This is a genomic window from Gabonia massiliensis (assembly GCF_001403595.1).
GTDB lineage: Bacteria > Bacteroidota > Bacteroidia > Bacteroidales > Coprobacteraceae > Coprobacter > Coprobacter secundus.
Genome location: NZ_LN877940.1, coordinates 1,105,056 through 1,162,726, shown reverse-complemented (window position 1 = coordinate 1,162,726; position 57,671 = coordinate 1,105,056). Strand labels below are relative to the sequence as shown.

At 36.8% G+C, this 57,671-nt stretch carries 42 protein-coding genes and 1 other RNA gene (1 of these 43 only partly in view); 27 read left to right on the top strand and 16 right to left on the bottom strand.

All coding sequences use genetic code 11. From position 1 onward, the window contains the following. The 3 genes in view from BN2628_RS14425 to BN2628_RS14415 are tightly spaced (each overlapping or abutting the next) and all read left to right on the top strand, a layout consistent with a single transcriptional unit that may run on beyond the window. Positions 1–62 carry the 3' end of a DUF3822 family protein gene (locus BN2628_RS14425; RefSeq protein WP_055098176.1) on the top strand. It extends 769 nt beyond the left edge of the window, so only the last 62 of its 831 coding nucleotides appear in the window; its start codon lies beyond the left edge, outside the window; its stop codon occupies positions 60–62. After that, on the top strand, positions 50–607 hold the full coding sequence (rsmD, locus tag BN2628_RS14420) for a 16S rRNA (guanine(966)-N(2))-methyltransferase RsmD (RefSeq protein ID WP_021929736.1): 558 nt from the start codon (positions 50–52) through the stop codon (positions 605–607). The genes BN2628_RS14425 and rsmD overlap by 13 nt, the downstream gene beginning before the upstream one ends. Continuing rightward, entirely contained in the window at positions 607–1,518 is a 912-nt protein-coding gene (locus BN2628_RS14415; RefSeq protein ID WP_055098173.1) for a DMT family transporter, read from the top strand. The genes rsmD and BN2628_RS14415 overlap by 1 nt, the downstream gene beginning before the upstream one ends. 49 nt (positions 1,519–1,567) lie before the next feature. Here BN2628_RS14415 and mutY read toward each other — a convergent pair whose 3' ends face one another. Beyond that, entirely contained in the window at positions 1,568–2,668 is a 1,101-nt protein-coding gene (gene mutY / locus BN2628_RS14410) for an A/G-specific adenine glycosylase (RefSeq protein WP_055098170.1), read from the bottom strand. Between the two features lie 130 nt (positions 2,669–2,798). Between mutY and BN2628_RS14405 the strand changes: the two genes are divergently transcribed. Continuing rightward, positions 2,799–4,121, top strand: coding sequence for a DUF3843 family protein (locus tag BN2628_RS14405; RefSeq protein WP_055098167.1), 1,323 nt, complete (start codon positions 2,799–2,801; stop codon positions 4,119–4,121). 49 nt (positions 4,122–4,170) lie between these two features. Continuing rightward, positions 4,171–4,995 carry an alpha/beta hydrolase gene (locus BN2628_RS14400; protein WP_055098164.1) on the top strand — a complete coding sequence of 275 codons (825 nt, stop codon included), beginning with the start codon at positions 4,171–4,173 and terminating at the stop codon, positions 4,993–4,995. 436 nt (positions 4,996–5,431) lie between these two features. On the opposite strand, the gene BN2628_RS14390 is transcribed toward BN2628_RS14400, so the two are convergent. From BN2628_RS14390 to BN2628_RS14350, 10 genes are all read right to left on the bottom strand, one after another. Next, positions 5,432–5,917, bottom strand: coding sequence for a pyridoxamine 5'-phosphate oxidase family protein (locus tag BN2628_RS14390; protein WP_055098128.1), 486 nt, complete (start codon positions 5,915–5,917; stop codon positions 5,432–5,434). Between the two features lie 9 nt (positions 5,918–5,926). Continuing rightward, positions 5,927–6,214, bottom strand: a complete 288-nt coding sequence (locus BN2628_RS14385) for a DUF2752 domain-containing protein (RefSeq protein WP_055098109.1) — start codon at positions 6,212–6,214, stop codon at positions 5,927–5,929. A 73-nt stretch (positions 6,215–6,287) separates the two neighbouring features. Next, the gene (locus BN2628_RS17075) at positions 6,288–6,791 is read right to left on the bottom strand and encodes a CD225/dispanin family protein (RefSeq protein WP_082430182.1); all 504 of its coding nucleotides are present in this window, start codon (positions 6,789–6,791) and stop codon (positions 6,288–6,290) included. Positions 6,792–7,271: 480 nt separating this feature from the next. Continuing rightward, complete coding sequence (locus BN2628_RS14375; protein WP_055098104.1) at positions 7,272–7,892, bottom strand: DUF975 family protein; 621 nt, start codon at positions 7,890–7,892, stop codon at positions 7,272–7,274. 187 nt (positions 7,893–8,079) lie between these two features. Further along, entirely contained in the window at positions 8,080–8,340 is a 261-nt protein-coding gene (locus BN2628_RS14370) for a GNAT family N-acetyltransferase (RefSeq protein WP_055098101.1), read from the bottom strand. 170 nt (positions 8,341–8,510) lie between these two features. Continuing rightward, positions 8,511–8,909, bottom strand: a transfer-messenger RNA (tmRNA) gene (ssrA, locus tag BN2628_RS16900). 81 nt (positions 8,910–8,990) lie between these two features. Beyond that, positions 8,991–10,115 (bottom strand): DNA polymerase III subunit delta', encoded by a 1,125-nt coding sequence (holB, locus tag BN2628_RS14365; RefSeq protein WP_055098098.1) that lies wholly within the window; start codon positions 10,113–10,115, stop codon positions 8,991–8,993. A 17-nt stretch (positions 10,116–10,132) separates the two neighbouring features. Further along, a complete protein-coding gene (metF, locus tag BN2628_RS14360; RefSeq protein ID WP_021929727.1) occupies positions 10,133–11,086 on the bottom strand; it encodes a methylenetetrahydrofolate reductase [NAD(P)H] in 954 nt (317 codons plus the stop codon). 590 nt (positions 11,087–11,676) lie between these two features. Beyond that, the gene (locus BN2628_RS14355; RefSeq protein WP_055098062.1) at positions 11,677–13,545 is read right to left on the bottom strand and encodes a cellulase family glycosylhydrolase; all 1,869 of its coding nucleotides are present in this window, start codon (positions 13,543–13,545) and stop codon (positions 11,677–11,679) included. Positions 13,546–13,671: 126 nt separating this feature from the next. Further along, the gene (locus BN2628_RS14350; RefSeq protein ID WP_021929725.1) at positions 13,672–16,155 is read right to left on the bottom strand and encodes a Kelch repeat-containing protein; all 2,484 of its coding nucleotides are present in this window, start codon (positions 16,153–16,155) and stop codon (positions 13,672–13,674) included. Positions 16,156–16,480: 325 nt separating this feature from the next. On the opposite strand from BN2628_RS14350, the gene BN2628_RS14345 reads away from it, so the two are divergent. From BN2628_RS14345 to BN2628_RS14245, 21 genes are all read left to right on the top strand, one after another. Next, on the top strand, positions 16,481–19,321 hold the full coding sequence (locus tag BN2628_RS14345; RefSeq protein WP_257606501.1) for a SusC/RagA family TonB-linked outer membrane protein: 2,841 nt from the start codon (positions 16,481–16,483) through the stop codon (positions 19,319–19,321). Between the two features lie 58 nt (positions 19,322–19,379). Next, positions 19,380–21,074 carry a RagB/SusD family nutrient uptake outer membrane protein gene (locus BN2628_RS14340; protein WP_074024196.1) on the top strand — a complete coding sequence of 565 codons (1,695 nt, stop codon included), beginning with the start codon at positions 19,380–19,382 and terminating at the stop codon, positions 21,072–21,074. Positions 21,075–21,100: 26 nt separating this feature from the next. Continuing rightward, positions 21,101–24,154, top strand: coding sequence for a SusC/RagA family TonB-linked outer membrane protein (locus BN2628_RS14335; protein WP_021929722.1), 3,054 nt, complete (start codon positions 21,101–21,103; stop codon positions 24,152–24,154). A 41-nt stretch (positions 24,155–24,195) separates the two neighbouring features. Beyond that, positions 24,196–25,950, top strand: coding sequence for a RagB/SusD family nutrient uptake outer membrane protein (locus BN2628_RS14330; protein WP_082430181.1), 1,755 nt, complete (start codon positions 24,196–24,198; stop codon positions 25,948–25,950). Positions 25,951–25,984: 34 nt separating this feature from the next. Further along, the gene (locus BN2628_RS14325) at positions 25,985–27,415 is read left to right on the top strand and encodes a sulfatase family protein (protein ID WP_055098041.1); all 1,431 of its coding nucleotides are present in this window, start codon (positions 25,985–25,987) and stop codon (positions 27,413–27,415) included. A 39-nt stretch (positions 27,416–27,454) separates the two neighbouring features. Then, positions 27,455–28,318 (top strand): class II fructose-bisphosphate aldolase, encoded by an 864-nt coding sequence (locus tag BN2628_RS14320; RefSeq protein ID WP_055098032.1) that lies wholly within the window; start codon positions 27,455–27,457, stop codon positions 28,316–28,318. Between the two features lie 18 nt (positions 28,319–28,336). Next, positions 28,337–29,341 (top strand): LamG domain-containing protein, encoded by a 1,005-nt coding sequence (locus BN2628_RS14315; protein ID WP_044228272.1) that lies wholly within the window; start codon positions 28,337–28,339, stop codon positions 29,339–29,341. Between the two features lie 31 nt (positions 29,342–29,372). Further along, positions 29,373–30,482, top strand: coding sequence for a LamG-like jellyroll fold domain-containing protein (locus BN2628_RS14310; protein ID WP_021929717.1), 1,110 nt, complete (start codon positions 29,373–29,375; stop codon positions 30,480–30,482). Between the two features lie 67 nt (positions 30,483–30,549). After that, positions 30,550–31,551, top strand: a complete 1,002-nt coding sequence (locus BN2628_RS14305; protein WP_021929716.1) for a carbohydrate kinase family protein — start codon at positions 30,550–30,552, stop codon at positions 31,549–31,551. 12 nt (positions 31,552–31,563) lie between these two features. Further along, a complete protein-coding gene (locus tag BN2628_RS14300) occupies positions 31,564–32,226 on the top strand; it encodes a D-lyxose/D-mannose family sugar isomerase (RefSeq protein ID WP_055097985.1) in 663 nt (220 codons plus the stop codon). A gap of 46 nt (positions 32,227–32,272) precedes the next feature. Further along, the gene (locus BN2628_RS14295) at positions 32,273–33,805 is read left to right on the top strand and encodes a sulfatase family protein (RefSeq protein WP_055097984.1); all 1,533 of its coding nucleotides are present in this window, start codon (positions 32,273–32,275) and stop codon (positions 33,803–33,805) included. Positions 33,806–33,823: 18 nt separating this feature from the next. Beyond that, positions 33,824–34,657, top strand: a complete 834-nt coding sequence (locus BN2628_RS14290; RefSeq protein WP_055097982.1) for an alpha/beta hydrolase — start codon at positions 33,824–33,826, stop codon at positions 34,655–34,657. A gap of 5 nt (positions 34,658–34,662) precedes the next feature. After that, entirely contained in the window at positions 34,663–36,117 is a 1,455-nt protein-coding gene (locus BN2628_RS14285; protein ID WP_257606500.1) for a sulfatase family protein, read from the top strand. 34 nt (positions 36,118–36,151) lie between these two features. After that, a complete protein-coding gene (locus BN2628_RS14280) occupies positions 36,152–38,374 on the top strand; it encodes a GH92 family glycosyl hydrolase (protein WP_055097979.1) in 2,223 nt (740 codons plus the stop codon). A 20-nt stretch (positions 38,375–38,394) separates the two neighbouring features. Continuing rightward, a complete protein-coding gene (locus tag BN2628_RS14275) occupies positions 38,395–40,665 on the top strand; it encodes a GH92 family glycosyl hydrolase (RefSeq protein ID WP_055097976.1) in 2,271 nt (756 codons plus the stop codon). A gap of 18 nt (positions 40,666–40,683) precedes the next feature. Continuing rightward, entirely contained in the window at positions 40,684–43,398 is a 2,715-nt protein-coding gene (locus tag BN2628_RS14270) for an alpha-L-rhamnosidase (RefSeq protein WP_055097975.1), read from the top strand. A 16-nt stretch (positions 43,399–43,414) separates the two neighbouring features. Then, a complete protein-coding gene (locus BN2628_RS14265) occupies positions 43,415–44,752 on the top strand; it encodes a M64 family metallopeptidase (RefSeq protein ID WP_055097962.1) in 1,338 nt (445 codons plus the stop codon). A gap of 336 nt (positions 44,753–45,088) precedes the next feature. Next, a complete protein-coding gene (gene pflB, locus BN2628_RS14260) occupies positions 45,089–47,329 on the top strand; it encodes a formate C-acetyltransferase (protein ID WP_055097959.1) in 2,241 nt (746 codons plus the stop codon). 16 nt (positions 47,330–47,345) lie between these two features. Further along, complete coding sequence (gene pflA / locus BN2628_RS14255) at positions 47,346–48,077, top strand: pyruvate formate-lyase-activating protein (protein WP_055097927.1); 732 nt, start codon at positions 47,346–47,348, stop codon at positions 48,075–48,077. A gap of 141 nt (positions 48,078–48,218) precedes the next feature. Next, a complete protein-coding gene (locus BN2628_RS14250) occupies positions 48,219–49,385 on the top strand; it encodes a redoxin domain-containing protein (RefSeq protein ID WP_257606499.1) in 1,167 nt (388 codons plus the stop codon). 77 nt (positions 49,386–49,462) lie between these two features. Beyond that, positions 49,463–51,505 (top strand): biosynthetic peptidoglycan transglycosylase, encoded by a 2,043-nt coding sequence (locus BN2628_RS14245; RefSeq protein WP_055097909.1) that lies wholly within the window; start codon positions 49,463–49,465, stop codon positions 51,503–51,505. On the opposite strand, the gene BN2628_RS14240 is transcribed toward BN2628_RS14245, so the two are convergent. The 5 genes from BN2628_RS14240 to ispE form a co-directional block, all read right to left on the bottom strand. After that, positions 51,474–52,403 (bottom strand): tRNA-dihydrouridine synthase family protein, encoded by a 930-nt coding sequence (locus tag BN2628_RS14240; RefSeq protein ID WP_044228297.1) that lies wholly within the window; start codon positions 52,401–52,403, stop codon positions 51,474–51,476. The genes BN2628_RS14245 and BN2628_RS14240 overlap by 32 nt on opposite strands. 90 nt (positions 52,404–52,493) lie before the next feature. Then, a complete protein-coding gene (gene dnaJ, locus BN2628_RS14235) occupies positions 52,494–53,645 on the bottom strand; it encodes a molecular chaperone DnaJ (RefSeq protein WP_044228300.1) in 1,152 nt (383 codons plus the stop codon). A 19-nt stretch (positions 53,646–53,664) separates the two neighbouring features. Continuing rightward, a complete protein-coding gene (locus BN2628_RS14230; protein WP_044228303.1) occupies positions 53,665–54,264 on the bottom strand; it encodes a nucleotide exchange factor GrpE in 600 nt (199 codons plus the stop codon). 133 nt (positions 54,265–54,397) lie between these two features. Beyond that, positions 54,398–54,895, bottom strand: coding sequence for a ferritin (locus BN2628_RS14225; RefSeq protein ID WP_044228305.1), 498 nt, complete (start codon positions 54,893–54,895; stop codon positions 54,398–54,400). A 121-nt stretch (positions 54,896–55,016) separates the two neighbouring features. After that, positions 55,017–55,841, bottom strand: a complete 825-nt coding sequence (gene ispE / locus BN2628_RS14220) for a 4-(cytidine 5'-diphospho)-2-C-methyl-D-erythritol kinase (protein ID WP_044228309.1) — start codon at positions 55,839–55,841, stop codon at positions 55,017–55,019. Positions 55,842–56,033: 192 nt separating this feature from the next. Here ispE and dnaB point away from each other — a divergent pair, with 192 nt between their 5' ends. Further along, the gene (dnaB, locus tag BN2628_RS14215; protein ID WP_021929698.1) at positions 56,034–57,557 is read left to right on the top strand and encodes a replicative DNA helicase; all 1,524 of its coding nucleotides are present in this window, start codon (positions 56,034–56,036) and stop codon (positions 57,555–57,557) included. The last annotated feature ends 114 nt before the right edge of the window (positions 57,558–57,671 follow it).

Here is a 57,671-nt window from a genome sequence, read left to right as displayed (position 1 = left end):
TGGGAAAAGACACGCTCAATGCACCTTTTGACTTAATCATTACACCTCTATGCGAATTATAAACGGTAAATACGGAAAACGCCGGTTCGATGTCCCGGCCAATATAAAGGCAAGGCCTACTACGGACTTTGCCCGTGAAAATCTATTTAACGTACTCAACAATATAATCGATTTCGATGGTATCTCTGCCCTCGACCTTTTTGCCGGTACAGGAGCCATCAGTTTTGAACTCGCTTCTCGCGGTTGTGCCAAAGTCATATGTGTCGAGGCATATCACGTACAGTACAATTTTATCAAAAAAGTAATACAAACTTTAGGAGCCAAAGAGCTGATTCCGGTAAAAGGGGATGTGTTTAAATTCATATCCTCCTGCCGTGAGAGTTTCGATTTCATATTCGCCGACCCTCCATACGATTTGCCCCGACTAAATGAAATTCCGAAACTTATTCTTTCATCTTCTTTATTAAAACCAAACGGACTGTTAGTTGTAGAACACTCTAAAAACAATGATTTCTCATCTCTTCCCGAATTTGAAGAGCATCGCGTTTACGGAAGTGTAAATTTCAGCTTCTTCCGCAACCCTGCAAACAAGGAGGTAAATGAATAATGGCAAATTTTAAAGGTTTGGTGACCGGGATACTGTCGTCATCTACATTCGGTTTGATACCTCTGTTTACCCTGCCACTCATGGCACAAGGCATGACATTCGACTCTATCCTATTCTACCGCTTTCTGACAGCCGGTGTGGCTATAGGCATATTACTGCCTATACGGGGGGAATCGTTCGTAATCCGAAAATCAGAACTCCCCACCCTTTGTTATTTAAGTTTGTTCTACGTCATGTCGGCTCTGTTTCTCTTCTGGGGATACAACTATCTGCCCAGTGGTGTAGCTACAACGATACATTTCATGTATCCTGTCTTTGTTACTTTGATTATGAGCATTATCTATCACGAAAGGCTATCTGCAATCATTATCACAGCCATTATACTGGCAATCAGTGGTGTTGCCTCTCTATCCATTAGCGACACCGAACAGGGCATCGATTTGACCGGCATCGGTATTGTTCTCATCTCCGCCATTAGTTATGCCCTGTATATTGTTAGGGTAAATAAGTCAAGAGTGCGCAACATGAACGGAACAAAGCTGACCTTCTACGTATTAATGATAGGTTCTCTGATTTTTTTGCTGAATGCACAGCTAAAAGGTGGTGTACAAAGTATACCCGATGGAAAGGCTTTCATGAACATTCTCATGCTGGCCATATTACCGACTGTCGTTTCAAATCTGGCATTGGTATATGCCATTAAGAACATAGGGTCTACACTGACAGCCATATTAGGGGCCATGGAACCTCTTACTGCACTAAGCATCGGCATTCTGGTTTTTGCCGAACCCTTGACCCCGACCATTGCTTTAGGTTTTATACTCATTATCTCTGCCGTATCCCTCATCATTCTTGCCCAACCCATACAGAAAGGACTAAGACAATTGATTATACAACTGAAACGGCATTGATAAAGCTTACACAACTTAAAAAACGGACACCCCGTATACATGTCTTTCGTCAAAACAATGTGTTATCCAGTTTCTGCCTGTTTATTTCATCCAAATAATCAAGAGTCAGGCGAGAAAATGCATAATCAGATAAATGTCCCGCAGGGACTCTTATATAATCATCTGTTTCGGGAAGTTCCCGCTCTATCGATAAAGTATAAAAACGAGCATAAATGATACGGTGCGACAGCACATGTTTACGGACTATGGGAAACCCTTTTAGTTCTATTCGCCCAACTCCATCCATCAAATTGCGGTAAAACATATTTTCCTGCAACTGCTCAAATGTAACATCCCGGTCTGTTTCGATTAGGACAAATTCATACAAATTGCGCCATATATCGTTTGCCGTCCTGCGGTGTATCCAAGTTATATCACCAAACGAAATATGCAAATAATTAAAATACCGAGGCTTTACTACGGTTTTACCCTGTTTTACGGGATATTTTTCCATCTCATTTCGAGCCCGAGCCATACATTTATCGGACAAAGGGCAACCTTCACATTTGGGAGAACGAGGCATGCATTGCAAAGCTCCCAACTCCATAATAGCCTGATTATATATCGCCGCACGTTTACGGTCGAGCAATATACCGGCAAGTTCGGAAAACTGTTTCTTCCCGACACTCGAATCTATCGGAGTTTCCAATGCAAACAGACGAGACAGTACCCGATACACATTACCATCTAAAACAGCAAACGGCATATCATAAGAAAATGAGCAAATAGCCGCCGCAGTATACTCTCCTACCCCTTTCAAGGAAAGTACCCCTGTATAAGTATCCGGAAACTTCCCTCCAAAATCGGACATAATCTGCTTTGCAGCCGTATGCAAGTTTCTGGCCCGGCTATAATATCCTAATCCTTCCCAATATTTCATCACCTCATCCTCCGGAGCTTCAGCCAAGGCTTTTACATCAGGGAAACGGGACACAAAACGAACAAAATAATCATATCCCTGCACGACTCGCGTCTGTTGCAGTATAATCTCGGAAATCCATATAATATAAGGGTCCCTCGTCTCTCGCCAAGGTAATTCCCGCTTGTTCTGTTCGTACCAACGAATCAGAGGCTGCGAAATAGACGGAATATTATCCATAAAATCTATCATATCTTAAATGAGAATATTTGACAAAAGTAATCAAAAGCATCTATTGTACTTTGAATAAGGAAAAATAAATTCTGACATTGGATTATTGGGCTTTTATGTGTACATTCGCATTTCTTAGAAATATACCGAAATGAGAAAAAAGAAACAAGTGATTTACAGTGCCGACTGGTTGGAAATACATCCCTACAAAACTTCAGCAACAGACTTATATTATGTAAAACTTTCGAATCGTATATTCGATGCCATCGGAGCAGTACTCGACAACACCCCTTTCGAAAACAGTATCCTGTCCCTTATAGAGGATGAAAAGAAAAGGCTTAGTTGTACGCTGGCTGCCTACTTTGAAGATGTCATATCCCAAACTAATATTTTTGTTGCATTCAGAACTGAAAATAAAAAACGGACAGGAAAACCTATACCATTTTTTGACTGTTCGGATTACGAAGAAGACGAAATCAACACACAAGATATACAATTCCTGATTTGGCATTATTACATGCAACTCAATGGAACGGAAATTCCTTTTTCCCCCTTAAATCCTCTTTTCTCAGAGATGGCCAAGAGCGTAATGACAATACTTGACGAAGAATACGAAACAGCCCCTGAAAATAAAAAACTGCAAGAATTTTTCAATATTCCGGATGATATCAAACAAAATATCCAAGCGCTGCATACATACATTTTCTGGCTCGGAACCGAATCTTACCTCTTTCAGGGAAACGGCACATTTCTACAGACCGATGCTGAAGAAATAGCCGAAATAGCCCAAAACGATAATATGGAAGAACAGATTCCTGACATGATTAACATGATGTGTAACAATTTTACATACAATCATGTTACAGAGTTTCACGCACTCCGCCCAAGCCAATGGCTGGCTCGTGTATTGGGAAAGGATAATTGCCTTTACCGGCCCCTAAATGAACTTTCACGCAAATATTCGGGCTATTTCAGATATGAAAGTGAGAACTCCACACATACAAAATTCATACATATTGCCACCGGAAAAGAAATCGATATCGTCAATCGTTCTCTACATGGCTTTCCAAAAGATATGAAAGATAAAGAGTTGGTTCTATTTATCGGCTTTGTACGATGGATGGATGAATGGTGGTTTATAGGACAAGTGCGTTCATACAATCAATCGAACGAAATAAAAGATGAAGTCGATAGCGAAGAAGAACTGCATCTCTTTGATGATTCTTATGAACCGACTGAAAAAGAACAGACCGCCTTATTCAACAAAATAATGAGTATAATGGCCGAAGATGGCCCTGACTATACAGATGAGGACAGAGCTTGGGGTACTATGATGAACAGGGATATAAGCAAAAACTTTATCAAAAAAGCTTTTGAAGAAGGACATTTGCCCAAACTCAATTTTGAAGGAGAAACCGATAATCTGTTGATGAAAGATAACTTGAATTTCATCCTTGACTATATGAAACGCTGACAAAAAATATTTTCACAAAATTACAAACAAACTCTAAAACATAAGAACCATGAAGTTAAAAGCATTCATTGTACTGTTTGCATTATCTATATGCATCTCGACACAAGCTGCTACCGTAGATACAGTGCAAGTAAAAAGTAAAAAAATGAACCGGAATATTCCTTGTGTCATTATCTCCCCAGATAAACAAACCGGAAAAACCTATCCTACACTATACCTCCTGCACGGATATGGCGGTAACCATAAAACCTGGATAGGCATAAAACCTAATTTACCACAACTCGTCGATGAATACGGAATAATTGTAGTCTGTCCTAACGGTGAAAACAGTTGGTACTGGGACAGCCCAATAAATTCGAACTCCCAGTTTGAAACATTCGTTTCTGACGAGCTTATAAAATATATCGATAAAAATTATCCTTCTATCCCAAACCATAAAGGAAGAGCTATTACCGGCTTAAGTATGGGAGGTCATGGAGCTATGTGGCTGGCTATCCGCCACCAAAATATTTTCGGTGCTGCAGGTAGTATGAGCGGTGGATTAGATATACGTCCTTTCCCTGACAATTGGGATATGAAAAGACAAATCGGAGAAAAAGATAAAAACCAACAAATATGGGAAGAACATACCGTTATCAACCAACTCGACAAATTAAAAAACGGTAGTCTGGCCATCATCTTCGATTGTGGGTATAGCGACTTCTTCTTTACAGTAAACAACAATTTCCATCAAGGTCTGCTCGACCGGAAAATCGACCACGATTTCATCGTTCGTCCAGGGGGGCATACTTCCGAATATTGGAACAATTCCATCGACTACCAACTATTATTCTTTAATAAATTCTTTAACAAAGAAGATATTAAAACGAAATAATTTGTTAATACGTTAATAAAAGACGCTTTTTTCACAGAAACAATGTTAAAATAGCAATTTATTTTGCATTATTTCTTGTAAAACAAGTATAAGAAATATATATTTGTACTATGTTTTTTCATAGTATTAGATTTAAGGTTTACAAAGATTGGTTGTCGGGAGACAACCTTTTTTATTTCTACAATTTTACAATACTCCCATACGAATTATCCGCAAAATTTTGCCTTGGTAAAATAAAAATGATTAATNTCCGAGTTAAAATGTTAATTAAACAATCGTTTTTCACACAAACAATGTTAAAAAGCAAATCTTTTTCACACTCAAACTTGCAAAATAGAAACAACCCGCTTATATTTGCCATGTGTTTTTTCATGGTATTAGATTTTAAGGTAAAGAAGATTGGTTGTCGGGAGACAACCATTTCTTTTTCATAAAGCTACATAATTTCTTTACACTTTCCTGTCATAGAAACGATTTCGAGTCGGATAATTTCGGTACGGTGAAAAGATTTCTCTGCATATTTACGTCCTATTTCCATAACATTTGGAGAATATTTAGCAATCAATAATTCTAAAGCATACATACGTTCTTCTGGCGAAAGGGCTATATGAGCGACACATCTCATCACAATACTTTCATACGCTGTTGTAAACTTCTCTGGAATAACCTGAGTGCGCCCTACTACACAAAAAGACACTCGATTATTTTCTCTAATGCAATCCAACTTCTGTCCTTTCGGCGCACAATGTATATATATCAAATTTTTCTGATCCCAAACATAGTTCAAAGGAATACCATAACCTTCATTTCCAATACACATCGACAATATACCATATTCTCCTGTAGATAACAAACCTAAAGCTTTATCTTCATCAAGCAAACGGTCTTGACGACGAACATTCCCATTATCATATATTTCCATATAGCAACATTATATTCCTAATACATTTCTGAGTATCCACCAGCTTATCAGTAATATCAAAAATACATTTACCGTAACCGGATGATAAACAAAATTTTTGATTTTCCCGAACCGGCCTCCACTTCTCAAATAAACAGCCCCTCCCAATAAAATCAAATATGGAATGGATATAAGTAGAAAAAAATTATAATGTATTGCTTTTAAAAAACGAAAATGAAGCAAATGATATACAGCCCGTTGACTTCCACAAGCCGGGCACTCCAGTCCTGTAAAAGAACGAAATATACATTTAGGCATCCATATTGCTTCCTCAGGATTTACAAAGCAAAGTAAAACAAGTATAGATATACCAACAAAAATCAATAATTTACTATATACCGAAAAACGCACCTGCAACTCCCATGAAAAAACCGATTGTTATAGAAACAATACCGATTACCAAAGACAGAATACTAAACAATTTGGACTTATCTGCAGCTTCTTTGGCGCCAATCTTATCGCCAGCACTCCACAATGTATCTACCTTGCTCGAATACACAATAGCAACAATCCCCAATGGCAGGCAACATAATATTGTCGTAAGAATCGCCCAAATCAAATAATTATCAGGTTTTCCTACAAAATCAGTATGAGCCTGAGGGCTCTCTCTTGAAGCCTCATTTTCCGGTTTGGCAGAAGATGAAGAACTTATCGGCGGCACTGGTGGTTGGACAAAAATCACCGACAATTCCGGAACAGAACCTGCCGGTTGCCAATTTTCCATTCCGGCCTTCCATACTAATGTTTTTTCTGTAACCCCATATTTTCTTAAATCATTTCCATTAACCGGTCCCTGCTGTTGTTCCGAGTCATCGATATAAAAATATTCTTCCATAATATTACTAATAATAAAAGACTCTATACTTTTGAATATATTAAAATATACATGAGCCTTCTCTATTCCATGTCATTAGCAAACATATAAAAAAGAATGCACTATTCACAGAAAAATAAAATTTTTTTCATTTATAATTGTCTATTCCTCTACAATTTGCTATTTCTAATTTTACCAATATTTCAATACAATGTTAACAAAAAATTCGATTTTAATCAAACTTTGTTAATAAAGAGAATATTTTTATACTCAGAGTTGCAAAATAACAATAAACATTTTACATTTGCACTATGTTTTTTCATGGTATTAGATTTAAGGTTAATGAAGATTGGTTGTCGGGAGACAACCATTTTTTATTTATGCATACACTTAACCGAAATATTTTCCAATCACCTCCCAATATAGAGCTTAAAAAAACAATTTCCCGTACAAGTATTCTTTGTACGGGAAACAATCTTTTTAAATGATTTACAAGCATCCTTATTCGGTAACAGGAATGATTATGCCTTTATCTGCCTTCAACCTTTCATAAAAAGCAGCACTTGCTGTATATACATAAGGAATAAACCAAATCAGCCCAATCACTGTAATAGTTGCTAAAATAGCCCAACCGATAAAACTTAACATCAATATAAACAAATCGGCCTTATGGCCCTCCATCATACGCATGCTCTCATCAATTGCCTGAGAAGGTGTCAATTCAGGGCGGTCCCTAAGTATATAAAACGTCATCGAATAAGAAAGCCCTTTGATAATACCCGGAACAATAAGAAGCAATGTCCATAGAAATGTATATATATAAACTAATATGTAACATACAAACATTCTTTTAAACTGCTGAAAAGGAAGAAACAAATCTGAAACTTCAGGAATCTTTCTATCACGAAATAAGCCGTAAAAACTATATAAAAGACCTATCATAACAGGAACGGCAACTCCAAAGTATAAAATCAAATAAACAAATGAGTAAGACCTCGCAAATGAGGCAATCACACAAACAATAAATAATGCCACCAAAGAGACAGCAACACTCGGTTTCCAATTTCCCGAAAGAGCAGCCAATGCCTGATTTTTAAAATCAGAAGATTTGTAACTTTCCATACATTTTAGATTTAATTATAAATAATCTTCTAAATTACAACTATTCTATAAGGAGTAAAAATAATATAAGAAGAAAATATAAATAAAAATATATACTATTTATCACCGATAAACGATTCTCTCTTTTGCAATTCTCTCTCCAACATCTTATATCAGAATAAAAGACAAAACCCAAAATCCTGTGTTTTCACAGTAAGTTTTTCCGTTTCATATAAGCTGCAACATATGAACAAGTAGGAATTACTCTTAAATATTTTTCTTTACTATATTGTAAAGCAGCATCTACTAAAACAGCTGCAATTCCCCGTCCTTCTATCGGATGAGGTACAAACGTATGAGTAATATCTATTGTATCCCCCTTTATTCTATATTCCAAATAGGCAATATAACCTTCATATTCAACCTCGAATCGATGATTTGCAGGCTTATGCATTACTTCATACTCCATAATTTCATTGTTTTAATGTATATAAAGATAACAAATGGAACAACAGATTGATTATAAAGAACTATATTTTAAACTTTTTCTAAGAAATAAATATATAAATCAAATACTTAATGAAACATGCTTAAAAAACGAAAGCTACTGAAAATATCAGCAGCTTTCCTAAAAATAATATGTGGAGATGGAGGGATTCGAACCCTCGTCCAAACGAGGAACTAATGAGCTTTCTACATGCTTATCTTCGCCTAAATTGTCGGGAACAGACAAGACCGAAGCCACCAATCCATTCCTTAGTCCCTTAAAGTTTCACCGAAGACCCGGAACAAATCCTCGGCTATTTCCGATTTCCCTGCACCACCTGTTCGGTACGCTTCGGAACAACAGCAACCGGGTGATGTCTTGTCTCCCCAACTATTGAGGAGATTAAGCTAATCTACTGTACTTCGATTAAGCAGCAAGAGCGTAATTATTTTCGCCATTTAAATTTTTGATGTCTGAGATTTAAGAGCAAGCCATCCACGCTCTGCATGCTTACACACCACTTCTACCCGCTGTCAAAACCGGTCATCCCCATGGGTGTACTTTTCGCTAAATCCGAAAAGGGAAACAAAGATAATCCTTTTTTGTAAAATACTTGATATTAATATATCTATTTAACTTTTTAATAGCATAATCATCTTTATTGCTAAATCAAAAAACACAATTTTCCCATTCGCATTTTGCCCAATATCATCATAAGCCCGACTTAACTCCTCCATAATAGGATAAACATTACGCTCATGAATAAAAGGTGCAAAACGAGATGAAAATTGAGCTTCTTGAGTAGTCATATAATTAATTTCCGGTTGCCTTATATTGTATATAAAATTTTCTCGCAACATTCTCTGGGCATATGACAAGAAAACACGCTCTTTCTCTCGTCCTAAATCTGAAATTTCTTCACTCCACAATTTCAGGTCTTTAATTTTCCTACCATATGCCAACCGCATAAGACGCACAAACAAATCAAAATTCAGGCTCATCTCGTCCGAAACTCGAATCGATTCAAGAGCCTTCAAATAATTACCACTAGCAATATGCGCAATTGCAGAAGCATCCTCTGAAGACAGCGAATAATTAGTCACCAAAGCTGAGGAAACAACATCCTCACTTAACGGTCGCAAATGAACAGGCTGAGTACGAGACAAAATAGTACCCAATATTGCCGAAGCATTATCGCTTACCAATAAAAAAACTGTTTTGTCATACGGCTCTTCCAGAAGTTTCAGTAATTTATTAGCACAAACAGCATTCATTCTTTCCGGCAGCCAGATAATCATGACCTTATAGTCAGACTCATAAGTTTTCAGACTTATTTTACGAATAATCTCTCGACTCTCCTCAGCATATATCATCGCCTGACTATTCGCCGCATCAATATATTCCAGCCACTGGTCCAGATTGAAATACGTATTTTCTGCAAGAAACAAACGCCAATCTTCAATATAATCATCACTTACCCGTTTTTTCTTCTTTTCATTCTTAACAATCGGGAAAACAAAATGCAAATCGGGATGCATCAGATTATTATATTGTTTACATGAAGGACATTGGCCACAAGCATCATTTTCTCCTTTATTAGTACATTGAATATAACGGGCATAAGCCAACGCCAACGGAAACTTTCCCACACCTTCAGGCCCACAAAACAATTGGGCATGAGCTATCTGTCCCGTTTTTACCGAATGAATAAGACGCTGTTTTACATCTTCTTGCCCAATCACATCTCTAAAAAACATATTCTTGTTCCTCTTTATTAATAGACAGCTTGAGCAACACGCCTTACACTCTCAGTCGCCATCATAGAATAAAAATGTATACTGGGTACACCTTTGGACTTCAACTCCTTGGCTTGCATGGTACACCATTCTATCCCCACCTGCTTGGCATCATCATCATTTTTGCAGTTCTGCAGCTCTTTGGCCAACGGTTCTGGCAAATCTACATGGAACACTTTGGGCAAGACAGTCAGTTGATTGGCCAGAACAATGGGCTTTATGCCAGGAATAATAGGGACATTAATACCTTCGGCGCGACAACGCTCGACAAAAGCAAAATATTTGTCATTATCGAAAAACATCTGTGTTACCACATAACTGGCACCAGCTTTTACCTTTTCTTTCAAATAATTCAAATCAGACTCCGGATTTGGAGCTTCATCATGTTTTTCAGGATACCCCGCAACACCATACGAAAAAGGAGTATCCATCAATGACATCTTACTACCATCCAAAAAATACCCTTCATTAAAACGATTTACCTGTTGCTGCAAATCGATAGCATGAGTATGCCCATCCGGTGTAGGGACAAATTTATTATCATGTTTAGCTTTATCTCCTCGTAAAATCAGCAAATCATATATCCCCAAAAAATTCAAATCAATAAGAGCATACTCTGTCTCGCTTTTGGTGAAACCGCTACATATCAAATGTGGTACTGCAGGAATTTGGTACTTATTTTGTATTGCTGCTGCTACAGCCACGGTTCCAGGTCGAGTGCGTTCCGATATACGTTTATACAATCCTCCTTCCATATCTTTATAAACAAACTCACTACGATGAGTCGTTATATTTATGTATTTCGGATCAAATTCACGTAACTTATCTATCGTATTAAATACCTTTTCTATACTGTTACCCTTTAAAGGAGGAAGTACCTCAAAAGAAAATGCAGTGGACTGTTTGTCTGAGATTAAGTCTACAATGCTCATCGTTCAAAATTTTGTTTTTACAAAAGTAACATTTTTGATGAAAATCCTGATAAAAACCTAAAAATTAAACCATCCCCCCCTTATAAAATTTGAGAATGAAAATTTCATCTTTAAAGTCAGGACCAATAAATACATATCTGGAACAGATACACTCAATATGATTCGTAAGCCAAAACAACAATGATTCATTTATAAATTTTATTTAATGCAAGACAGAAAATAGATGGCTATCGTTAAACAAATACAAAACTCACATTTTTCTTCCCGAAATATTTGGAGTAGACACTGATCGTCTCTATATTTGTATCGTGTTTTTCATGGTATTAGATTTAAGGTTAATGAAGATTGGTTGTCGTGAGACAACCTTTTTTTGTTTATAAACATTCCTCAGCTCTACCGCACAACGACAATACACACTTCAAAAGATTCTTTCAGAGCAATAGCTCCCAGCTTCTTCTCACTTAAATAAATATAATTACAAAATGAGAATTGGATAATAATGACCTAATTTAGCATCATTATTATCCAATCCATTCTTAAAAATACAAATAATAATAAAGTATCAAACTAATTTATAACAGAACAACAACTTAATTACTTTTTAAGATTTTAAATGTTTTATTACCCACTCTAACAAAATAAATACCTGATGGATACATAGACATATCAATATTATCTTTAGTAGTTTTCAAAATAAATCGACCAGTTGCATCAAATATCTGTTTTAATCCTTTTTTATTGATTTTCAATATATTATCAATATTCAAAACAGAATCTTCAGATAGAAACGTTTTTTCGTCAGAACTTAACATCTCATCATTTGTAATTATGTACGACGGATTTTCCATTAAAGGTAATACATACTTTCCTGTAGAAGATGTCATTTTATTTTTCTGACCTAACCAATTTACATATATAATTTCTTTACTTTTCAAATCCAATTCTATTGTTTCAGCAACCTCCTTTGAAGGATCTGCAGAATGACTAACATTCCATAACGCAATCACTTGGTCTTTGCCCGAACCATAACAAAAGACTTTCGTATCTTCTGTATCAACCAAAGCATTAGAAAAAGGCTTATTCTCTAATAAAGATGAAAGTACAGAAACTGCACAATATGCTGCTTTAGGAGAAAAGTCCTTACGTATAATTCCAAAATTATGTTCTTTCTCTTTAATATTTGTCCCATCATTCTGAAAATCATATACATACACACAACTTGTAGTATTGTATCTTCTTGACATCAGATACAAACGAGTAATATATGCAGCTTGTCTTGCTTCATCTATATAAAGAATTTCTCCATCATCCCTGATCAAAGTGTCGGCTTGAAACCAGCCCATTTCAGTAATCCACGCTGTCAATGGCTTACTTTTTTTAGAATAAGTTTCTATCATTTTTTTATAGTGTGGCCATAAAGATGATACAGACACATTTTTCAAAAATGGATGGCCTTTCGTCCGATATCCATCCTCCGGATTGAATGGCGCAACATAAGTGTGCATAGCAAAACCATCCATATACTTAACTCCTCCACTCTGAAATATAGGGGTTAGATATGCCCCATCTACCAAATTTGGAGCACCTCCCGAGCAAATTACCGTACTATTGGGTTGCAAAGCTTTAATTGTCGTATATGTCTCTTTCAATAATTCATAATAACTGGTACCAGGATCGATTCCCAACGCTTTTGAAGGTTCATTCCAAATCTCCCACAATGTAACTTTATCACCATAACGTTTCACCAATTCTTCTGCATAACGGGCAAAACGCTTTCTTCCACTTTCATCCAAAGGAAATCCTCGGTTAGCCACTTTTTCTCCGGGAGCAGGATTACCATATTCCAAACTGATCAATACACGTATATCCCTGTCTGATGCCGCTTGAATATAATTGTCATATTTAGCGGAAAATTTAAATGTCCCTATAGGTTTTTCCACATCTCCCCAATATACCTCATCTCGAATACTGCTAAAACCTGCCAGTCGTATCAAATCTAAACTATATGGCACTAACCCTTTATTTTGTGCAAAATGCGTACATGTCCCAAAATCTGTAGGGCCGGCACTATACCGTTGTGGAACAATAGCGATATTGGAATGAGCAACAGCTAATGTTTCCCCCTTCATATTATCCTTCAAAGTCACTGTATAATCATAAAGACCCAGCTCAGGAAAATCCAATGATAATTTCACTTCTCTATGTGCAGCACCATTACTCTCTAAAATTACAGAATTTCCAATGATTATCGACTTATCAAGACGATGCTTTGCCTCAACGTATACACCAAACTCGTTAGCACTAGTAGCATCATTAAACTTCATACATAGCTCTTTCTTTCCAGTGCCAGCAAATATAAGAGGATATTGAGGCCCTCCGGAAATAATCAACCGAGTGGCATAAGAGTTTTGCAATATCAAGGCAAAAATTAAAGTAAATAGAAGAAGACCTTTTTTCATGTGATTACTGAATTTTATTTTCGTGAAACAATTTTTTCTACAAAAAAAGGCCTTACCTATTAATTTAATCGGAAATAAGCGCTTAACTACAAATTAATTTTTAGTTCAAGCACTTTTATTTTCATCTTATTTCTTAATAATAGAATTAAATGATACAGGATAAGATTCATTTAGTAAACTCTTATACTCTTTACAGAACTTATCATACGTATTTTTTGCAATGCCGGTTTTTCCACTATTAAACAGAGCCACACACTTAATAGAAAGAGCTTCCTCATTTAATGGATCGTTTGCAAATATCGCATCTGCTATTTTTATCTGCATTCTTGGACTATCATAGTCGGATTGAACAGAAACAGCGAGCAATATATCTATAACCTCCGATGACAAACCTGCTTTAAAAGGGTCTATCCAATCTATCTGCATATTAGGTAATAATGTTCCTCTGAAAGCAAGTTCCATAAATCGAGAAAAATCTTCTGGGTCTTTCAATTTTCGAGTGTCTTGTAAAAACTGAGAAAGTTCTTTGTAGTCACAAAAAACATTTTCTCCAAAAATAATTTCCCAATAATTATTATGATTATGAATTGTAATATCACCGACTTCCTCGAGTATAACTCTCAGCTTACGGATAGAAACATTCCGGTTATTCCTCGCTGAACTCTCATCTTTATCCCCCCATAATAATTCATCAAGTTTAGAACTGAGAATACCTTTCTTCCCGCCATAAGTATACAATATAAGGACTAATAAAAGCTGTCGCAAAGTAGGAGTAAAGTGCGCTGTAATATCCTCTCCTTTTTTATTCCTCACAGAAAAACCGCCTAAAAGGCAAATACTATGGAATGAAATATCATAATGCAAAATTTCGTTCGCAACTAAAGTCTCAGACAGTGCAACATTACGCTTCCTTTGCTTTCTTTTTTTTCTGAAGGATAAAATAAGGAATAAACTTCCTACCAAAAAAATCAAACTAGAAATTATAATCATATTCTGATAATCTTCACCAGAATTAGCCAATTGCAAAGTATCCTCTTCTCTCAAAGGGGGATATTTCATTGAATATATCGAGATAGTCTTTATTCCATTCTGAGGAACTTTATCGTAGACTGCATATAATTTCGATTCTCTAGAAGAATACAGCAAATTTCGATATAAATGCAAACTTGACATATTACCCGGTATCGCATCTCCCATATGATAAGCTTTCTTATCGCGCAAAGACAAACGGATAAGACGAGCTCCGTCCAAATTAGCTAATAAATAAAAAGAACTGTCTTGCTCGTTAAATATCATATTTTCAGCTGGCAGATAAGTAATATTATCCATTGCAAAATCCCCTACAAAAGAGACTTTACCAGTGTGAATATTTATTTTATGCAAATCATACGTATACTCTGTAGATAGCTCTTGCCTACCGGTTTTACTACCTCTTCCTCCAAAAATATACAAGTTTTCACCTACTAAAGATATTGCTGCCGAATAACGAGGAAATATCTCATCTATCCGCCTTTTCTCCCATCTATTTTCCGGCCAAAAACAACGAATCAACGTATTATTATATTTATATCCACCATAACCACCAAAAGTATATATGCAAGAATCCTTAGACGAATATAACGAAGCATGATGCCAGTAAATACTTTCATAAAGAGGCTTTTGAGTTGAACTCCAAGTTTGGTCAGCAAAAGAAAAAGTAGATAAGGATTCATTGTCTAAATTAAAAGAAATCAATTTATTATCAATTGTATCCATTACCATCTGCGAATAATTAGATGCGGCCGGATATCCCTTCTTAACCTTAATTATTTTTTCCGTAACAGTTTTCAGGTCAAGAGCTGTTATCTGCATTTCATCCGGAACAATATAAAGAATTGTATTTTTCGAATCAAATGCAAACTGGACATTATTTTCTATTCTTTTGGTTACAACCTCTTTCCATTTCCAATAATCATCAATCAGCCATGAGGGATATTGGGCTACAGCCATCTTTCCCTTTACTTCATCATAACAAATATTTCCTTGATGGCGACTTAATAACCAATTACGTATCAATTTGTTGTCATCATATACCCTAATATTCTTTAAATTGACCGGGGCCACATCGTTAGATGTGTATTTCCCTCTCCGGCATTTTCCAAACGAAACATAAAATTTTTCAATATCACCAAAAGAATAAGGGACTTCAAATACCGAATTATTATAAACAAGTAATATACGGTTATCTTCTCTCGATAAAGTTATCTTTACAGGAATCGATTTTTTTACCTGTACTTTTTTCGCTAACGGGTATATATCATTATCTACAATTAATTCAGGAAAAGGCTGATATAAACTATCCAATGAAAACATAAAATCTATGTTCTTATCATTATCCGAAATCATCCTAAACACAAAACCATAAATGGTATTTTCTTTCCGTACCTCCATATCAAAAGAAAACGTCAGAGTACGCCTTAACCGTATACCCTCTCCATTATCCAACTCAAGTGTCGTTCTCTTTTCTGCCAAATGAGTATGAGAGTTGAAATGCAAACCTACTTCCCGGCCTTCCCCGTAAACAAAAGATATAGAAAATAACAATACAAACAAAAAGATGTATCTTTTCATAGTAAAAAAAGTCATTAACACTGTAAAATATCGTGACTCAAAACATCTGCTTGTACTTAAAAAAATTAAAAACAGATACTTACAGACACAAATATACGTTATTTTCCTTTATTTTACTTGAATCAAGTAATAAAAAGATAATTAAAATATATATTAATCGAAAATTAATCGATATTTAACTCGTTATTTTTAGCCATATTAATCAAGGTCTATTTATTTTGTCTTCGAGAATGAAAAACGCAATCTTTTCAGAAAGCTATTTACACAAATTCATTCATCATATCACATTATAGATTCAACCATGAACACAAAAAATGATTTTTACATGAAGAAACAAATTCTGATTCTCGGATTTTTTTTGATGTTGACATTCCAGAGTACAGCCCAATACATCGTATCGCCATCCGACACAATCGATGTGTTATTTGGAAAACAACGAAAAGAATTATCCACATCCGCCATAACTACCTTAAAAGGGGGTTATGTTAAAAACGTTCCTAACCTAAATCCTTTCAATACCATTACAGGATTATTGCCCGGACTCATTATGATTCAAAATAACGGAGAACCGGGAGAGGAAGGGGGCTCTATGTATTTAAGAGGCCAACGCACTTTAGGAAATAATACACCTTGGGTACTCGTTGACGGAATACAACGCAATCTTGACATACTTGATCCTGATGAAATAGAAAGTATCTCTATATTAAAAGATGCAGCTGCAACCGCTATTTATGGGTTAAGAGGTAGTAATGGGGTTATATTAGTAACTACCAAACGAGGCAAAAACCAAAAAATACAAATAGGATTAGATGCCCGTGTTGCAATGCAATCTCCCACGAAACTTCCAGAATTTCTCGGCTCTTATGATTATGCCCGACTTTATAACGAAGCTTTAATCAACGATGGTCAACAACCATATTATACACAAGAAGCTCTAGATCATTATTATTTTAAAGATGATCCCATACACTACCCGGACAACGACTATCTGGATCAATACTTAAAAAAACACTCTATTCAACAAAAATATAATCTTAGCGTACGAGGAGGGAACAACATAGCCAAATACTATTTTTTAGTCGGATATGCGTCTAACTCCGGATTGTATAATGTAGACAAAATAAATACTTACGGAACAAATGCTACTATGAAAACATATAGCGTACGTTCCAATGTAGATGTTCAAGTCAACAAGAATTTCGATATTCGGCTCGACCTCTCCGGTCGTATGCAAGACCGCATATATCCAGGAATGAGAGCCAATAGTGTAAATGGCATTTTCAGTTCCTTATTGAGGCTTCCACCTAATCTTTTCCCTGAAAAATATATAGGAGAATATAATATTGTAGATGCAAATGGGAACCCACTTGGGACTACTGTCATAGATCCTTTAGCAGGTAATGCCCAATATCAAAACAACCCATACGGGTTGCTAAATAACAGCGGCTATTCTGCCTACAAAGAAGTATCCCTGACTTCAACAATTGCCGGAGGATATAAACTGGATTGCATTACTCCCGGATTAAAAGCCACAGCATCGTTAAGCTATGACAGTAACTATGCAAAAAATGCCAATCGTTCGAAAAGTTTCGCAGTTTATGAGCTCGTTGGCGAAAAAGAAGTACGGCAACACGGGACACATGGCAATATGAGTAATACATGGACATCTGTATATTATCAAAGACGTATAGATATACAAGCAGGGTTAGAATATAACCGATATTTCGGAAAATCATATATAGCCGGAATGATGAGATATAATTATAACCAGTATGCTCTAGATGGAAATAATCTTCCTAATTTGAATTCCGGGATGCTTGGACGCTTTTCTTACGCATATGATAGCCGTTATTTAGCTGAATTTTCATTTGCATACCAAGGAACAGAGCAATTTCCCAAAGGAAATCGATATGGATTTTTCCCTGCATTCTCTTTAGGATGGAACATGGCCAACGAACGCTTTATAAAAGATAATGTCAAATTTTTAGACGTCTTTAAAATCAGAGGTTCTATAGGACTGACCGGTAGCGACAAAGGCATACCTTATTTCTACTATATCGAAAATTATGCACAAAAGGGTTCTATTACTTTAGGCAACGACGGAGCCGCTGCTCCTAATACTGCCTGGTACGAAGCAACCGTTGCCAACCCCAATATAACATGGGAAAAAAATCGTAAAATAAACGTCGGTTTAGATATGTCCCTATTCAATAATACTCTTGATTTTACAGCAGATTTATTTCAAGAGCGCTCATCGGATATCCTTATTACCAGCCAGCAAATACCGTCTATGTTTGGAGGCTCTACTCCTCAAATAAACCGTGGTATCGTAGATAATAAAGGAATTGAATTATCTATCGGATATCATAACCAAATCAGAGATTTTTCTTATTTCGCAAATGCAAACTTTGCAGCAACAAAAAATAAAATTGTCAATCAGGACGAACAATTCAGAACTTATGCTTATCAAGTTCGTACCGGGCTTCCTATCGGAGAACGTTTTGGCTTAGTTGCTTTAGGGCTGTTCCAAGACCAAGAAGAAATAGATAAAAGCCCTTCCCAAGCAGCATATGGTACCATACGGCCTGGAGATATCAAATATAAAGATATCAATGGTGATGGAATAATTAATTCTGACGATGAAGTTCGTATAGGCAGCAGCCAAGTTCCATCCATCACATACGCCTTTTCTTTAGGAATGAGCTATAAGGGATTCGATATAAAAGCCCTATTTCAAGGGACCGGACGTTCTCAAGCTATCTTAAGCGGAATAGAAGTTTTCGAATTCGTAAACAACGGAAAAGTAAAACCGGAACACCTAAACCGGTGGGCCTATTACACCGACCCTAATACTGGGGAGCTAATAGATACGAGGGCTTCGGCCACTTATCCTCGGTTGTCTCTTTCCGAAACTACCAATAATCGTCAGGCTTCAACCTATTGGCTACGCGATGTACATTATCTAAGGCTTAAAACACTTGAATTAGGATATTCCTTTGACCGTTTCTTAAAAAATACATTCATTTCACATGCCCGTATCTATTTAAGTGGGTATAACATACTTACTTTTAGTCCTATCAAAGGTATGGATCCTGAAATGGTAGGTAACCCGACAGCCTATCCCATTCAAAAAGCGTTCAATCTCGGGATAAATCTGACATTCTAATCTCAAAATAAAAACAAGCTTGGATATTCTTCAACCACCTTATATAAAAAATAACCATATGAAAGATTACATATTATATATTTCAATTGTTTTCTTCCTGTCTCTGTTCGCCTCTTGTGACAGAGGTCTTTTAGACGACATGCCGCTAAACAAGAAATCTGCTTATGATATATTCAAAGACAGCACTCGAGTCGACGATTTCGTATTAGGTCTTTATACTTATTTACCTGGAGTTTATAATCGATTTGACGGAGAAGCTATGTTATCCTCCGCCACAGACGAGTCCACCCAATGTAAAGCAATGCATGGAGTTCGTTCTTTCAACGACGGTTCTCTTCAACCGACCTCTCATCCTGATATGATATGGGCCGATGCCTATGCCGGCATTCGCCAAGCAAATTTACTACTTGACAATATAGGGTCTCTATATGCTTCTACTTCTGACGAAAAAAGAAATGCGGCTATTAATGAAGCGCGTTTTGTAAGAGCATTTCTCTATTTCGAATTGATAAAAAGATATGCAGGAGTTCCATTACTTAAAAGAACTTATTCTTATGACGAAAATCCCAACATTCCTCGCAATACATTTGCCGAATGTATAAAATTCATTGTAGACGAATGTGACTCTGTTGCTAAATATTTGCCAACTGTACAGCCAGAATCTCAAATGGGCCGTGCTTCTGGAGTTGCAGCCATGGCATTAAAGGCCAGAACTTTGCTTTATGCTGCCAGTCCGCTTTTCAATGGACCGTCGATTGAAGGGAAAAATGATCCTATTGTCGGATATGGCTCCTACAATCCTAACCGATGGGAAGACGCTGCTAAAGCAGCATCTGAATTATTACAACACTATCCGGGAACTATAGATTTATACCGCACAGGAACTGCTATTTTTAAATACGGTCGTGGATTTTATACCCCTGCCGGGAATAAAGAACTCTTATTCGTAAAAACCCGAGCCAAAGACAACAACATAGAAAAGATTAATGCTCCGGTAGGATATACCAATGCAATAGGAGGTGTATGTCCCTCACAAAATCTGATAGATGCCTATGAAATGAGTGGAGGAAAAACCTATAACCCTAACGCTCCCTATTCCAATCGAGATCCCCGCTTCTATGCTACCATTCAATATAACGGAGCTACTTGGTGGGATCGTAAAGTTGAAACATTTATGGGAGGCCTCGATGCCGAAGATGCAACGCTAAATGCGACAAAAACAGGATATTATTTACGAAAATTCAGTGATCCCGATGCTATCATATTCGGAGCCACCAAAACCGGGCTACACTATTTCCCTTATTTCAGAGTAGCTGAAGTTCTGCTAAATTATGCTGAAGCCATGAATGAAGCTTATGGGCCTGAAATAGACCATTTCGGAAACGGACGTACTGCAAAATGGGCAATAGATGAAGTTCGTAGTCGGGTTTCTATGCCCAATCTTCCGGAAGGTCTATCCTACTTAGAAATGAAAGATCGTATCATGCACGAAAGACAGATAGAACTTGCTTTTGAAGAACACCGTCATTGGGATTTACGTCGATGGAAAAAAGCTAAAGATATCTTAAATGGGTTAGAATTAAAAGGTATTACAATAACTCGAACAATAGACGAACCAACGGGAAATATTACATATACATATACTCCAAAAGTAGTCGAAAAAAGAGTCTTTACTGATAAAATGTATCTCTATCCTATACACACTGGTGAAATACTAAAAAATAAAGCATTGGTTCAAAATCCATTATGGTAAATATGACCTTAAAAATTTGAATAGATATGAAAAAAATAATATATACATTACTAATCTTTTTGGCTTTAGGACATACCGTTTACGGCCAGCAAAAAGTAATCACAGGAACAGTCATAGAAGATGCCAATTCAACATTAATGCCGGGCATCAACGTTGCCATAAAGGGAACAAATACTGGTACTTTTACAGATATAGACGGGAAATTTTCTATCAGTGTAAAACCTGGAGACATTTTAGTATTTTCCTTTGTAGGCTATGAAACTCAAGATATAAAAATAAACAACCAAACCTCATTGACTGTAAGAATGAAAGCAAAGCTTTCAGAGCTAGACGAAGTAGTTGTTGTGGGATATGGTACACAAAAAAAGGTCTCAGTGGTAGGTGCTATTTCTACAGTGAAAGCGGATGAACTAAAACAAAGTGCTTCTGCCAACCTGAGCAATGCTATTGCTGGACGGATATCAGGAGTTATGACCAAAATGGTTTCTGGACAGCCAGGAAACGACGACTCTCGCATTTTTATTCGAGGTATGGGTACTTTCAATGATAACACTCCTTTAGTATTAGTTGACGGTATAGAAAGAAGTTTCAATCAAATAGATCCTGATGACATCGAGTCTTTCTCCGTCATGAAAGATGCTTCAGCAACCGCTGTCTATGGAGTTCGAGGTGCTAATGGAGTCATTCTGGTTACAACAAAAAGAGGGCAAATAGGGAAACCTGTTGTTTCATTTTCCGCCCACGCCGCAATCCAGACTCCCATACGCACAGCTAAACCCTTAGATGCATATAATTTTGCTCTTCTCAAGAATGAAGCCATACGCAACGATAACGGAGGTCAAGTCCCTACGTCTGCTAACTACTACTATTCCACGGACGAAGATTTGCAACATTACCTGACTGGAGATTCTCCATATACCCACCCTAACAATGATTTGATTGATATGTTCCTGAGAAAAGCAATCCCTCAGTATCAAACCAATCTGAATATCCGTGGAGGAAATAAAATCGTAAAATATTTCGTATCATTAGGATTTTTATTTCAAGACGGTATTTATAAAGAATATAAGAACGATGATTACAGTACAAACGCCAATTATCGTCGTTTGAATTTACGGTCTAATCTGGATTTCAATGTAACCAAAACAACTGTTGTAGGTGTCGATTTGAACAGCTCTTTCCGTTCTCGTCATAATATTGGTGTAAATAGTCGTTTTGCTGCAGAAAGTACCAATCCTGAATACAACAATATGTTCGAGTTATTAATGCGTCAACCAGCCAATTATTCACCTTTAAAAAACCCTGACGGCACATATGGAAATGGTAAAAACGCGACTATATACAATCCTCTACAAATCGTAGAAAAAGGAGGCTACTACCATACAAATCAAGACGTTTTACAAGGTACCTTCCGGTTAGATCAAGATCTAAAATTCATTACAAAAGGACTTACATTCAAAGCTATGTTGGGAATAAATTCATTCCTTTCGACAGCACAAACTCTTAGCGAACGTCCATTCATGATCGAATATGATAAATATGGTAACTATACAGATAACATATTATCAGAACAACTTCCGGTATTATCATCTTCTACAACAAACGACTGGCAAAGAATATACGGAGAAGTATCTTTCAATTACAATCGGACTTTCGGAGATCACGCTGTAACAGCTTTAGCCTTATATAACCAAAGCCAAACATTCACTAAAGCCAATGTACCAACCGGTTATTTAGGTTTTGTCGGTCGACTTACCTATGGCTATAAACAAAAATATCTTGCCGAAATCAACTTAGGCTATAACGGCTCCAATCAATTTGCCGAAGGTCGTCGCTACAGTCTATTCCCTGCAATATCTGCCGGATGGGTCATTTCTGAAGAAAAGTTCTGGAAAAACAATATCTCATTCATCAATTTCCTGAAAATAAGAGGTTCATACGGTGAAGTCGGAAATGACAAGATAGGAAATTATCAATATCTCTATCTACAAACATACAATAACGGTAATGCTAATTTTGGCAATTATAACTTTGGAGTCACTCCTCAAGGCTATAACGGCCTACTCGAAGGACGATTAGGAAATGATCAAGTTACCTGGGAAAGAGCAAAGAAAACAAACGTAGGTATGGATATGCGTTTATTTAACGGACGATTCACACTCAATGCAGATTATTTCCATGAAATACGTAATGATATTCTAATGGAATATAACAACCTTCCTATGGTATTAGGAATCTCTTATCCTCCCGGAAACATAGGTATAGTTCGCAATCAAGGAGGTGAAATAGAATTGGGCTGGAACGACAAATACAAAGATTTCAATTATTTCATCAAAGGAAATATGTCATATGCCCGTAATAAGATTATTGAAAATGGTGAAGCATTACAAAAATATCCATGGATGTCCCAAAAAGGTCAATCTATCGGACAACATTATGGGTTGGTGGCTTTAGGACTATTCAAAAGCCAGGAAGAAATAGACAGTGCACCTAAACATATAGGTACAGTACAAATCGGAGACATACGTTACAAAGATATGAATGAAGACGGAGTTATAGACGAATACGATGAATGCCCTATCGGATATAGCAACATCCCTCGAATTCAATTTGGACTTACTGCCGGTTTTAGCTATAAAGGATTTGACTTTAGCATGTTATGGCAGGGTGCCGCACAATTTAGTGTCTACTTTTCCAATGGAGCTGTTTGGGAATTCAGAGACGGAGGAAATGCCTTTGAACATCATCTTGGACGTTTCAACCCTGAAGATCCTTCTACTTGGGACAAAGCGACTTACCCACGTCTACATGACGGAAATTTCCCCAATAATCACAGAAAATCAACTTATTGGTTGAAAAAAGGAGATTATTTACGACTCAAAAACGTAGAAATCGGTTACAGTCTGCCAAAGCATCTATTCTCCAAAATAGGAGTTTCCAAATTACGCTTCTTTGTAAGTGGGACCAATTTGTTAACTTTTGATCATCAGAATACATTTGACCCCGAGACAGAAAATGAGAGAGCTTATAATTATCCACAAATGTCTCAATACACATTTGGAGTAAACATCCAATTTTAAGCACGAAATCATTATATAGTACTCAATAAAAAACGACCAAAATGAAAAAAATATTATATTACAAATTATATATATTACTCGTCATTTTTGTAACTTTTACTTCCTGCATGGACGATGGTTCTGGACTTCTCGATAAAGCCGAATCCGGAGATTTGACAGAAGAAAAAATATTTTCTGATGGAACTTTAGCTCGTAGATGGCTTTATAACATATATTCCAGATTACCCAAGGGATATGCTCGATTTGGTGCGGTCAATCCTATCTATTTAGCAGCAACCACTGATGAAGCTCAACAGGCTCATTTAGGCCTGCTAACCCAAGCCCTTTGGTTCAATGAAGGTACTTGGAATGCAGCCAACCCAACAGATTTACCGGGATGGAAATACTATTGGACAGCCATTAGACCGGCCAATAAAATGATAGAAAATGTAGATAAAGTCCCAGTCAGCATACAAGACGGTATCACAGAAGAAAGTAAATTGCAAATGAAGACAGAAGCCCGTATGCTGAGGGCAATCTTCTATTCCGAATTACTAAAAGCTTATGGAGGAGTACCTATCATCACCAAACAACTTACACAATTTGACCCTGCCCTATATACTCCACGATCTACTTTCGATGAAACTGTAGATTTTATTGTCAAAGAATGTGATGACTGTGCAAAGATTCTTCCTCCAAATTATTTGCTGACATCTCCTACCGATTTTGGGAGAATGACTTCAATGGCAGCCAAAGCGTTAAAAGCCAGAGTATTGTTGTACGCTGCCCGACCATTATTCAACGATCCTAACAATAGCAACAGAATTGTCGCAGGAGAATACAATCCAAAAAAATGGGAAACAGCCGCAGAAGCAGGACATGATGCTATTTTGTTCGCCGAAGAAAATGGTTATGCACTCTATACAGACGCAGGAAAAGACAGTTACCGACAACTATTTATTACACGAGGAACATGTGAAGAAATCATTACATATATTCGTACCTCAAAACACCGTGAATGCGAAGCTCGCCAACTTCCTCTCCGATTCCATAATGCCGGAAATGATAAAGGCGGTGGTTACACCGTACCCTCTCTCAATCTTGTAGAGTCTTACGAAACCAAAGAAGGGCTAAACATTTACCAACCCGGCTCAAACTGGGATCCACAAAATCCTTACCAAAACAGAGACGAGCGCTTTTATGCTACGATTTATTATAATCAAAGCAAATACAAAAACTATACTTTCCAAATCTATAATGCAGCCGAAGGTTCTTCTGTAACTCCTGGCGTAGACTACCCTTCTGATGCACTAAACACAGGCTTTTACCTAAGAAAGTTTATTGATGAAACGATAAATCCTAATAATGGTGCCGCTCATCATAATTTTCATGTACTACGATATGCAGAAGTATTGTTGAACTATGCCGAAGCTATGAATGAAGCTTACGGTCCTTATACCGATTTTTTCGGTGATGGAAAGACGGCTAAATGGGCTTTGGATCAGGTAAGAAGCAGAGCTATGCAACCTCCGATGCCATCAGGTCTTTCTGCAGATTCCATGCAAGTTCGCATCCGCAATGAAAGAAAAATAGAATTGGCTTTTGAAGAACATCGTTTCTATGATTGTCGGCATTGGAAAGACGCTGCGGCTTTTCAAAGCATAAAATTACAGACCATTACCAAAGATGACAATGGTGTATTCAAATATGGAGAAAGTATTCGTAAACGAGTGTTTAATGCACCCACTATGTTTTTACTTCCTATTCCTTTAGATGATATAGCAAATGGAAAATACGAACAAAATCCAGGATGGTAAATAAAATTTCCTATTACATTAAACGATAACTAAAATGGGATATCCAACTAAAATAATATATACAGCAGCTCTGATTAGTTCCATAAACAATTTATCAGCACAGGAAAAGATCAAAAATACAAAACCTAATATTGTCGTTTTCTTAGCTGACGATGCCGGTATGGATTTTGGATGTTATGGCAACAAAAATATCTCAACTCCAAATATCGACAAAATTGCAAAAAATGGAATTCTTTTTAAGAATGCATTCCTCACAGCCCCGCAATCAAGTCCATCTCGTACCAGTATGCTTAGCGGAAAATTTGCACATACTATCGGAACTGAGGATTTGCATAACGGACTAAATGCAGAAACTCTAATACTCCCGACATATCTACATCGGGCAGGTTATGTAACTGCATCCATGTTAAAAACACATTGGGGGCCTAATGGGGATAAGCAATTTGATGTGAGAATAAAAGGCGATTATCTACCTAATCAGAGACCTCTTTCCGATGAACTTTTCCAGAACTATAACAAATTTCTGGATGAAAACAAAGACAAGCCTTTTTTTATATGGGTGGGCTTTATTGATCCCCATCGTCCATATAATAGAAATAATACAGAACAACAAAACGACCCCAAAAAAATCCAAGTCCCACCTTATCTTGTAAACAGCGATAAAACCAAACGTGATATGGCTGATTATTATAACGAAATAAGTCGTATGGATAATAATATCGGGACCATGATGGATGAGCTGGATAAACGAGGTCTGACTGACAATACAATCTTTGTATTTATGAGTGATAATGGTATGCCTTTCCCCCGCTGCAAAGGAACCTTATATGATTCCGGCATACAAACTCCTCTATTATTCATGTGGAAGGGGAAGATAACCCCTGGCACAACCCACTCTAACGGTATGGTCAGTTCTATTGATTTGGCACCGACTTTACTTGATTTGGCTGGTATAGATATACCTCAAGACATGTATGGGCGAGGATTTAAAAAACTCCTTTTTGACCCTACTCAAAAAGGTTCAGAATTTATTTATGCAGAACGCAACTGGCATGATGCTGACGAATATATGCGTTGCATAAGAAGTAATAAATATAAACTGGTATATAATGCTTATTATAATATTCCACACGGAACTTCCATGGACATAAGTACCAGTGATAGCTGGTACGAACTGAAACGGTTACAAAGATCCAACAAATTAACGGAAAATATGAAGCAGATTTTCCAGTGTCCGAGAGCTATGGTAGAAATTTACGATTTAGAAAAAGATCCATACGAACTAAATAATGTCGCAGACCTCCCCGAATACCGTGAAATAGGAGAAAAATTAGCCGCAAAATTAGTCAAGTGGCAAAAAGATACACAAGATCATCCTTGGTGGAAAAGACGCAGAAGCGATCAAAATGACCGTATAACAGGATTTCCCCTTTTCAAAACTCGACCACCTATGTGGACCGACTAAATTTCATAGATTGTCATATATTCATTTAAATATATATTTATGTTAACATCTTACAAATCTATATTAAATAAAGCATATCAAGGTGGTTATGCAGTAGGAGCATTTAATTGTTTAAGTTTGGAAAATGTAATGGGCGTTATTACCGCTGCAGAAGAGCTCCACTCTCCAGTTATATTACAATTAGCAGAAGTCCAATTCCCTTATGCCCCAATGGAGCTTATGGCACCACTATTCCTTAAAGCTGCGCATCAAAGTTCTGTTCCTGTTGCCGTACATTTAGACCATGGACAAAGTTTCGAAACCTGTGCTCGTGCCATACGAATGGGATTCAACAGTGTTATGTTCGATGGAGCGTGTCTACCTTTCGAAAATAATGTAAGCATAACAAAAGCCGTTGTACGTATGGCAAAAGCTGCAGACGTCGACGTCGAAGCCGAACTTGGAAAAGTCGGAGACACTGGTTTCGGTGGAGGAGAAGGCACAGGCTCTGCCTCTACTGCCGATGTTTTTACTGACGTAGAAGAATCGGCTTTATTCATCGAAAAAACCGGTATTGACGCTTTAGCGATTGCTATCGGCAACCTACACGGCAAATATATAGCGACTCCTAAACTAAACATAAAAAGACTGACAGAAATCAGTGAAAGAAACAATATGCCTTTGGTACTTCATGGTGGGTCTGGAACCAGTGAAGAAGACTTCAAAGCTTGTGTACATCATGGAATAGCCAAAATCAATGTTGCTACAGCCATGCAAATAGCTATTACGCAAAAGATTGAGAAATATTTACAACAATGTCCTCAACCCAATTACATTGATATGAAATGGAAAATGATTGAGGCATCCAAAGAAACTGCACTGTACCATCTCCGACTTTTTGAAAGTGAAGGGAAGGCTTTATAAAAATTTAATCGTTTCATTGTGAAAATAAATATATCCATATTATCTATTTTTCTCTCTTTATCAGTTGCTGCCCAATCACCCGATAAAGCTCTGATTATTCATTATGACTTCGAATCTGCGACTGGTACCACAGTGCCAGATCTCTCTGGGAATGGAAATCATGGAGTCATCACCAACATGAGCGGAAATTTCAAAATAGAAAATGCCCCCGATGCCAATGGACACTCCTTTGGAAAAGTCTTTCATAAACCCATAGCCGGAAAGCCCGGACACATTACGACTCCAATTAATCTATTCAAAAGAGGATTCGAAGATTATACTTTAGCTTTTTGGGTATGTATTACCAATGATATAAGCATTTCTTGCGGAAATGTTCAAATGATAGGATGTAGCCCTTCCGGTTCCACAGTAAATCCAAATACCCAACAATTGGCAGGTATTGAGAACGGATACTTTGTCGGTATGTCCAACTTTGGTACCCCTTTCCCTCTTACAGATACAAACGGGAATATCCCAGGGGAAAAAGTTGAATTGGGAAAGTGGTACCATTACGCAGTCGTATCTTCTGCAACCGATCAAAAATCGACCTTATACATCAATGGTATAGAAATATCTTCTACACAAGGAGCCAATGAATATGAAGAATTGACTCGAATCAATGGAGCTCTATATATTGGAAGAGGTGCTGGAAGCACAGGACAATACTACATTTTTGGAGGAAAATTAGATGATTTCAGACTATATGGAAAAGCATTATCTTCATCGGAAATAAAAACGATAATGAAACAAAACATAACTGGGATAGAAACTTCCGAAAATAAAGATACAATAAAAGTATCTTCTCTAAAAAACGGAATCACTATACATAATGCCCAAGGGAAAAAAGTCCGTATATACGGAATAAATGGAATTTTTATCAGTGAAAAAAAAATTGAAAATGAAAACACATATTTACCATTAAATAACAATTCAGGTTACCTACTTGAAATAGATGGAAAAACATTTAAAACAGCAACTTTTTAAACTTGATTATAAACCTATAAAAAAACGAATCATGAAAAAAAGATTTTTACTACTCTCAACAGTCGCATTATTCTCATCAGCGACTCTTTTTGCTCAAGACATCAAAAATGGCTTGGTAGTTTATTATAACATGGAAGAAGGCGTAAACGGTGACGCTCCTGATAATATGGCCAATGCCCCGATTGACCTGTCCGGAAACAATAATAACTCCGTTAACCGAGGTCAAGCACCCAAAGGTCATAATTTTAAGACAGAACCAGACTTCAACTCTTTTTCTTTTGGAACCGTATTGACTTCTGAACCGGATGTCCCTGGTCACATATCCACCCCTGCCGGTGTTCTTAACCGAGGGAAAGGCGACTACTCTATCGCGTTTTGGGTAAGAGTAGAAGATAGCAATTTACCCGTGTTGCAGGGTCATAAAGATTATCAATTTCTGGCCTATAATCAAAAAGTCAATGCCCAAAACATGCAAGGTACTAATATCGCAGGACTGGCAACTCCGACTCTCGCTTGTATGAAAGACGGTAAATTTGCTGCTGTTTCGACAAATGAAGCAGACTATTTCACTGCTGAAGACATGGTTGAATACGGAAGATGGTATCACTACGCCGTAACCTCATCTTTGGACTTTGCTACAACGATTCTGTATATTGACGGAAAAGAAGTTGCCAGAAAAGAAATTCCATTGGAAGAACAGGGAGATCTTATACCTTCAGATGGCGGTGTTATATTGCGAAGAGGTGGCGGTGGTAACTTGGAATATGAAAATCCTGACGATCCAGCAACTCCGATTAGAATCCCAACCCAACGCTTTATTTTTGAAGGTGCAATGGATGAGTTCCGTATTTATGATCGAGTATTGACTCCTGAAGAAGTGGTAGCTATCATGAATGTCAATAAAAATGGAAGTGTAGATATTGAAAACAATATAGATAATTCTGGTATTTCTGTATATGTATCCGAAAAGAATATTATCGTCGAGAATAGCGAAGGATACAATATGGCCATATACAACTGTACCGGAAGTCTGATTTCAAATCAAAAAATAGACAGCAATCACCAAGTTGTATCTATGAATCAATCCGGTATCTATTTGGTTCGCATAAATAATGAAACATTCCGTATTATATTGAAATAAACCTTCATATCAAAATGACATATCAAAAAAATGATATGTCATTTTGATAAATTCTAAATCATCCATTATGAGAAAAGGCATCATCTCCGCAGGAAATTGGCTCGTCGATTTTGTAAAAATAATCGAAAAATATCCTGCACCCGGAAATTTAATTACAATAGAATCTACAGAAACAGGACTGGGAGGTTGTGCCCATAACGTATTAGTAGATCTCGCCCACTTGCACACCGATATTCCTCTGTATGCTGCAGGATGCATAGGAGATGACCCAAATGGGGAATATGTCTTAAATGAAATAGAAAAATACAATATAGACAAGTCTTACATGAAAATTGTCCCTCATACACCTACCGCATACACTGATGTTATGGCTGAAAAAGGGGGGCGTTCACGAACATATTTCCACTGTCGTGGAGCAAATGCACAATTAGATATAGAACACATAGATACGATAGATACCAATGCCAAAATTTTTCATTTAGGATATCTACTTTTATTAGATAAACTGGATGCCGAAGATCCTCAATACAAAGTCAAAGCAGCTCGCATATTAGATAAACTACAAAAAAAAGGATACAAAACCTCAGTAGATGTAGTATCTGAAGAAAGTAACCGTTTCTCCCGGATAATTACGCCTTGCTTACCTTTTACAGACTATTTGATTATTAACGAAGTAGAAGCCGCTCAATGTACAGGTATTCCCACTCGCACCTCCCAAAATACCGTCATTATCGAAAATATTAAAAATGCCGCACAACAATTATTAGATAATGGAGTAAAAGAGTTAGTAACTATACATTTCCCCGAAGGTGGTTACGCGATAAACAAGAATGGGAATTCCATTTTTGTTCCGTCATTTCCTATTCCTCCACAACATATTGTTTCAACTGTTGGAGCAGGCGATGCCTTTTGTTCAGGAATGTTATATGCCATACACGAAGAATATTCTTTGAAAGAATCATTATTATTTGCTTCGGCTTGTGCTTATTTCAATCTTCGAAACGCAACTTGCACTGGCGGTGCACCAACTTTAGATGAAGTAACAAAATTTTTAGAAAATCACAAATAACTACTATATATTATGAAAAGATCAGAAGTCAATCGATATATCAAACAAGCAATCAAATTATTTGATGAAAATAATTTTCATCTTCCTTCATGGGCACTACTAACGCCAGAAGAATGGAAAGATAAAATAGCGACCGAACGTTGCAAAGAAATAATCGACCATACTTTAGGTTGGGATGTTACAGATTTCGGAAAAAATAATTTCATGAAAGAAGGGCTCACTCTTTTCACTCTACGTAACGGTTCTCCCAAAAGTGAAAAAACCTATTGTGAAAAAATAATGGTTTCTTACGTAAACCAAATTACCCCAATGCATTTTCATTGGAATAAAATGGAAGATATTATTAATCGAGGCGGAGGTATATTAGCATTACAGCTATGGAAAGCCAATAAAAAAGAAGAAAAAACAAGAGACTCGTTCACCGTACAAATAGACGGAATAACCCAGAATATAGAAGCAGGAGAAATTATCCGGCTAAATCCGGGAGAAAGCATCACATTGGAACCATATATATATCACCAATTTTGGGCAGAAAAGGAAACTTGCATTATCGGAGAAGTCTCTAAAGTCAACGACGACTCTAATGATAATAGATTTTATGAGCCATTAGGAAGATACCCAGAAATAGAGGAAGACGAATCACCGTTATTTTTGCTTTGTACTGAATACTTGTAAAAGATTTTTCCTATTCCCAAATTCTGAATTTAAAAGTACACCTATTATGAACAGCAAAAAAATAGCCAGCATATCTCTAAGTTTATTAGCTGGTTCTCATTTTATACAAGCGGCAGATAATGATCGCCCAAACATCATATTTATCATGTCAGACGACCATACATCTCAAGCGATAAGTGCTTACAACGGAATGTTAAAAGACATATTACCCACTCCTAACATCGACCGTATCGGGAATGAGGGTGTCCGTTTGGAAAACTGCTTTGTTACAAATTCTATCAGCACACCATCAAGAGCTTGTATCTTGACCGGACAATACAGTCATAAAAATGGAGTATATACTTTGTTGGACAATCTCAATCGAGATATGCCAAATGTAGCTAAATATCTTCAACAAAGCGGGTATCAAACTGCTATTATCGGGAAATGGCATTTAGGCACAGAACCTTCCGGTTTTGATTATTACAATGTTTTACCAGGACAAGGAGAATATTATAATCCTAAAATGATTAAAATTGGAGACTGGGGCATTTGTGCAAATAACACAAATAAAGAGACGACTTATCGGGGACATTCTACCGATATTATTGGCAAAGAAGCTCTCGACTATTTAGATCGTATCGATAAAGACAAACCGTTCTTTCTAATGTGCCACTTCAAAGCGCCTCATCGTCCATGGAGACCCGCTGCACGCTTCAAAGACTTGTTAAAAGATGTAACTATTCCTGAACCAAAAAATATGTACGAAACCTATGAAAACAAAGGTGAATACGCTAAAATAATCCGAACGGGGATGGAAATAATGAACCGGAACGACCTTAAAGGAGACATGCCTCCTGCCGGAGCTACACGTGATGAAAAAAGGAAAAAAAATTATCAAATATACATCAAAGATTATCTACGTTGCGTTGCTGGTGTAGATGAAAATGTAGGCCATATATTACAATATTTAGATGAACACAATCTCACAGAAAATACAATCGTTATCTATACAGGTGATCAAGGATTTTTCTTGGGAGAACACGGATGGTTCGACAAGCGACTAATGATGGAGGAATCTTTAAGAATGCCTTTTCTTATCCGTTATCCAAAAGAAATTCCGGCAGGAAAAATAAATAAAGATATTATTTTAAATATCGATTTTGCCCCTCTGTTTTTAGATTATGCCGATATCAAAACTCCATCCCAAATGCAAGGAAAAAGTTTTCGGAAAAACCTAAAAGGAGAAACTCCTTCAGATTGGAGAAAAGAAATGTACTATCGGTACTGGATGCATGCGGATGATGCACACAATGTTTGCTCCCATTACGGAATACGTACAGAACGTTATAAACTCATTTATTTCTATGGACAACGTTTAGGTATGACTGGCTCTCATGACAAACCTCTTACCCCGGAATGGGAACTTTATGACCTGCAAAACGATCCTGCAGAAATGCACAACATATACAAAGATCCCTCTAATGAAGGACTTATCAAAGAATTAAAAAACAAACTTCTTGAGCTAAAAACTCAATACGATGATTTAGATTCGAAATATCCTGTTCTTGATAATTTGAATAAAACTTATTTCTGGTAATATTTTTATCCTTAAAATATGGTTAAGACAGCTCTGATATTATTATGCCTGCTCTCCAATATTTCATTAAATGCCGGAGAGCAAGTTCTCATCTACAAGAATACAGAACAGGCTGATTTAAAATTACATCTTTTATATCCGGATGATATAAAAAAATCAGATAAAAAAGCTGCAATCATATTTTTCTTCGGAGGTGGATGGCTAAGTGGAGATATCAATCACTTCCGTCCTCAAGCCGAACACTTCCGAAACCGAGGATTAATATGTATATTAGCAGAATATCGAGTATTGGGAAAACACAAAACCACACCTTTCGATGCTCTATCTGATGCCAAATCGGCAATGAGATACCTTCGAATACATGCTCGTAAGTTGCACATCAATCCCGATAAGATTATTGCTGCCGGTGGTTCTGCCGGTGGACATTTGGCAGCAGCATTAGCAGCATGTCCTGGTTTCGATACCCCAGGAGAAAATTCCAAAATCAGTACAAAACCGGCTGCCCTACTTCTCTACAATCCAGTATTAGACAACGGGCCGGGAGGCTATGGATATAGCCGCGTAAAAGACAGATATCAAGAATTCTCTCCTGCATATAACATCAAATCAGGACTTCCCCCAACTCTTATCTTTTTAGGGACTAAAGATAACATCATCCCTGTAATCACAATGGAAAAATACAGAGAAAAAATGATAGAAAATAATAATCGATGTGACTTATTTTTATATGAAGGACAAGATCATGGATTTTTCAACCTAAAAAATGGCAAAGAAAACCCTTATTTCTATGATACACTACAAAAGGCTGATGCTTTTTTAGTTTCCTTAGGATACTTACCTCCTCAAAAATGATTTTTATGGAAATGGATTTGATTACAAGAAGACAATTTATAAAAAAAACAGGGCTGGCCACCGGAGCTCTTCTATTCTCCGGATCTTTGATGTCAGGCAAGAAATACAAAAAAGAAAAAAGGCCCAATGTCATATTCGTATTTGCAGACCAGTGGAGAGCCCAAGATACCGGATTTGGAGGAAACAAAGACGTATATACTCCCAATTTAGACCTGCTGGCTAAAGAAAGTCTTACATTCAATAACGCAGTATCATGTATGCCGGTCTCTACCCCATACCGAGCATCACTACTCACCGGCCAATATGCCCAGACTCACGGGCTTTTTGTCAATGATGTACAATTAAACCCTGAAGCTAAAAGTATTGGTAAAGAGTATAAAGCTGCCGGATACAATACAGCCTATATCGGGAAATGGCACATCAACGGAAATGGAAGAAGTAACTATATTGCCCCGGAATATCGTCAAGGATTCGATTATTTCAAAGTATTAGAATGTACCCACGATTACAATAACTCACCCTATTACGACAATAACGATACAACTAAAAAAATCTGGGAAGGATATGACGTCTTTGCTCAGACAAAAGATGCACAACAATATATTACAGACCATGCAAATGATGATAAGCCGTTCTTATTGTTTCTCTCATGGGGGCCACCTCACAATCCTTATGAATCTGCACCTCAAAAATACAAGGACTTGTATGCAAATAAAGATATAGCCTTACGGCCTAATGTTCCAGAGAAAAATAAAGAAACAGCAATCAAAGATATCAAAGGATATTATGCCCATATTTCCGCTTTAGATGAATGTATCGGTTGGCTTCAAGAAACAATAAAAGAAAAGGGTATTGAAGAAAATACAATTTTTGTCTTTACCTCTGACCATGGAGATATGCTATATTCACAAGGGCAAGTAAGAAAACAAAAACCTTACGATGAATCCATTATGGTCCCGCTACTACTAAAGTATCCAGATCGTTTCGGTAAAAAAGGCAGAATTGTAGATACTCTGGTCAATGTTGTTGATATCATGCCTACTCTCTTATCCATGTCGGGATTACCCATTCCTAAAAGTGTAGAAGGATGTAATCTATATCCTATATTGATGGGTAAACAAAAAGACAATATCGAAGGAGCCTTGATAGAATGTATAACTCCTTTTGGAGAATGGGAGAGAAGAAGCGGAGGCCGGGAATATCGGGGAGTAAGAACCAAACGGTATACTTATGTGAAAGACCTGAATGGCCCATGGCTTCTATTCGATAACATTACAGACCCTTACCAAATGCAAAATCTGGTAAATGAGCCTTCCGCCCAAAAAGTCAAATCTGAACTCGATGGTTTATTAACAAAATTATTAATTCAAAAAAAAGATGAGTTCCTTCCTGGAGAGGAATATATAAAAAAATGGGGATATACCGTAAATAAATGGGGAACAGTAGAATATACCCCTTGATACATAAGAACATAATTTCTATAAATTTATAACGATGAGATACTCCTTATTTACACTGTTTTTTCCTTTACTATTATCAGCGTGTCATTCTCACATAGAAACCAAAGAACCGGTAGATTATGTAAATACACATATTGGTAATATCAGTCATTTATTAGTCCCGACATTTCCAACTTGTCACCAACCGAATAGTATGCTGAGGATGAACCCCGGCCGCCATGAATTCGTCACCGATCGGATGGCGGGATTTCCCCTCAACGTCCCCTCCCATCGACAAGGTGATGTATTGTATCTTATGCCATATTGCGGAGATCCCGAAGGTCTTAGTCCTAAAACCCAATATCGATATGACCAAGAAGAATCAACTCCATATCACTACTCGGTTTTTTTGGATGACTACGGTATTACTGTCGATTTCGCACCAGGGCAGCGCGCGGCATTATTTACCTGCAAATTTGAAGAGATTGGAGAAAGATGTATCCAATTGAAAACGACAGGAAAAGGTGAAATAAAAGGAGAGAAAAATTCTCTGTCAGGATATGATACATACAAAGGTACAAAACATTATTTCCATCTTGAATTTGATAAAACTCCGACATCTTTTATTGAAAAAAATATAGCAGATACTGCTGTACTTTGTGCTCAATTCGGAAAAGAATTAGAACAACTCGGAATCAGATATGGCATTTCCTATATTAGCGTAGAACAAGCTAAAAAGAACTTAAATAAGGAAATAAATGACTACAATTTGCAGGCTTTGGCCCAAACAGCCCGAGCAGCCTGGAACAAAGCATTAGGAAAAATCAATGTCGAAGGTAGTACCGAAGACGAAAAAATAACCTTTTACACTGCCTTATATCGGTCACATGAACGTATGATCAATATCTCGGAAGACGGGAAATATTACAGTGGATTTGATGGAAAAATACATGATGATGAAGGTATCCCTTTTTGGACTGACGACTGGGCATGGGATACATACCATGCATTGCACCCATTACAGATTATATTAAATCCCAAAGACCATGAGGCCAAACTCACATCTTATATTCGCATGTACGAGCAATCAGGTTGGGTACCGACTTTCCCCTGTGTATTCGGTGATGCTCACTGCATGAACGGGAATCATGCTTCCGTTATATTTGCAGATGCACTCTGTAAAGATATCCCATTTAATGTAGAAAAAGCTTTCGAAGGATGCAGGCATACTGTTCTTAACGAAACCATGATACCTTGGCGCAGAGCTCCCAAAACAGAACTAGATGACTTTTATCATAAAAATGGATGGTTCCCGGCATTAGCTCCAGGAGAAAAAGAAACCGTTGCTTTAGTTGATGATTTTGAGCAAAGAGAAGCTGTCGCCGTAACACAAGCAGCATCTTATGATGACTGGTGTATTGCACAAATGGCCAACCACTTAGGAAAAACCGATGAATACAATTTCCATATAAAAAGAGCTTTTAACTACCGTAATTTATTCAACTCAAAAACAGGATTTTTCCATCCGAAAGATAAGAATGGCAAATTCATAGAACCATTCGATTACAAATTTTCAGGAGGGATTGGTTCCAGAGCTTATTACGATGAAAACAATGCATGGACCTATATATGGAACGTACATCACAACATTGCCGATTTAATCAATTTGTTCGGAGGGAACAAACCCTTTATTGAGAAACTGGACCAACTATTTGTAGAAGGCATGACTACCGCAAAATGGCGTTATTATGCCGTACATCCTGATGCAACAGGAAACGTCGGACAGTACGTTATGGGAAACGAACCAAGCTTCCATATACCTTACCTATACAATTATGCCGGACAACCTTGGAAAACTCAAAAACGTATTCGGATGCTGATGGAAAGTTGGTTTAGAAATGATTTAATGGGAATCTGCGGAGACGAAGATGGAGGTGGAATGTCTGCCTTTTACGTATTTTCCGCATTGGGATTTTATCCGGTATCTGCCGGCATGCCTTATTACACAATAGGAAGCCCTATATTTACAAAATCTTCTATAAAACTCGATAATGGCAAAACATTTACCATCATCGCCAAAAATAATTCACGGAACAATAAATATATCCAGTCGGCCCGGTTAAACGGAAAACCATATAACAAAACATATTTTTCCCATAAAGATATTCTTACCGGAGGAACTCTTGAATTAATTATGGGAAATCGTCCCCAAAAAGAATGGGGAACCGACAATAATGCAATTCCTCCTTCAGAAGGGACAAAAATAAAAACAAAATAATTTAACATACATCAACAACAATGAAACGATTATTCATTATACCGATAATTCTATTATTATTCACCCAGTGTCATATTTCCGAACAAAAGGAACCGGTAGACTATGTAAACACTCTTATAGGAACGAATAATAATCCAAGTTTTTCTCATGGCAATACTTACCCTGCCGTTACACATCCGTTTGGTATGAACTTCTGGACTCCACAAACAGAGCATATGGGTGATACTTGGATATATGTTTACAATAGTGACTCAATACGAGGATTTAAACAAACTCATTTGCCTAGCCCCTGGATAGGAGATTATGGAGCATTTTCCATTATGCCGGTATCAGGAACCTTAAAAGTAAAAGATACGGAACGGGCTGCAGCTTTCTCTCATGCAGAAGAAATAGCAACACCATATTACTATTCAGTAAAACTTCAAGACTATGAAATATTAGCAGAAATGACAGCAACTGAACGGTGCGGATTCATGCAATTTACTTTTGACAATGATAACAACTACATTGTATTAGATGCCTATCATCAAGGAGCATCAGTAAAAATCATTCCCGAAGAACAAATGATTGTGGGATATTGCAAAAACCGATTTGCCGGAGCACCTGAAAATTTCACAAACTTCTTTGTCATTCAATTTGACCAACCATTTGAAAGTTTCGGAGTATGGAATAATGAAAAAATATTTGAAAAAAAACACGAAATTGAAAATACATATGCCGGAGGATACATAAAGTTTCCTGCTGCCAATAAAAAAGTATCTTTAAAAATAGCCTCCTCTTATATTTCATTGGAGCAAGCACACCAAACTCTTTCGTTAGAAATTGGTGAAAAGTCATTTGAAGACATCAAATCTCATTCACGGCAAGTTTGGAACAAACATCTTTCCAAAGTTGAAATAGAAGGGAATAATGAAGAACAATTGAGAACTTTCTATTCTAATTTCTATAGGACATCACTATATCCTCGAAAATTTTATGAAATAGACGAGCAAGGGACACCTCATCACTTTAGCCCTTATAATGGAAAAATAAATACAGGGTATATGTACACGGACAATGGTTTTTGGGATACATTCCGGTCTGCTCATCCTTGGCTTACACTCATCGTACCATCTATTTCAAGAGAAATAATGCAAAGTTTGGTAAACACATATAACGAAGGCGGATGGTTGCCCAGCTGGGCCAGCCCGGGTTACAGAGACTCGATGATAGGTTCTCATGCCGTTTCCCTAATTACCGATGCCTACCAGAAAGGTATTACAGATTTTGACGCAGAAAAAGCATTCGAAGCTGTAGTTAAAGACTGTTTCCAGCCTGCTCCTAAAAAATATATCGGAAGATACGGATATAAAGAATATAATGAAAAAGGTTATATACCTTATCCGGAATATGAACAAGCAACTTCCATGTCTCTCGAATATGCATATGACGATTTCTGCATCTATCGTTTGGCCGAATTATTAGGGAAAAATCAAGATACATTAGATATGTTCAAGGAAAGGGCAAAGAACTATATCCACTCTTTCGACACGACAACCGGATTCATGCGCCCAAGAAAAGCCGATGGCAGTTGGTACTCGCCATTCACTCCATATCTTTGGGGTGGACCTTTTACAGAAGGAAACTCTTGGCAATACTCATGGAGTGTTTTCCACGACATCCAAGGATTAATCAACTTACACGGAAGTAATGAAGCTTTTGTCAATAAAATGGATTCTCTATTCAAAGTTCCACTTAACGCTCCACTATACGGACGATATTTCAACGAAATTGCCGAAATGCATAATGCAAGTTTTGGACAATATGCCCATGGGAATCAACCAGATCAACACTTTGCCTATTTATACAATTATGCAAGACAACCGTGGAAAACTCAACGACTGGTACGTAAAATTATGGATAGACTTTATAACTCCACGCCAAACGGATATTGCGGAGACGAAGATAACGGACAAACATCCTCTTGGTACTTGTTTAGCGCGATAGGTTTTTACCCAGTTTGTCCAGGAACAGGACAATATGTATTCGGTTCGCCCTTATTCAACACTGTAAAACTACATCTTGAAAATGGAAAAACATTCACGGTCAAAACTTTTAATAACAAACCTGGAAATTGTTACATCGATAATATCGAGATTAATGGAGAAAAATATACTCCATTATATATCTCACATAAAACAATAACCGAGGGAACGACCTTATTTTTCAATATGTCTTCCCGTCCCAATAAAAACTTAAAACCTGATAAAAAAGATTTGCCCTATTCTTTATCCAATGAAATAAAAAACTAAAAATTCTATATTACAATTATGAAGAATATAGTTAAATACGTATGCATCATATCATTTTTGTTGTTATCTACGGCAGAAATATATGCAAACAATAAATTACCTATAAAACCCATAAATCTGAAAACCGAATATCTGATAAACCCGATCGGTATAGATGTCATCACTCCTCGTCTGTCATGGGAAATAAATGACGAAAGGATGGGGGCCTTACAAAATGCATATCGTATCTTAATTTCAAAAGATTCTATAGCCTTAACACGAAACCACTCTCTTATCTGGGATTCTGGGAAAGTCTTATCATCTCAGACTTCTAATATACAACCCGACATCAAATGTGAACCGATGACCCGATACTATTGGAAAGTCATCTTCTGGGATAAAAACAAGAAAAAATCCGCAAACTCAGAAATTGCATATTGGGAAACTGGTATAGGAGGAAAATGGCAAGGGAAATGGATAAGTGACGGAAAAGGGAAAGAATATTTTCCCGCTCCACTTTTTAGGAAAGAAGTTACTTTTCATGAAAAAATAGCCCGTGCGACAGCTTACATCTGTGGTTTAGGTTATTATGAATTATATATCAATGGGGACAAAATAGGGAACCATATATTAGACCCAGGATTTACTCGTTTTGACAAAAAAACTTTATATGTCACCTATGACTTGACACAAGAACTAAAACAAGGGAAAAATGCTTTTGGAGTTATTTTAGGAAACGGGTGGTACAATATACAATCTCATGCCACATGGAATTTCCATAACGCTGTTTGGCGTAATCGCCCGACATTCATTCTTAACATACGAGTAGAATATGAATCAGGCAAAACCGATTGGATTGTTTCTGACGAATCCTGGAAAACTTCTACCGGAGCCATTCGCTTTAACAATCTGTACAGTGGAGAATATTATGATGCAGGAATGGAACCTGATGGATGGAATCGTACTGGATTTGACGATAAAAAATGGAATCAGGCAAAACCTGTCGAATGTCCATCGGAAAATATTATAGCGCAATCTATACCTCCAATCCGAATAAAAGAAGAAATCAAAGCCGTCAGTTATAAACGTTTAGGTCCCAATCACTATGTATACGATTTAGGACGAAATATCGCAGGAGTTTGTCGTTTTACAGCCCAAGGAGAAAAAAAGACTAAAATAAGAATCAAACATGGCGAAAAACTATATCCAGACGGAACTGTAGACATTTCAAATATCGACTATTTTTTCTATCCGGAACATTTGAGTGAAGATTTCCAAACTGACATATATATCATGGACGGCAAAGGTCAAGAAACATATATCCCCAAATTCACATACCATGGTTTTCAATATGTAGAAGTAATAGCCGACAAACCAATAACATTAGATATAAACTCTATTACTGGACTTTTAGTCCACACAGATCTTACATCCGTCGGTACATTCAATTGTTCCAATGAATTACTGAATAAGATATACGAAGCCACTCGTAATGCATACATAAGTAACATACATAGCATACCTACAGACTGTCCTACTCGTGAAAAAAACGGCTGGACTGCTGATGCTCATACTGCCATGGAATTTGCTTTATTCAATTTTGACGGTTATTCTTTTTACGAAAAGTGGATACGTGATTTTTATGATGTCCAGAAAAAAACCGGGGAACTTCCCGATATAGTACCGACTGCCGATTGGGGATATCCCGGAGGTAATCCGGCTTGGGATGCAGCATTTTTCATTATCCCCAACGAAATGTATATGTATTATGGAAACCCGGCTATGCTGAAAGAACCATATGAGTATTATAAGAAATACCTTGATTTTATCGGAAAGAAAGCAAACAATTATTTACTGGATTTCCGTCTTTGGGACTGGTGTACCTACAAAGCTTCTACTCCTGTAGAATTGACATCTTCCATGTTTTATTACACCATGACTAAGCTCATGGCCAAATCGGCAAAGTTAAATGGAAAAATATCGGATATCCAAAAATACGAAGATCTTGCCAAAAAAATTAGAAAAGCCATCAACGACAAATTCTATAACAGTACGACCGGAATATATGCTAATGGAACACAAACTGCTCAATCCTACGCCCTTTATTCTGGTATCGTACCGGAAGGACAAGAAAGCAAAGTAGCAAGAGTTTTAGCCGATTCAATTCAGGCTAACGGAAATTTCCTGGATTTCGGATTATTTGGCAGTAAATCAGTGTTAAATATTCTATCTGAATACGGATATCATGACATTGCCTACAAAATGATCACCCAAACAGAGTGTCCTTCATTAGGATGGTGGATTAAAAAAGGAGCTACTACTTTATGGGAAGCATGGGATGGTAACGAATCAGCCTCCCTAAACCATGTCTTTCTTGGGGAGGCCTCAGCCTGGATGATAAAAAAATTGGCCGGAATAAACTATTTACCAGAGTATCCAGGATTTACACAATTCCTGATAGCCCCTCAACCAGTAAAAAATTTATCCTTCGTCAGAGCAAGTTATCATTCCATACATGGAGAAATTATTTCTGAATGGAAAAAAACAGATAAAGGTACAATATATTATATAACCATTCCGGCTAATACAACTGCTCAGATTGTCTTACCAAAAGACAAAAACGATTCGTTATTTATAAATAATAAGAATAAATACGACACTCAATACTTCGTATCAGTTCCGGTTAAAGAAAAAAACAAATTCTTATTTACCCTATCTTCCGGTAAATATGTAATAGAAATCAGACACCAATAAATAATTTTTTCTATTTATGAAAACCATAAAAATAACTTTCATCTTTATTGCTTTATTTATCAGCTTTATCAGTTGCGAGAAGGAAAATACTGCCATTCCTGAACCGCCATCTCCTGTACAACTATTTACACCAAAGGACCAAGCAATAAATGTTACATTCCCCATCGAGCTCTCTTGGGAAAAAGCGTCTTCTACCAACAACGAAAGAATATCGTACAGAGTATATTTCTCAAAAAACAATCAAGATTGGATTTACATTGCTTCTGGAAAAAATTCTTTGACAGTAACAGAAGAGAATTTGGATCCAGGAACTCTTTATTATTGGAAAGTTGAAACAATAGATGCATACAAACAAAGTTCTGTGAGTGAGACTCATTCATTTACTACAGCTGGGAAACACTATTATAAAGACGGAGAAGTATTACAGTTGCAACACAGCACAAAAGGTAATGGGGTAAATATTGTCATTCTTGGAGATGGATTTATCAAAGAAGATTTGGAAGTTGGCGGGACTTATGAAAATTATGCACGAAAAGCAATGGAAGCTTTTTTCCTAACTGAACCTTATCTTTCATATCGAGAATATTTCAATTTTTACACTGTATTTGCCGAATCCAATGAACGTGGTGCCGATTATGAAAACAATCTCACTGAAGTGAAAGATACAAAATTCAACGCTTCATATGACAATACTAATATGTCAAGTACTTACATGAAAGCCAACAACAATAAATGTTGGGAATACTGCAAAATGGCCCCGAACTGTGATGATATAGACAAGACTCTTGTTGTGCTGATGGTCAATGCTTCCCGTGTTGCCGGATACTGTCATTTCTGGATACAAGGGCGAGCCATAGCCTTATGTCCAGTAAAACCAAAAACAACGGCTTTCAACAAACAGTTTGAGAACACGGTACTCCATGAAGCAGGAGGACATGGATTTGCCAAACTTGCTGATGAATATCTGAAATATGCTAAGAAAAGCATCAATGCCAATGATGCTGCCACAATTAGTGATAAAAAAAATCTGGAGGCAGGTCTAAAAGGTGGAATGTTTGCCAATGTAGATACTACCAACCACCCTGATCGAGTAAAATGGAGAGAATTATATCAAAAATATCCGGAAAAATATAAATACGTACGTTCCGTAGAAGGGGCATATTATTATGGGTTGGACATGTTTCGTCCCGAACCGAACAGCTGTATGATCAATAATATCAAATATTACAATGCTCCCAGCCGAATGGCCATCGTAAAACGAATTAAATTTCTTGCTGGAGAAACATTTTCCCTTGAAGATTTCGTTGCTAATGACAAACTCTTGAATTTTCCTCCACAAAATGAAGTAGAATAATATTCATATAGCATTTATTTTTCATAGTGTGTGGTTAGTACTCCGGAGATATTATTGTGAGACGTTCGTTATCATCCCAATATCTCCGGAAATTTCCATAGTAATCTGTTAGCCAATCATTATCTTCTACATAATCAAGTTGGTCAATTTCGAGAAACAAAAGAAACTTCTTATCTAATCAGATACCCAACAAAGATGAAAAAAGATAATATAAATATCCTTTTCCTACCTACTTCTTGCTATTTTAGTGAAATATACAGAAAAATATATATACTTACTTTCAGTATCAATTTAGAGATATTACCTTCGCGGAGCAAAACCTAATCATAACTATATATGAATTTCGAAAACGAAAACTGGGAACAATTTAAAGGACAAGTTTGGAAAAAAGAGATTAACGTTAGAGATTTTATCCAGAACAATTATACACCCTATGACGGTGACGATTCGTTCCTGGTTCCATCTACCGATAAAACCAAAAAAGTTTGGGACAAATTATCGGAAATGTTTAAAATAGAGAGGGAAAAAGGCGTATATGATGCAGAAACTCGCTTACCACAAGGTATTGATACTTACGGCCCGGGCTATATCGATAAAAATAATGAAGTAATTGTCGGTCTGCAAACCGATGCCCCTTTGAAAAGAGGAATATTCCCCAAAGGAGGAATACGGATGGTCGAAAACAGCCTTAATGCTTACGGATACCAACTCGATCCCATAACCAAAGAAATTTTTACCCGATATAGGAAAACCCATAATGAAGGGGTATTTTCGGCATATACACCCGAAATGTTAGCTGCCCGCCGCTCCGCAATTATTACTGGACTACCTGATGCTTACGGCCGTGGACGTATCATCGGAGATTATCGCCGCGTTCCTCTATATGGAACCACAATCCTAATAGAAGACCGTCAAAAATACCTAAACAGGCTCGATATACAAGAGCTTACAGAAGAAACCATTCAAAGTAGAGAAGAAACATCTGAACAAATAAAAGCGTTGAAAGCCTTTGAAAAAATGAGTGCATCATATGGTTTTGATGTAACTCGTCCAGCAAAAGACGCCAAAGAAGCTGTTCAATTTCTCTATTTAGCATATTTAGCAGCCGTTAAGGATCAAGATGGTGCAGCTATGTCTTTAGGACGTACATCCACTTTCCTCGATATATATATCGAAAAAGATATTCGCGACGGCAAATTGACAGAAGCTGAAGCTCAAGAACTCATCGACCAATTTATTATCAAACTTCGTATTGTACGATTCTTACGTACCCCAGAGTACAATGACCTTTTTTCTGGCGATCCGGTTTGGGTAACCGAGTCATTAGGAGGCCAAGGTGTAGATGGCCGGTCTTTAGTAACTAAGACTTCATTCCGTTACCTACACACATTATATAACCTTGGACCTGCGCCAGAGCCAAATCTGACAGTTTTATGGTTTAAGAATGCTCCTGAAAACTGGAAAAAATTTTGTGCAAAAGTCTCTATCGATACCTCTGCCATCCAATATGAGAATGATGACCTGATGCGTCCTGACTACGGGGATGACTACGGCATTGCCTGCTGCGTATCTCCTATGAAAATCGGCAAACAAATGCAATATTTTGGAGCTCGTGCCAACTTGGCCAAGTGTCTCCTTTATGCAATCAACGGGGGACGTGATGAAATTTCGGGCATTCAGGTCGCTCCTAAATATGAAGCTATCACCAGCGAATATCTCGATTATAACGAGGTTATGGAAAAATACGAACAGATGATGCGCTGGCTAGCCAAAACATATGTAAATGCCCTGAAAATCATACATTACATGCATGACAAATATGCATATGAAGCTTTTGAAATGGCCCTTCATGACGGACATGTAGAACGCATCCGGGCAACGGGTATCGCAGGTTTATCTATTGTGGCCGATTCTTTAGCGGCAATACGGGATACAAAAGTCAAGATAATCCGTGATAAAAGAGGGCTTGCTGTCGGTTTCGAACGCGAAGGAGAATATATTCCTTACGGTAATAATAATGACAGTACAGATAACATAGCTGTAGAAATTACCGAAAAATTTATGGAATATCTCCGTCAACATGAAACATACCGTAACGCAATTCCTACACAATCGATATTGACAATTACCTCAAATGTAGTTTACGGGAAAAAAACAGGAACGACACCAGACGGACGTCCTGGAGGTACTCCCTTCGCTCCTGGAGCAAATCCTATGAACGGACGCGATACTAAAGGGGCAATTGCGGCCTTAGCCTCAGTTGCGAAACTCCCATTCCAACACGCTCATGATGGAATTTCTTATACTTTTGCCGTATCTCCATCAACATTAGGAAAAGAAAAGAAAATCCAAATAAATAACCTTGTAAGCCTTTTAGACGGTTATTTTACTCCTGACGGCGGGCAACATCTGAACGTAAATGTTTTCGATAAGTCTTTATTACTTGATGCAATGGAACATCCCGAAAAATATCCGCAATTGACTATCCGGGTTTCCGGTTATGCTGTCAACTTTGTAAAACTGACACGAGAACAACAACTCGACGTCATTTCAAGAACAATTAATCAAAGTCTTTGATTCATCCCAATACAGAATGAATATCAAAGGAAGGATACATTCATTAGAGAGTTTCGGGACCGTTGATGGTCCCGGAATTCGTTTTGTCGTTTTCATGCAGGGATGCCCACTCCGCTGTCTTTATTGCCATAACCCGGACACTTGGGATACAAAAGGCAAAGCAAACTACGAAATGACCCCGGAAGAGCTTATAAACGAAATTCTACGATATAAAAATTTTATTACCAATGGAGGTGTCACAGTATCTGGAGGAGAGCCTCTGATGCAAGCTGAGTTTGTAACCTCTTTTTTCAAACTATGCCAAGAAACGGGAATTCATACAGCATTAGACACAACAGGATTCATATATACGCCCAAAACTATTGCCTTGCTACAATATACCAACTTGGTTCTTTTAGACATAAAAACGATAAGCCCTGAATTACATATAGCGCTGACTGGTGTAAAACACGATAATACTCTGCGCTTTTTAAATAAAATAGAAGAATATAATATTCCGGTCTGGATACGTCATGTCGTTGTACCGGGTATCACAAATGATAAAATATCATTGCAAACCCTTGCTAAATACATCTCCCAATATAAAGTAATTGAAAAAGCTGAGGTTTTGCCTTATCACACTATGGGTTCTTATAAATATAAAGAATTGGGAATAAAGTATCCTCTTGAAGATACGCCTCCTTTATCAATTGAAGAGTTAAACATAGCAAAAGAAATTTTTAGGAAAAACGGTATCCCATGCGAATAAAATAAATATTTTTATCGATATCATTTTCTTTTTAAACAGCTTCTAAGTTAGTAAATATATTTTTTTCTTGTATTTTATCAAATGTTCCTTTTGATAAAAGAACATTTTGTACATTTACATGCTAAATATAAAATAATATCGATGAAACATATTGCCATTATTTCATTATGCTTATTTTTCTGTGCTCTCATATCAGCTCAAAAACAAACCTTTACTGTAAAAGGGAACATAACTGGATTGGAAAAAGGAGACTCTGTTCTTATTTTCAAAGAAAACATATTACATCCTGAAAAGCGAACTTGCGATACATTATTGATAAATAAAAAAAACAACTTTACATATAAAAAGACCAATGAAGGGGCTACATTTTACACCCTTGTATACCATCCAATCAATAAAAGTAAAAGTACTCGCAATCGGAGTCTAACTCTTTTTCTAGGTAAAGGAACTGTGAAACTAAAAGGTGATACTGACCATTTCAGTATGGTAGAAAAGAGAGGAAATGATTACAAACACAAATTAGTAGCTCGATACATATTTTTAACTGATAGTATCGCTGGCATAGAATCCAATGCTTATGACCGTTATGAAAAAGCCATGGAAGACAACGATGGCAATGCAATGAAAGAAGCATTAATAGAATTATCAAAAGGTCATGGATCTGCCGAATTGGATAGTCTTACTTTAGAATTGGTAAATATCGTAAATGATAGTGAATACGCAGCAGCACTCTATCTATGGAATTCGACCCTGCTATCCTCAGCCGAAATAGAAAAACGTTTGAACGGATTTACTCCAGAAATTCAAAAATCTTTTACAGCAAAAGAACTACGCAAAATAATAGAAATGAAAAAAAGTGTAGAACCCGGTGCCATAGCTCCTGATTTTACTTTGACCGACGTCAACGGAGAAAAAGTGACATTACAAGATTATGAAGGAAAATATTTGCTGATTTTTCATTGGGGTATTTCCAAAGGTTGTTTCCGGACAAATACAGAATTAGAACAAATATATAACATGTACCATAGTAAAGGCCTTGAGATATTAGATTTTGTTCAAAGTGACATACAACCCGGAAACTATCTTTCCTATACTCCTGAATTATATCGACAGCTACACCCATTATTACATCATCTTTGGAAATCTGTATATACTTCTATGAGTGAGAATACTCATATTATTAAAGTATACAATCTTTCTGCCATGCCTTTACTTATTCTTATTTCCCCTGAGAAAAAAATCATTGCACGAAATTTTGGCAGTACAAACGAAATCGTAAAAATATTAGCAAAAGAACTGATTCAATAAAAAATAATAAATCTAACAATATTTCTGATAATCATAAAATTAAATGTAATTTTACCTCGTTTTTTGAAAAACATTTTATGATTCGATTTTTTACAGCTTTACGAAACCGGAAAACTTCAAAATATGTATTACTTACCGCTGGTATAATATTCACTATAACAGCAATACTTTTCATAAATAAAGATTCAATTATCAGGCATTATGTTTACAAAAAAATTGAATCAATACGATCTCAACATCAATTGAACATTGGATTTTCCGATTTAAAAACAGCAGGTCTAAACAAGTTGGTTATCAACGACCTGTATATAGTTCCTCAAAACCAAGATACTCTATTGAAAGCGGGAGATATCAAAATACAAGTCAGTTTATTGAAACTTTTCAGAACAAATATAGACATTCGTAAAATCGACATAAAACATATACACATCAATTTCACAAAAACAGATTCTATTTCTAATTTTGATTTTATATACGCCAAAAGAAATAATACCAACACTCAAACCAAAAACTCCAATTTCAATTATAGTAAGAAACTCAAACAATTATTCTCTTTTGTATTTGATTTATTACCTCCTAACGCTCAAATGGAAGATGTACATATTGCCTATCACAATAAAAATAACCATGTAACATTATCTATTCCATCCTTTAAAATCAAAGATTATCATTTCAATACAGAAATAAAAAGTAACGAGATACACAATGGCAAATTATTACAAGGTATATGGATATGTAACGGTCACGTAAAAGACGATACTCATGAAATCAAAGCCCAACTTTTTTCCAAAGAACACAACAAAATACCAATACCTTTTCTTGAATACCGTTACAATACTCGTATAGAATTTGATACTCTATCTTTCAAATTTTCCCAACACAACCAAAAAGATATTATATCTTTACAAGGAAAAGCTTTTGTCAGCGGACTAACGATTTTTCATAATCGTATCTCACCGGAAAATGTATTTCTGGACAAAGGCATATTTGACTATGATATCAATATAGGGAAAAATTATATTGAACTGAACAAAGAGACTCAAATTCATTTTAATCATCTTGTATTTAACCCTTATTTGAAAATAGAAAAAAATGACAACTGGCATATAATTGCATCAGTTGATAAAAAAGATTTTCCTTCTGACCAATTATTCACGTCTTTGCCCAAAGATCTCTTCCATAACCTTGAAGGTCTAAAAACAAGTGGAACTCTATCATATCACTTTTTTTTAGATCTTGATTTCGGCCAGTTAGATTCTCTGAAATTTGAATCATCTCTTGATTCTCGGAACTTCAAAATAATACATTTTGGGAAAACCGACTTAAGGAAAATAGACAAACCGTTTTTATATACAGCATACGAAAACGATATCCCAGTAAGAACATTTGAAGTAGGACCCGGAAATATAAATTTCAGACCATTATCACAAATATCCCCATTATTGCAAAATGCCGTTATGCAATCAGAAGACGGATCATTTTATGAACATAAAGGTTTTAGAATAGAAACGATACGCGAATCGCTAATTCACGATATACGAGTTGGACGATTTGCCCGAGGAGGCAGTACCATTAGTATGCAACTGGTCAAAAATATATTTCTTAACCGAAATAAAACCATTGCCCGTAAACTTGAAGAAGCCTTAATCGTATGGCTCATCGAAAATAATAAGCTTACCAGTAAAAAAAGAATATATGAGGTATATCTGAATATCGCTGAATGGGGACCACTTGTATATGGTGCCAATGAAGCTTCTCACTATTATTTTGACAAGGAAGCCTCTGAATTAAACGTACAAGAAGCTATCTTTCTGGCCAGCTTGGTTCCTCACCCCAAATCTGCACTCTATCAATTTACAGATTCATTGCAACTCCGTCCATCCTTAAATGGATATTTTGAATCTATAGCCCGGAGATTAGAATCTCGAGGGCTTATAAGCAAAGACGAAGCTCAAAATATAAAAGCAGAAATAACAATAGCAGGAAAAGCTAAAGAACGACTTCTTGAAATGTATCACAAAAGTGATAGTTTAGAAACAAACCCCAATACATCTATACTGCCAAACAAACACAATTTATCCCGAACATCTACCTCGACAATAATTCATCAACAGCCTTAAGATAATCAATAATACGAGTACTTTTCATTATCCGTTTATGAAGCTTCCGCTCAACTGTAGGAAAAAAATATTCCCATAATGATTTCATTTTAGAAAGTAGTTGATGTTCTCCCTGAAGACTTACAGCATATGTATCAAATATTTCTCTATGCAATAGAGCAACTTTCATATATAATTCGGGAATCTCCATTTTTCTGTTTGCTTTATATTCCCATCCTAATGCAGGATTCGCTATAAGTCCTCGACCAATCATTATACCGCCAAGTTGTGGAAAATTTTTGCTAATTTGTCGTATATCGGAAATAGTACAAACATTACCATTATATAACAATGGAATCTTACAACTTTCATAAAATCGGGCAAATGCATCTTTATCTGGAGAACCTTTATATTGTTGTATTCCAGTTCTAGCATGTAATGTTATATGATGTAACGGATAATCATGCAACATCGGCAATAGCCGGAAAGCATCATTGACATTCTCATATCCTAAACGAAGCTTTACAGAAAAACTAATTTCCGGGAAATGCCTCATTTCATCCAAAATCAGTTTTATCTTATCCGGATAAGGTAATATACCACAACCTTTCCCTTTTTTAGCAATCATAGGAAAGGGACACCCCCAATTTATATCGATTCGCTTATATCCCTCCTCTATAAATAACTTGACCAGATACTTAAATTCTTTCACATCTGAAGTTAGAAGTTGTGGAACCAACCGGCCTGTAATATCGGAGCCTCTACAAACATCTCTTTTATCTCGTGGACGGACTGCCATTTCTTTCTCTATCCTGACAAATGGAGTATAATAAGCATCAATACCACCAAAAATTCGATGATGCGCATTCCGGTATACCATATCGGTAAAACCTTGTAGAGGGGCAAAATGAATCTCCATAACAAAAATAATGAGAATATACAGCCTCAAGAACTATTTACCGTTTCTGTATATTCTCATTGTTCGAACATAAACAAATACCTGATATTATCAATCGAACATATGCCTTAATTTACTAAAAATCTTTTCCTTAACAGATTGTGTCGGTACAAAATTCTTAGATGAGCCTAACTTTTCTATCGTACGCTTTTCTTCAGTATTCAAACTTTCTGGGACATACACTGAAACATTTACCAATAAATCTCCAACACCATATCTATTCACTGACGGTAAACCTTTCCCTCGCAAACGTAATACTTTCCCCGGTTGTGTCCCAGCATCAATTTTCACTTTTGCTTTTCCGTCAATCGTTGGGACTTCTACCGTACCACCTAATGCAGCAGTGGAAAAATTCAATAACAAATTATATATCAAATCATTTTCATCACGCAAAAGCTCAGGATGAGGTTCTTCTTCAATCAATATAAGCAAATCACCATTGACTCCACCATGTCTGGCAGCATTCCCCTTGCCACTCATAGACAACTGCATACCATCAGCTACTCCGGCAGGAATATTCAAAGTTATTACTTCTTCTTCAAGTCTAACACCTTCACCATTACATTCTGGACATTTTTTCGTAATAATACGACCTTCTCCTCCACAAGTAGGACATGTAGTAGTCGATTGCATTGCCCCTAATATAGTCTGCTGTACCCGTGTTACTACCCCACTGCCATTACACGTAGAACAGGTCGTATAAGACGTACCTTTTTCAGCTCCTGTTCCATTGCACGCCTTACAACTGACATACTTCTTTACTTTGATTTTTTTCTCAACTCCTGTAGCTATTTCTTTCAATGTCAGCTTTACTTTAACCCGTAAGTCGGAACCTCGATTAGTACGTCGGCGGGAACGACTTCCCCCACTACTAAATCCACCGAAACCTCCAAAACTTCCGCCAAAAATATCTCCAAAATGAGAAAATATGTCTTCCATAGACATACCTCCTCCTCCGAAACCTCCACCGAAGCCTCCGTTCACGCCCTGATGCCCAAACTGGTCATATCGACTCCGCTTATCAGGATCACTCAATACTTCATAAGCTTCAGCTGCTTCCTTAAACTTTTCTTCGGCCTCTTTATCTCCTGGATTTTTATCTGGATGATATTGTATAGCCTTCTTTCTATACGCTTTTTTTATTTCCTCGACAGTTGCAGTTTTTGCAACCTCCAGCACTTCATAATAATCTCGCTTGCTCATTAAAATATGAAATTAAGTTTTATTCGCCTACAACCACTTTGGCAAAACGAATCACCTTATCATTCATTGTATAGCCTTTTTGCACACAATCAATTACTTTACCTTTAAGTTCTGGTTGTGGAGCCGGATACATAGTTACCGCTTCATGATATTCTGTATTGAAATCTTCTCCTGTTGTCGGAATTTCTTTGATTCCATGTTGGTTCAGATAATTTTTAAACTTATTGTATATCAAAGTCATTCCTTCTTTAACGGCATCTACATCAGCACTCTCACCGATGGCCATCAATCCCCTTTCAAAATCATCGACAATAGGCAAAATATTTTTCAGACAATCTTCCCCTCCACTTTTCAACAAATCGGCCTTTTCTTTCAAAGTACGTTTTCGATAGTTATCGAAATCGGCCATCAACAGAAGATAATCTTTATTTAACTTTTCATTTTTAGCTGTCAATTCCGCAATTTCTTCTGCCAATCTGTCAGTATCAGAAATACTATCACCGGTATCTTCCACCGGTTCCTCAACTAGCTCTTCATTCATATTTTCCGAAACATCTGGAGATTTATCTCCTTCCGAAGCGGCATGAAAATCCTTCTTTTTATTTTTCTTTTCGCCCATAATTATATCGTTATTATTTTATATTCCTAATTTTGCATTAAAAAAGCGACATTCGGCAAATACGGTGCAAATATACTGCCAATATTGGTTCATCCGACCTTTTGTCACACATAAAATGCTGTTTTGTCAGTTTTTACCCTTTTATTTCACAAACTTCATATAATTCTTTGTCCAACATATAAACCCCGATTTCCTGATTCATCCGCTTCAATTGGGTTAAAATTTGATTCATCCGGGCTTCTGCTAACACTTGTCCTAAAATATATTTATCTAAAAATATCCGAGTAGCCTTATCATTTTCGCCCTCTACAACATCGGCTAAAGTATCTATAGCATCGGTAATACGTACCAAATGCACCAATGCTTGCTCAAAAGTTGTTACAATATCTTCAAATACTGTAGGTATCCCAGTTATATCTTGCAATATGACCCGATCTCCTTGCTCAATCATATAGTCCATCATCTGCATGGCATGTGTCATGTCCTCTCTATATTGTTTTTTCATCCATCGAGAAAAACCTCGATATCCCTCTCCTCCAAAATACAAAGACATCGATAAATAGAAATGGGCAGACCATATCTCTGCATTAATTTGTGCATTTAGCACATCCTTGACTCTTTTGCTCAACATAATTCACTATATATAAGTTATAATCCGTTATAACTTATAACAAGCAATATAAAGTAAACGTTCACTAAAATCCGGAATGATTGAATGCTTATACAGTTCCTTAAAGATACATAGGCATATATCAATACCCACAATTTCCCTGCCATACAAAACATGTAGGAAAATCATCTTTTACATCAACCGGATGATCAAATATTCCAAAAACAGACGAGCCAGACCCGGACATGGATGCATATACTGCTCCCTTAAAATAAAGTCTTTCTTTTATTGTACGTATCACAGGATAACGATAAAATACACTTTCCTCAAAATCATTTTTCAAAAGGTCTTTCCACTCCTTTATCGGCATTTTCAAAATTTCTGGAATAGAAACTTCTGGTCGATTAGGTTTAACCAAAGCATAAGCTTCGGGAGTCGAAACTTTCACTGGAGGCTTTATCAATACAATAAATTTTCCAAATAAAGAAAAATCAACCTGTTCAAATTCATTTCCAATGCCTCTTGCCATCATTGGACAATTTAACAAAAAGAACGGACAATCAGCTCCTAATTTTACAGCCAAAGAAAGTAACTCCTCATTCTCTACCGGCAAATCAAATTTATCCCGAAGTAAACGTAACATAAACGCGGCATCAGATGATCCTCCTCCCAAACCTGCACCAAACGGAATGTTCTTATCCAAATAGATCTGAACAGCCGGCATATCAAACCGTTCAGCCAATAAATGATAAGCCTTCATCACCAGATTATCTTTCGGATCTCCATCAACAACAATACCAGAAAGACTTATCAAATTTCTTTCGACGGATGCTGATATCGGTACCACTTCTAATATATCACTTAATCCTATTGGATAAAACAGAGTCTCTATATTGTGATAGTTATCCGGGCGTTTTGATATAATATTAAGCCCAAGATTAATCTTTGCATTTGGAAAAACAACCATAATTTACATTTAACGAACAAATTACTATAAACAAATAAAATCCTAACTATCGGTCTTATCCTTTTTATTTTCCACAAAGTTAATCGAACAAAAGCAGAAAACAACTATCAACAGATATGAATGTTTTTTTTAACTTTGCAAGTATCAAAACTTTCCTTACGTTTGTAATATTTTTATAACTTGAATTCCTAAATGGAACAAAGACGAAACTACAGATCTCAAAAAACGGCCACTCCAATCAACGAGTTAGGCAAACTGCCTCCTCAGGCTAAAGAGCTTGAAGAGGCTGTATTAGGAGCTTTAATGCTCGAAAAAGATGCCTACTCAATAGTCAGTGATATACTCAAACCTGAATGTTTCTACGAACATACCCACCAACTTATCTATTCGGCTATTGTAGATTTAGCACTACAACAAAAACCGGTTGATATGCTAACAGTAACCGAACAATTAAGAAGGAGAGGTGAATTAGATGAAGTCGGAGGAGAATTTGTCATTACAGAACTAACTGGTCGTGTTGCATCTGCTGCAAACATAGAATTTCACGCACGTATTATTGCTCAAAAGTATTTAGCACGAGAATTAATACGATTTTCCAGTGAAATACAGACCAAAGCTTTTGATGAAACCAATGATGTAGATGACCTGATGCAAGAAGCAGAAGGTAAACTTTTTGAAATTTCCCAGCGTAATGTAAAAAAAGATGTCACCCAAATTGACCCTGTTATTGAGGAAGCCATAAAATTACTGGAAATAGCATCGAACCGGAAAGACGGACTCAGTGGCTTACAAACAGGTTTCCACGATTTAGATAAAATGACATCCGGCTGGCAAAACTCTGACTTGGTAATCATTGCTGCACGTCCGGCTATGGGGAAAACCGCATTCGTATTATCCATGGCAAAAAACATGGCACTAAATTACAATACACCGGTTGCTTTATTCTCTCTTGAAATGTCAAATGTACAGCTGGTAAATCGTCTCATTGTAAACACATGTGAAATTCCAGGTGAAAAAATAAAAAGTGGGCAGCTGGCTCCCTATGAATGGGAACAATTGATGACCAAAATAAAGGATTTGTATAGTGCGCCCATCTATATAGACGATACTCCCAGCCTATCTGTATTTGAACTTCGGACAAAAGCCCGCCGCCTGGTTCGTGAACATGGGATAAAAATCATCATTATTGACTATTTGCAGCTAATGAATGCCAGCGGAATGAGTTTCGGCAGCCGTGAGCAAGAAATCAGTACCATATCCCGATCATTAAAAGGGCTCGCTAAAGAATTGAACATACCTATTATCGCTCTGTCCCAATTGAATCGTAGCGTCGAAAATCGGCAAGACAAAGATAAAAGACCTCAACTGTCAGACTTACGTGAATCGGGAGCTATCGAACAAGATGCGGATATGGTTTGTTTTATCCACAGACCGGAATATTACAAAATAGTCGAGGACGAAAGTGGGCATTCCCTGTTAGGTTTGGCAGAAATTATTATCGCAAAACACCGTAATGGAGCAACAGGAAATATACGGTTAAGATTCAAAGGTGAATATGCGCGGTTCCAAAACATTACTGACGACACCGAAATCGGAGATACTTTTGTTTCGGGCATTACAACAGACAATATTCCTCCCGATATAGGCTTCCAGCCTGGAAACAACAATATCCCAGATTTTCTGTCCGGAGGTAATAATAATGAGACTCCTTTTTAAAATCGATTCATCCTATTCTAAAAATAATTGCCCTGATAACTTTTTGTAAAACTGTCATCAGGGCAATCGTATATAAAATATACTCAGAGATTTATTTTTTCTTCAACACTTCTA

Excerpts from the sequence above, each read along its gene's own strand:
- rsmD (WP_021929736.1), top strand. The coding sequence starts at position 50 with ATGCGAATTATAAACGGTAAATACGGAAAACGCCGGTTCGATGTCCCG.
- BN2628_RS14415 (WP_055098173.1), top strand. The coding sequence starts at position 607 with ATGGCAAATTTTAAAGGTTTGGTGACCGGGATACTGTCGTCATCTACA.
- mutY (WP_055098170.1), bottom strand. The coding sequence starts at position 2,668 with ATGATAGATTTTATGGATAATATTCCGTCTATTTCGCAGCCTCTGATT.
- BN2628_RS14405 (WP_055098167.1), top strand. The coding sequence starts at position 2,799 with ATGAGAAAAAAGAAACAAGTGATTTACAGTGCCGACTGGTTGGAAATA.
- BN2628_RS14400 (WP_055098164.1), top strand. The coding sequence starts at position 4,171 with ATGAAGTTAAAAGCATTCATTGTACTGTTTGCATTATCTATATGCATC.
- BN2628_RS14390 (WP_055098128.1), bottom strand. The coding sequence starts at position 5,917 with ATGGAAATATATGATAATGGGAATGTTCGTCGTCAAGACCGTTTGCTT.
- BN2628_RS14385 (WP_055098109.1), bottom strand. The coding sequence starts at position 6,214 with ATGCCTAAATGTATATTTCGTTCTTTTACAGGACTGGAGTGCCCGGCT.
- BN2628_RS17075 (WP_082430182.1), bottom strand. The coding sequence starts at position 6,791 with ATGGAAGAATATTTTTATATCGATGACTCGGAACAACAGCAGGGACCG.
- BN2628_RS14375 (WP_055098104.1), bottom strand. The coding sequence starts at position 7,892 with ATGGAAAGTTACAAATCTTCTGATTTTAAAAATCAGGCATTGGCTGCT.
- BN2628_RS14370 (WP_055098101.1), bottom strand. The coding sequence starts at position 8,340 with ATGGAGTATGAAGTAATGCATAAGCCTGCAAATCATCGATTCGAGGTT.
- holB (WP_055098098.1), bottom strand. The coding sequence starts at position 10,115 with ATGTTTTTTAGAGATGTGATTGGGCAAGAAGATGTAAAACAGCGTCTT.
- metF (WP_021929727.1), bottom strand. The coding sequence starts at position 11,086 with ATGAGCATTGTAGACTTAATCTCAGACAAACAGTCCACTGCATTTTCT.
- BN2628_RS14355 (WP_055098062.1), bottom strand. The coding sequence starts at position 13,545 with ATGAAAAAAGGTCTTCTTCTATTTACTTTAATTTTTGCCTTGATATTG.
- BN2628_RS14350 (WP_021929725.1), bottom strand. The coding sequence starts at position 16,155 with ATGAAAAGATACATCTTTTTGTTTGTATTGTTATTTTCTATATCTTTT.
- BN2628_RS14345 (WP_257606501.1), top strand. The coding sequence starts at position 16,481 with ATGAAGAAACAAATTCTGATTCTCGGATTTTTTTTGATGTTGACATTC.
- BN2628_RS14340 (WP_074024196.1), top strand. The coding sequence starts at position 19,380 with ATGAAAGATTACATATTATATATTTCAATTGTTTTCTTCCTGTCTCTG.
- BN2628_RS14335 (WP_021929722.1), top strand. The coding sequence starts at position 21,101 with ATGAAAAAAATAATATATACATTACTAATCTTTTTGGCTTTAGGACAT.
- BN2628_RS14330 (WP_082430181.1), top strand. The coding sequence starts at position 24,196 with ATGAAAAAAATATTATATTACAAATTATATATATTACTCGTCATTTTT.
- BN2628_RS14325 (WP_055098041.1), top strand. The coding sequence starts at position 25,985 with ATGGGATATCCAACTAAAATAATATATACAGCAGCTCTGATTAGTTCC.
- BN2628_RS14320 (WP_055098032.1), top strand. The coding sequence starts at position 27,455 with ATGTTAACATCTTACAAATCTATATTAAATAAAGCATATCAAGGTGGT.
- BN2628_RS14310 (WP_021929717.1), top strand. The coding sequence starts at position 29,373 with ATGAAAAAAAGATTTTTACTACTCTCAACAGTCGCATTATTCTCATCA.
- BN2628_RS14305 (WP_021929716.1), top strand. The coding sequence starts at position 30,550 with ATGAGAAAAGGCATCATCTCCGCAGGAAATTGGCTCGTCGATTTTGTA.
- BN2628_RS14300 (WP_055097985.1), top strand. The coding sequence starts at position 31,564 with ATGAAAAGATCAGAAGTCAATCGATATATCAAACAAGCAATCAAATTA.
- BN2628_RS14295 (WP_055097984.1), top strand. The coding sequence starts at position 32,273 with ATGAACAGCAAAAAAATAGCCAGCATATCTCTAAGTTTATTAGCTGGT.
- BN2628_RS14290 (WP_055097982.1), top strand. The coding sequence starts at position 33,824 with ATGGTTAAGACAGCTCTGATATTATTATGCCTGCTCTCCAATATTTCA.
- BN2628_RS14285 (WP_257606500.1), top strand. The coding sequence starts at position 34,663 with ATGGAAATGGATTTGATTACAAGAAGACAATTTATAAAAAAAACAGGG.
- BN2628_RS14280 (WP_055097979.1), top strand. The coding sequence starts at position 36,152 with ATGAGATACTCCTTATTTACACTGTTTTTTCCTTTACTATTATCAGCG.
- BN2628_RS14275 (WP_055097976.1), top strand. The coding sequence starts at position 38,395 with ATGAAACGATTATTCATTATACCGATAATTCTATTATTATTCACCCAG.
- BN2628_RS14270 (WP_055097975.1), top strand. The coding sequence starts at position 40,684 with ATGAAGAATATAGTTAAATACGTATGCATCATATCATTTTTGTTGTTA.
- BN2628_RS14265 (WP_055097962.1), top strand. The coding sequence starts at position 43,415 with ATGAAAACCATAAAAATAACTTTCATCTTTATTGCTTTATTTATCAGC.
- pflB (WP_055097959.1), top strand. The coding sequence starts at position 45,089 with ATGAATTTCGAAAACGAAAACTGGGAACAATTTAAAGGACAAGTTTGG.
- pflA (WP_055097927.1), top strand. The coding sequence starts at position 47,346 with ATGAATATCAAAGGAAGGATACATTCATTAGAGAGTTTCGGGACCGTT.
- BN2628_RS14250 (WP_257606499.1), top strand. The coding sequence starts at position 48,219 with ATGAAACATATTGCCATTATTTCATTATGCTTATTTTTCTGTGCTCTC.
- BN2628_RS14245 (WP_055097909.1), top strand. The coding sequence starts at position 49,463 with ATGATTCGATTTTTTACAGCTTTACGAAACCGGAAAACTTCAAAATAT.
- BN2628_RS14240 (WP_044228297.1), bottom strand. The coding sequence starts at position 52,403 with ATGGAGATTCATTTTGCCCCTCTACAAGGTTTTACCGATATGGTATAC.
- dnaJ (WP_044228300.1), bottom strand. The coding sequence starts at position 53,645 with ATGAGCAAGCGAGATTATTATGAAGTGCTGGAGGTTGCAAAAACTGCA.
- BN2628_RS14230 (WP_044228303.1), bottom strand. The coding sequence starts at position 54,264 with ATGGGCGAAAAGAAAAATAAAAAGAAGGATTTTCATGCCGCTTCGGAA.
- BN2628_RS14225 (WP_044228305.1), bottom strand. The coding sequence starts at position 54,895 with ATGTTGAGCAAAAGAGTCAAGGATGTGCTAAATGCACAAATTAATGCA.
- ispE (WP_044228309.1), bottom strand. The coding sequence starts at position 55,841 with ATGGTTGTTTTTCCAAATGCAAAGATTAATCTTGGGCTTAATATTATA.
- dnaB (WP_021929698.1), top strand. The coding sequence starts at position 56,034 with ATGGAACAAAGACGAAACTACAGATCTCAAAAAACGGCCACTCCAATC.